The sequence below is a fragment of the Kitasatospora sp. NPDC048296 genome, from assembly GCF_043201815.1.
In the GTDB taxonomy this organism is placed as follows: Bacteria; Actinomycetota; Actinomycetes; order Streptomycetales; family Streptomycetaceae; genus Kitasatospora.
The window spans coordinates 57672-100422 of the sequence record NZ_JBICZB010000028.1 but is presented as its reverse complement, the minus strand read 5'-3'; the positions used below and the strand labels follow the sequence as shown (position 1 = coordinate 100422).

The window sequence follows — 42751 nt, the reverse complement described above, 5'->3', positions numbered from 1 at the left end:
GCCCGCCCGCGCCGCCCCCGGCCGCCGCCCCCCGCGCGCGCCCCCCCCGGCCCGCCGCGCCCCCAGCGCCAAGGCCACAGGCCTGGCGCTCCCACCCTCTAGATACTCGTGAGGTCGCCCACGGCCGAAGGCCCGGGCGACCTCACGATCCACATCGGGATCGCTAACCCACCGAGGAGTAGGCGATGATGCCGCGGCGCAGGCCGTCGACGGCCTTGCGGGCGGTCTTGCGCAGTTCGGCGTCCTCGCCGGCCGCGTCCTGGATCTGGCCGAGGACGTCGATCAGCTGCTTGGTCCAGCGGACGAAGTCGCCGGCCGGCATGTCGGCGTCGCGCAGGACCTGGTCCAGGCTGTGGCCGAGCGCCCAGCGGTAGGCGGCCCAGGCGAAGCCGAGGTCGGGCTCGCGCTGGCCGACGCCCTCGGCGGTGTTGATCCGGTGCTGCTCCTCCAGGGCGTCCAGGTGGCCCCAGATCCGGACCATCTTGCCGAGCGCCTCCTTGGCCGCGCCCTCCGGCACCCGGGGGGCGCCGGCGTCGTCGGACTGGCGCGCCTCGTACACCAACGCCGAGGCGCAGGCGGCGAGTTCAGCGGCGGCCAGGCCGCTCCAGACGCCCTCGCGGATGCACTCGGAGGCGAGCAGGTCGAGTTCGCCGTAGAGCCGGCCGAGCCGCTTGCCGTCGTCGGTGACGGTGTCGCCCCGCAGGTAGCCGAGGTCGGTGAGCAGCCCGCAGACCCGGTCGAAGGTGCGGGCGATGGTGTGGGTGCGGGAGCGCATCCGGCGTTCCAGCAGTTCGGTGTCGCGGTGCAGCCGGTGGTAGCGCTCGGCCCAGCGGGCGTGGTCCTCGCGGTCGGAGCAGCCGTGGCAGGGGTGCTGGCGCAGTTCGGTGCGCAGCCGGGTGATCTCCGGGTCGTCGGCGGCGGCCGCGCGGCCGCGCCGGAACCGCTCGGGCTCCAGGTGGCCGGCCTTGGTGCGCAGCGCGGAGGCGAGGTCGCGCCGGGACTGCGGGCTGCGCGGGTTGAAGGACTTGGGGATGCGCAGGCGTTCTATCGCGGCGACCGGGTGCGGGAAGTCGATCATCGCGAGCCGCTTGACCTGCCGTTCGGCGGTGAGCACCACCGGGCGCGGGCCGTCCTGGAAGTCGGGGTGGCGCGTGCCGCCCCGGCCGGAGCGGCTGACCGGCGGCAGGCCCGGGTCGAGGACCAGCGCGAGGCCGGCGAACTTGCCGGTGGGCACGTGGATGACGTCGCCCGGCTTGAGCTGCTCGATGGACTCGATGGCGGCCGCGCGGCGCTGGCTGGTGCCCTCGCGGGCCAGCTCGTTCTCGCGGTCCTTGAGTCGGCGGCGCAGCTCCATGTACTCGTCGAAGTCGCCGAGGTGGCAGGTCATCGACTCGCGGTAGCCCTCCAGGCCCTCCTCGTTGCGCTGCACCTGGCGGGCGATGCCGACCACCGAGCGGTCGGCTTGGAACTGGGCGAAGGAGGTCTCCAGCAGTTCGCGGGAGCGGTGCCGGCCGAACTGGGAGACCAGGTTGACGGCCATGTTGTAGCTCGGCCGAAACGAGGACTTGAGCGGGTAGGTGCGGGTGCCCGCCAGACCGGCCAGCGCCTCCGGGTCGAGGCCGCGCTGCCAGAGCACCACGGCGTGGCCCTCGACGTCGATGCCGCGCCGCCCGGCCCGGCCGGTGAGCTGGGTGTACTCGCCGGGGGTGATGTCGGCGTGGGTCTCGCCGTTCCACTTGACCAGCTTCTCCATGACCACCGAGCGGGCGGGCATGTTGATGCCGAGCGCCAGGGTCTCGGTCGCGAAGACGGCCTTGACCAGGCCCTTCACGAAGAGCTCCTCGACGACCTCCTTGAACCGGGGCAGCATCCCGGCGTGGTGGGCGGCGATGCCGCGCTCCAGCCCGTCCAGCCACTCGAAGTAGCCGAGGACGTGCAGGTCCTCGTCGGGGATGTCGGCGCAGCGCTCCTCGACGACGGCGCGGACCTGGGCGCGCTCGGAGTCCTTGTTGAGCCGCAGCCCGGAGCTGAGGCACTGTTGGACGGCGGCCTCGCAGCCGGCCCGGCTGAAGATGAAGGTGATCGCGGGCAGCAGGCCCTCGGCGTCGAGCCGGTCGATGACGTCGACCCGGCCCGGGGTCCAGACCCGGCCGGGACGGCCGTTGGGCATCGAGCGGCCCCGGCCGCGGCCGAAGCGGTCGCGGGGGTTGCGGTCCAGTTCGGAGCGGGCGAGCCGGACCAGCTCGGGGTTGACGGCCTTGCCGGGGTTCTTCAGGTTGTTCTTGGGGCGGCCGTCCCGGTCCGGGTCGGCGAACAGGTCGTACATCCGGTTGCCGGCCATCACGTGCTGCCACAGCGGCACCGGGCGGGTCTCGGAGACGATCACCTTGGTGCCGCCGCGGACGGTGTCCAGCCAGTCGCCGAACTCCTCGGCGTTGGAGACGGTCGCGGAGAGCGAGACGAGGGTGACCGACTCGGGGAGGTGGATGATGACCTCCTCCCAGACGGCGCCGCGGAAGCGGTCGGCGAGGTAGTGCACCTCGTCCATGACGACGTAGCCGAGGCCGTCGAGGGTGCTGGAGCCCGCGTAGAGCATGTTGCGCAGCACCTCGGTGGTCATGACCACCACGGGGGCGTCGCCGTTGACGCTGTTGTCGCCGGTGAGCAGGCCGACCTTGGCGGCGCCGTAGCGCTTGACCAGGTCGCCGTACTTCTGGTTGGACAGCGCCTTGATCGGCGTGGTGTAGAAGCACTTTCGGCCCGACTGGAGGGCCAGGTGCACGGCGAACTCGCCGACGATGGTCTTCCCGGAGCCGGTGGGAGCGGCGACCAGGACGCCCGACCCGGCCTCCAGCGTCTCGCAGGCCTCCAGCTGGAAGTCGTCCAGCGGGAAGTCGTACAGCTGCTGGAAGCCGTACAGGGCGGTGGCCTGCTCCTTGGCCCGGCGACGGCTGGCCGCGTACGCCTCGGCGGGGCTGAGCTCCTGGACTTCCTGGGGCTCTGGATCGGGGGTGTTCATCGCCGTCCGGGTGTGGTTGGTGTGATCTCGCATCTCAGCGAGAGGTTACCCGGGAGGAGTGACATCGATAGCACCGATTTCCGCGCCAGGAGATCACTCCTCTCTCAGATCCATAGTTGCAAATGTCTTCAAGTGATCGGGATATAGCCAGGTTCGAACGTCTCCGGTCATTCCCGGTGGAGTCCGGCAGTTGCTCCCTACCTTCGTGGTCACAGCCACCAACTCACGGGAGGACAGCCACGATGGCGAACCTGGAGACGTCCCTCAAAGAGGCCATGGGGATCGACGGCGCGATCGGCGTCGCCCTGGTCGACTACGGCAGCGGCATGGCCCTCGGCAGCCTCGGCGACGGAGGCGAGCTGGACCTCAACGTCGCCGCGGCCGGGAACACCGACGTGGTCCGCGCCAAGATGCGGGCGATGGAGATGCTCAACCTCCACGACAACGAGATCGAGGACATCCTGATCACGCTGACCCACCAGTACCACATGGTCCGGCCGATCACGACGCCCAGCGGCCGCGGCCTGTTTCTCTTCCTGGCGCTCAACCGCAACCGCTCCAACCTCGCGATGGCCCGCCACCAGCTCAAGCGGATCGAACTCTCGCTGGAGATCTGAGCCCACCGACACCAGGGAAGGGGGGCCTCGTGACGGTAGCGCTCTACCAGGCCAAGGCCGAGTTCTTCCGGATGCTCGGCCATCCCGTCCGGATCCGGGTGCTGGAGCTGCTCCAGGACGGACCGACGCCCGTCCGCGGCCTGCTCGCCGAGCTGGAGGTCGAGCCCTCCAGCCTGTCGCAGCAACTCGCGGTGCTGCGCCGGTCGGGCATCGTCACCGCCACCCGGGAGGGCAGCACGGTGGTCTACGCGCTGGCCGGCGGCGACGTCGCCGACCTGCTGCGAGCAGCCCGGCGGATCCTCACCGGGCTGCTCGCCGACCGGAACATGCTCCTCGCCGAGCTGCGGGCGGCCGGCGACCAGCCGTTCCCCGAGGCGGTCGGCGGTTCCGCGCAGCGACCGGCCACTCCTCGAAGTGTCCCTTGAGCTACTCCTTGAGCAGCTCCACCAGCGCGTCCGCGAGCCGTTCGTACTCCGCCGCCCGGTTGTACAGCTGGGCGCTGACCCGCAGCACCCCGCCGTCGGGCCCCGGCCGGACGGCGACCCGGATGCCGTGCCGCCGCCACAACTCGGCCAGCAGCGCCCGGACCTCCGTCTCGGTGCCGAACCGGCCGTCCGGCAGCCGCACGGCGCGCATCCACACCTCGGGCGACGCGGGCAGCGGCCGCAGGCCCGCCCGCTCGACCAGCACCCGCCGGCCGTAGGAGGCGAGGGCCGCGTTGTGCGCGGCCACCGCCTCCCAACCGAGCCCGCGCAGCAGCTCGAAGCCGGCCGGGGCGGCCAGCCAGGGCGTGTAGTCGCAGGTGCCGCGCCACTCGACGTTGGCCGGGAAGCCCCGGTGGTGCTCCCAGGACAGCGCCAGCGGGCGGACCCGGGCCGTCCACTCCGGGCGGACGGCGAGCACGCCGGTGGCGCGCGGGGCGAACGCCCACTTGTGAAGGTTGCCGAACCAGAAGTCGGCGTTCGGGTCGACCGGGGCGGGCAGCATGCCGGGGGCGTGGGCGCCGTCCACCACGGTGGTCACCCCGCGCTCGCGCAGCTCGGCGAGGAGCTTCGGGGCGGCCACCGTACGGGCGGTGAGCGAGGTGATCCGGTCCAGGACGGCCACCGTGGTGCGGCCGTCCACGGCGGCGAGCACCGCCTCCCGTACGGCCTCCTCGTCCGGGGCGTCCAGCGGGACCTCGGCCACCACCAGCTCGGCGCCGGTCTCGGCGGCCTTGCGGGCGACGGCCTGGTTGACCGCGCCGTAGCCGTGGTCGGTGACCAGGATCCGGTCGCCGGGGGCGAACGGGATGCTGTCCAGGGCGATCGCGACCGCCTCGGTGACGTTGGCGACCAGCGCCAGCCGCGCCGGGTCGGTGGCCAGCTCGGCGGCGATCCGCACCCGGGCCCCGGCGATCCGGTCCGGCAGGTCGGCGAAGAAGCCGTCCGGATCGAGCTCGTGCTCGGCCCGCAGCCGCTCCTGCACCCGCTGCACCGGGACGGGCACGGCGCCGTACGAGCCGTGGTTCAGGTGCGCGTCCCCCGGCGAGACGCTGAACAGGCCCTCAGCGACGAGCAGCGGGGCCGGGGGCTCGGCGGTGCTCAGGTCGTCGATCACGGTGGTCCTCCCCTGGCATGATGTGTGACATTTCACATGACAGACTTCTGGTCGGGTGAGCATCGCACGACCACCATCGGGCCGTGACCATCACCGACGCCTTCCTCTCCCTCAGCGCCCGTACCGGTCGGTTCACCTACGGCGCCCCACGCGCGTACACCCTCGCCGAGGACGGTACCCGGCTGCTGCTGCTCCGCTCGACCGGTTCCGAGGATCCGCTCGACCGCCTCCACCTGCTCGACCTCACCACCGGCGAGGAGCGCCTGGTCGCCGACCCGGCCGTGCTCGCCCCGGGCCATAGCGGTCGGCGCGCCGAACTGCCCGCCGTCGAGCGGCGGTTGCGCGAGCGCACCCGGCTGGTCGCCGCCGGGATCGGCGGCTACGCGGCCACCGCCGACCTCGCCACCGCCGCCCTCACCCTGGACGGCCGACTGTTCCGCATCGACACCGCCACCGGCACCGCCGTCGAACTCCCCACCGCCGGGCCCGCGTTCGACCCCCGACCGCACCCCGAAGGCCGGCGGGTCGCCTACGTCGCCGACGACGCCCTGTACGTCACACCGGAGTCGACGCCGATCTCCCCCACCGACGGCGCCCGCTGGGGCGTCGCCGAATTCGCCGCCGCCGAGGAGCTCGGCCGCTCCCGGGGCCACTGGTGGCGCCCGGACGGCGGCGCGCTGCTGGCCGCCCGGGTGGACGAATCCGCCCTCCCCCGCCGCTACTTCGCCGACCCCGCCCACCCCGGCGAGCCCGCCGAGGACTTCGCCTACCCGCAGGCCGGCGGGCCCAACGCCGACGTCCAGCTCTGGGTGCTCGGCCTGGACGGCAACAGGGCCCGAATCCACTGGGACGCCGCCGCGTTCCCGTACCTCTGCGAGGCCTCCTGGGCCTCGGACGGCGAGGTGCTGCTCACCGTCGCCGACCGCCTGCAGCAGCGGGTGCTGCTGCTCAGCGCCGACCCGGCCACCGGCGCGACATCCGAACTCTCCCGCACCACCGACGAGTTCTGGGTGGACGACCTGCCCGGCACCCCCGCCCGGCTGCCCGACGGCCGCCTGCTCACCGCCCACGACAGCCCGCAAGCCCGCGGCCTCGCCGTGGACGGCAAGCCGCTGGACAGCGCCGGACTGCAGATCCGCCGGATGGTCGGGCAGTACGACGGCCGGCTGCTCTGCGAGACCGGCCAGGGCGACACGGCCGACCAGCACCTCCACCTGGTCGACCCGGACGGCGGCCCGCCCGAACTCCTCAGCGCCGGACCGGGCGTGCACTCCGCGCTCGCCGCTGCCGGCACCCTGCTGCTCACCACCGCCACCGCCGACGGCGTCCGGCGGGTGGTCCGGCGCGCGGGCCGCGAGCTGACACTCACCGACCGGAGCGCAGCCCTGCCGTACACCGTCCTCCCCCGGCTCGCCCGGGTCACCGAACGCGCCCTGCCCACCGCCGTGGTGTACCCGCGCGGGCACGTCCCCGGCCGCCGGCTGCCCGTCCTGCTGGACGTCTACGGCGGGCCCGGCTTCCAGGCCGTGGCCGCCGAGCCGCGCCGCTGGCAGCTCCGCCAGTGGTGGGCCGACCAGGGCTTCGCCGTGGTCACCACCGACAACCGCGGCACCCCCTTCGTCTCCCCCGACTTCACCCGGGCGATCTTCCGGCGCTTCTCCCGGGTCGCCCTGGACGACCAGGTCGACGCCCTGCACGCACTCGCCGCACACCACCCCGACCTCGACCTCGGCCGGGTCGGCGTGCGCGGCTGGTCGTACGGCGGCTACCTCGCCGCGCTCGCCGTACTGCGCCGCCCGGACGTCTTCCACGCCGCCTGCGCGGGCGCTCCGCCCACCGACTTCCGGCTGTACGACACCGCGTACACCGAGCGCTACCTCGGCCTGCCCCAGGACAACCCCGAGGGCTACACCGACGACTGCCTGCTCACCGACGCCCCCGGCCTGACCAGGCCGCTCCTGCTGATCCACGGGCTGGCCGACGACAACGTCCACCCCGCGCACACCCTGCTGCTCTCCCAGGCGCTCACCCGCGCCGGGCGCCCGCACAGCGTGCTGCCGCTGCCGGGCGTCACCCACATGACCCCGGGCGGAACGAACGAGCAGCTCGCCATGGCCGAACTCGCCTTCCTGCGTGCGTCTTTGGGTTGATCCATTGAGTCCGGCCGGTCGGACTGGGACACTCCGCACGACCGCCGCCCGGCCCGGGCGGCTCGGTGAGACGGGGAGAACGCGGATGAGATTCGAGAGACCGGGCCCGGTCGGCCGGCGGCAGTGGACCCCGCTGACGGCCACCAACGCAGGACTCGCCTTCGGGCTGGAGCTCGCCATGCTGGCGGCGCTCTGCTACTGGGGGTTCAAGACCGGCTCCAACCTGGCCACCCGGCTGCTGCTGGGCATCGGCGCCCCGGCGCTGGCAGCCACCGCCTGGGGCCTGTTCCTGGCCGCGGGCGGGCCGAAGTTCCGCCAGCCGCTCGGCGTGGAGATCGCGCTCAAGCTCCTGGTCCTGCTCACCGCCGCGCTCGCCCTGCACGCGACCGGGCGGACCACCCTCGCGGTGGTGTACGCCGTGCTCGTGGTGATCAGCGTCGCCGTGGAGTACAGCACGCGCTGACGGTCCGCCGGAAAGGGGCGCCGCACCAAAGGGTGCGGCGCCCCTTGCGTTTGTGGTCGACCTCTTCCACGTGACCCGTGACATGTGAAATATTACCTGCGCTTGACCGACCGATGCCCGGAAGCAGAAGCAGCCACCCCTGGCCCCCGCCCCCGCCCCCGTCGGCCCCTTTGACCCCCATCCCCCGGAAAGGACCGGTCAGTTGCGCAGACTGTCCGCGGCCCTCGCCGCCGCGCTCACCACGAGCGCGATAGCGGCCACCCTGCTGGGCACCCCCGCCCAGGCCGCTCCCCCCGCACCCCTCACCGTCACGGCCGCCGCCGCGGCGACCGCACCGGAGGGCGCCGAGGCCCCGCCCGCGCCGCTGGTTCCCCAGGAGCGCGAGCGCCAGGCCCTGCGCGGCAAGGCCCTGGAGCAGCTCAACAAGGGCGCCGTCGCCAAGACCGCCGACAAGCGCGCGCCCGCCAAGGTGCGGATCGGCAACGACTACGTCCAACTCGCCCACCAGCGCACGGACAAGGTCTTCGTGATCCTCGCCCAGTTCGGCGACGAGGTCGACAACACCACCCAGTGGAACGGCCGGCCCCGCTACGGCGGCACCCCCGGCCCGCGCCACGACCAGATCCCCCGGCCGGGCAAGGACGACAACCACACGCTGTGGGAAAGCGACTTCAACCGCGAGTACTACCAGAAGATGTTCTTCGACGACACGCCCGGCGCCGTATCGATGCGCAACTACTACCGCACCCAGTCCTCCGGCCGCTACGACATCGAGGGCAGCGTCAGCGACTGGGTCACCGTCCCGTACAACGAGGCCCGTTACGGCAGCAACAAGGGCCCCCAGGGGTCCGGCGCCTGGACCCAGGCCCAGGAGTTCGTCCGGGACGCCCTCAAGGCCTGGTACGACGGCGAGATCGCCAAGGGCCGCTCCGTCGCCGACATCAGGGCCCAGCTCGCCCAGTACGACGTCTACGACCGCTACGACCACACCAGGACCGGCGAGTTCAACCAGCCCGACGGCTACCTGGACAACGTGATCGTGGTGCACGCGGGCGTCGACGAGACCTGGGGCGGCGGCGCCCAGGGCGCCGACGCGCTGTGGGCGCACCGCAGTTGGGCCTTCCCGGACGCGACCGGGCAGACCGGCCCGGCGGGCGACAAGATCGGCGGCGCGCCGGTCGGCGACACCGGCTTCTACGTCTACGACTACGTCCAGGCGGGCGAGAACAGCGGCGTCGGCCTGTTCGCCCACGAGTACGGCCACAACCTCGGCCTGCCCGACCTGTACCCCACCAGCGGCGGCGACAACAGCGTCAACTTCTGGTCGCTGATGTCCTCCGGCTCCTACCTCGGCAAGGGCCCGAACACCACCGGCGGCTACCCCGGCGACCTCGACGCCTGGAGCAAGCTGCAGTTCGGCTGGCTCAACTACGACGAGGCGCAGGCCGCCACCCGCTCCACCCACGCCCTCGGGGTGAGCAGCTACAACACCGACCTGGCCCAGGCCGTCCTGGTCCACCTGCCGGACGGCACCACCAGCACCGACCTGACCGACCCGTACGAGGGCGGCAAGCAGTGGTGGAGCGACACCGGCGACAACCTCGACAACTCCCTGTCCCGGGAGGTCGATCTGCGCACCGCCGCCGGCCCGGCCGCCCTGGACGCCGCGGTCTGGTACGACACCGAGCAGGACTACGACTTCCTCACCGTCGAGGCCTCCACCGACCAGGGCAAGCACTGGACCGCCCTCGGCGGCACCGTGGACGGCACGCCGATCGGCAACACCAGCGCCAACACGCCCGGCCTGAGCGGAAGTTCCGGAACCTATCGGAAGCTGCACATCCCGCTGGACGGCTACCTCGGCCAGCAGGTCCGGCTGCGTGTCCACGCCACCTCGGACGGCAACACCCACGGCAGGGGCGTCCTGGTCGACGCCGTGAAGCTCACCGCCGGCGCCGCCGTGCTGTTCGCCGACGGAGCCGAGAACGGCGCCAACGGCTGGACGGCCAACGGCTTCACGATCATCACCGGCCGCACCGCGGTCAAGCAGCACCCGCGCGCCTACCTCGCCGAGAACCGCCGCTACACCGGCTACGGAGCGTTCCTGAGGACCGGCCCCTACAACTTCGGGTACGGCGGCGTCGCGGGCAAGGCCAACGTGGTCGACACCTACCCGTACCAGGAAGGCGTCCTGCTCTGGCTGTGGGACACCTCGTACGGCGACAACAACACCAAGGACCACCCCGGCGGCGGGCTGATCCTGCCCATCGACGCCCACCCGACGCCGATCCGCTTCGCCGACGCCGGCCTGGTCAACGGGCGGGCGCAGACCTTCGACGCGCCGTTCTCGCTCAAGCCCACCACGCCGTTCACCCTGCACCAGGGCGGGGTCGCGGTGCGGATCCCGGCCGAGCCGGCCGTCCCGGTGTTCAACGACCACACCGGCGTGTACGGCGACCCGGCCACACCCCAGCTCACCGTGAAGGTGCCGGACACCAACACGAAGATCGAGGTGGTCCGGGAGTACCAGGACGGGCGGATCACCACCGTCCGGGTCGGCCCGGCCTCCTGAGCCGCACGCGAGAAGGCCCCGGATCCCCCCGACGAAAAGGGATCCGGGGCCGGTCCGTGGCGGGCCCGCCGGTAAGGGGCCGGTCTCCGTCCGCCCGCTACCGCACCCGGCGGGCGGTGAGCACGGCGGTGAAGTGCAGGTTCATCGCGTACAGCGCGCCCCCCCGGCCAGGACCGACGCGGCTGCGGCGAACCGGCGGGAGAACAGTTCGCGTCACCCTCCGGAGGAACCTCCGGAGGGTGACTGCGTAGTGCAACTTGCCTGATCAGAAAGGACTGTGGCGTTCTCTACGACGGAAGTCCCGGTCACTTCCGGTACGCTAGGACTTCAACAGAACTTGAAGTCAAGGAGGGGCCGTGGGCGAGAACACCGGGGCGGGCGCATGAGTACGGCGCCGGTGGACCTGCTGAGCGTCGGCGAGGTGGCCCGGCGGGCCGGGATCGCCACCTCGGCGGTGCGCTTCTACGAGGACCAGGGGCTGATCTCCTCCGAGCGCTCGGCCGGGAACCAGCGCCGCTACCGGCGGCACGTGCTGCGCCGGATCTCGCTGATCCTGGTCGCCAAGCGGCTCGGCATCCCGCTCGCCGAGGTCGCCGAGGTCTTCACCGGCCTGCCCGAGGACCGGATGCCCGGCAAGCACGACTGGGAGCGGATCTCCCGGCGCTGGGCCGAGCAGCTGCGCGCCCGCCGGACGGAGCTGGAGCGGCTGGAGGGCGAGCTGACCGGCTGCATCGGCTGCGGCTGCGTGTCGCTGCGCCGCTGCCGGGTGCTCAACCCGGGCGACGAACTCGCCACCGAGGGCCCCGGCCCGCGCCTGCTGCTGCCGAACGACGAGCACTAACCGGACGCCGAGCAGCTGCCGAGCAGCCGCCCAGCAGGCACCGAGCGTTGGAACCCGGTCGGACGCGGCCCTCGTAAGGTTCCCCGCCGCGCCCGACCGGGGGTCTGTGGCGGCCCTCAGGCCTCCGGGAAGTGGCAGGCCGCCTCGCGCAGCCCCGTTCCGACCACCCGCAGCAGCGGCCGCTCCGTCCGGCACACCTCCTGCGCCTTCGGGCAGCGCGGGTGGAAGCCGCACCCGGCCGGCGGGTTGGCCGGGCTCGGCGGGTCGCCGAGCAGCACGATCCGCTCCCGGGCCCGCTCGGCTGCCGGATCCGGCAGCGGTACGGCCGACAGCAGCGCCCGGGTGTACGGGTGCGCCGGGTTTCCGTACACCTCGGCCTTGTCGCCGATCTCGACGATCCGGCCCAGGTACATCACCGCGACCCGGTCGCAGACCCGCTTGACCACCGAGAGGTCGTGCGCGATGAACACGTACGCCAGGCCCAGCTCGCGCTGCAACTGCTCCATCAGGTTGACCACTTGGGCCTGGATGGAGACGTCCAGCGCGGACACCGGCTCGTCGGCGATCACCAGCTTCGGCGAGGTGGCCAGCGAGCGGGCGATGCCGATGCGCTGCGCCTGGCCGCCGGAGAACTCGTGCGGGTAGCGGTCCAGGTGCTCGGGGATCAGCCCGACCAGCTCGATCAGCTCGGCCGCCCGCTTGCGCGCCTCGGCCGCGCCCGTGCCCTGGACCAGGAGCGGTTCGGAGATGATCCGGGCCACCGTCTGGCGGGGGTTGAGCGAGGAGTACGGGTCCTGGAAGACCATCTGCAAGTTCCGTCGGTGCGGGCGCAGTTGGGCCTGGGAGAGGCCGCCGATCCCGATGCCGTCGAGGGTGACGGTACCCGAGGTCGGGTCGAGCAGCCGGACGATCATCCGCCCGGTGGTGGACTTCCCGCAGCCGGACTCGCCGACCAGGCCGAGCGTCTCGCCCGCACCGAGGTCGAAGCTGACCCCGTCCACGGCCCGGATCGGCGCCCCGGCCCGCCCGGAGCGGCCGCGCCGCCCGGGGAAGGTCTTCACCAGGTCCCTTACGGACAGCAGTGGTTGGTCGTTCACAACGGTCACAGCACTCCCTCCGGCACCAGCGGCAGGTGGCAGGCGGCCTGATGGCCGGGGGCGAGCGGGCCGAGTACCGGGCGCTCGGCCAGGCAGCGGGCGTGCTCCTCGGCGGACGCGGCGGTGGTGCGGGCGCAGCGCGGGGCGAAGGAGCAGCCGGGGGCGGGGACGATCAGTGACGGCGGGCTGCCGGGGATGGCCCGCAGCGGGGCGTCGTCGGTGTCGTCCAGGCGCGGCAGCGAGTCCAGCAGGCCGCGGGTGTACGGGTGCGCCGGCTGCGCGAACAGCCGTTCCACCGGGGCCTGTTCGGCCGCACGGCCGCCGTACATGACGAGCACCTCGTGGGCGACCCGGGCGACCACGCCGAGGTCGTGGGTGATCATCACGACGCCGAGGCCGCGTTCCTGCTGGATCCGGGCGATCAGGTCGAGGATCTGCGCCTGGACGGTGACGTCCAGGGCGGTGGTGGGCTCGTCGGCGATCAGCAGCTCGGGTTCGCAGGCGAGCGCCATGGCGATCATGACGCGCTGACGCATGCCGCCGGAGAACTGGTGCGGGTACTCGTCCACCCGGCGGGCCGGTTCCGGGATGCCGACCTCGGCCAGCATCTCGACGGCCCTGGCCCGTCCGGCCTTTCGGCCCGCCTTGAAGTGCACCCGGTAGTGCTCGGCGATCTGCTCGCCGACGGTGTAGAAGGGGTGCAGGCTGGACAGCGGGTCCTGGAAGATCATCGCGATCCGCCGGCCCCGGACGGCGCCCAACTCCCGCTCCCCCAGCCCGTTCAGCTCCTGCCCGCCGAGCCGGATCGAGCCGGTGACGGCGGCGCCGCGGTGCAGGCCCATGACGGCGAGCGAGGTGACGGACTTGCCGCTGCCGGACTCGCCGACCAGGCCGAGGGTGCGCCCGGCCTCGACGGTGAAGGAGATGCCGTCGACGGCCCGGACGGTGCCGCGCGGGGTGTCGAAGCGGACCCCGAGGTCCTCGACTTCCAGGAGAGTCATCAGTACCTCACTCTCGGGTCGACGTACGCGTAGAGCAGGTCGACCAGCAGGTTCGCGGCGACGATGAAGGCGGCCGCGAGCAGGGTGACGCCGAGGATGACGGGCTGGTCGGAGCGGACCAGCGCGTCGTAGAAGAGCCGTCCCACCCCGGGCAGTCCGAAGATCGACTCGGTGATGACGGCCCCGGCCAGCAGCCCGCCGAGGTCCATCCCGAGGATGGTCAGGATCGGCGTCATCCCGGAGCGCAGCCCGTGCTTGACCGCGACGGTCGTGGCGGGCAGGCCCTTGGCCCGGGCGGTACGGATGTACGGCTCGGCCATCGCCTCGATCATCGAGTTTCGGCTCTGCCGGGCGTACATGGCCGCGTACAGCAGGGCCAGGGCGATCCACGGCAGCAGCAGGTTGGAGGCCCACTCGACGGGATTCTCGGTGAACGCGTGGTAGGCCGGGTAGGGCAGCAGCCCGGCCGTCCTGACGACACCCCAGATCAGCATGATCGAGGTGAAGTAGACCGGCAGCGAGGCGGCGCCGACCGAGAGCACCATCAGCGCCTTGTCGGTCATCCCGCCCTTGCGCAGCGCCGAGGTGACGCCCGCGCCCAGGCCGAGGACCAGCCAGAGCACGGCCGCGCCGACGGCCAGCGAGACGGAGACCGGCAGCCGGTCGGTGAGCAGGTTCCAGACCGGCAGCGAGTACTCGTAGGAGTACCCGAGGCAGGGGAAGCCGCAGTGGGTGGCGCTGGGACCGCTGCCGTAGTCGCGCCCGGCGAAGATGCCGGTCACGTACGTGATGAACTGCTCCCAGACCGGCTTGTCGAGCCCCATCGCGACCTTGACCTCGGCGATCCGCTCGGGACTGCAGGTCTTGCCGCAGGCGGCCACCGCCGGGTCGGAGGGCAGCAGGTAGAAGATGGTGAAGGTGATCGCGCAGATCGCCAGCAGGATGCCGAGCGCGCCGAGCAGCCGGCGGCCGAGGTAGAGGATCACGACCGGCCTCCTCGCGGGTCGAGGATGTCGCGCAGCGCGTCGCCGAGCAGGGTGAAGGCGAGCACGGCCAGGAACAGGAAGGCCGTCGGGATCAGGAAGTACGTCGGGTCGGTCTCGTAGAAGCTGATGCTCTCGGCGATCATCTGGCCCCAGGAGGGGGTCGGCGGGCGCACGCCCACCCCGAGGTAGCTGAGCGCGGCCTCGGTGGCGATCATGCCGGGGACCAGCAGCGTGGTGTAGGCGATGATCGGGCCGGAGACGTTGGGCAGGATCTCGCGGGTGAGGATGCGCCAGGAGCGGGCGCCGCCCACCTTGGCGGCCTCGACGTACTCGCGGTGCTTGAGCGAGAGGGTCTGCCCCCGCACCACCCGGGCGATGCCGGGCCAGGTGAACATCCCGATCACCAGGGTGATCAGCAGGACCCGGTTGACGTCCTTGGCCACCGACATCATCGAGATCATGAAGATCAGCGAGGGGAAGGACATGGTGAGGTCCATCAGCCGGGACAGCACGGTGTCGGTCCGCCCGCCGAAGTAGCCGGCCGCGATGCCGACCAGGGTGCCGGTCAGCACGACCACGGCGGTGGCGGTGAAGGCGATCAGCAGCGAGACCTGCCCGCCGTGCAGCACCCGGGCGAACAGGTCGCGCCCGGTGGCGGGTTCGACGCCCAGCCAGTGCCGGGTGCCGATCCCGCCGAAGTCCCCGATCGGCTGTCCGCCCAGGTACGGGTCCACGGCGCGTTTGTCGAACTCGTCGGGGCCCCAGCCGCCGAGCGCGCTCAGCGGTCCGGCCAGGGCGACGAGCAGGACCAGCAGGGCGACGACGACCAGGCCGAAGCGGGCCGACCCCTTGGCCCAGAGCTGGTCCCAGACCAGCCGCCAGGGCCCGCGGCCGGAACGTTTCGCCGGGCCCGCCCCGACCGTGTCGGCCGTGGCCGTTTCGATGGTGGTACTCATCGGACGGTCCCTCAGCCCTGGCTCTTGGAGGGGTCCTTGAGGCCGATCGTGGCGAAGTCCCACTGACCGGTCCACACCGGGTGGCCGAAGGCCCCGGCCACGTTCGTCCCGGCCAGCAGCGGGCGGCGCTGCCACAGCATCGGTACGGTGGGTGCCTTCTTCATCAGGTCCTCGTTGAGTTGCACCCACGCCTTGTTGGCCTCGGTGACGTCGGTCATCGCGTTGATCTGGTCGATCCGGTCCTCGGTGGCCTGGTCGCGGAACTGCTCGACGTTGCCCTGGTTGCCCTTCTCCTTGATGGTGCGGCCGTCGAAGACCAGCGGCAGGAAGGTGGCACCGGAGGGGTAGTCCGGACACCAGCCGAGGATGGCGAGGTCGGGGGCGTTCTTGGTGTCACCGATGGTGTCGTAGTAGACGGACGGGTCGGCGGTGGTGATGGTGACCTGGATGCCGACCTTCGCCAGCGACTGCTGCAGGGCCTCGGCCCGGGTCTTGTCGCCGGAGGAGGTGGTCAGCGAGACCTTGAGGTCGGTCTTGCCGGCGTCCTTGAGCAGCTGCTTGGCCTTCTCCGGGTCCCCGGTGGCCGGGATCTTCAGCGGGTCCAGCCTGCTTCCGCCGGACAGTGCGGGCGGCAGGTAGGAGGTGGCCACGTCCCCCATCGCCGGACCGCCGTTCGCGGTCACCTGCGCGTCCCGGTCCACCGCGTACATCAGCGCCTCGCGGACCTTGGGGTCGTCGAACGGCGCCTTGGAGGTGTTGGGGTACAGCATGTCGGTGCAGCCCTGCTGCTCGGCGATCAGCCGGGACTTCACATCCGCCTTGGGCAGCACCTTGGCGACCGACTCGGGCCGCAGGTTCATCCATTCGACCGCGGAGGCGTCCGCGCCCTCGCTGGCGATGATCCGGTCGTCCACCTGGCCGCCCTTGAGGCCCTCGGTGACCACGATCCGGTCCGGGTAGGCCTTGCGGACCGGGTCGGTGGACTGGTCCCAGTTGGTGTTGCGGACCAGGACCAGCTGCTTGCCGCGGTCGTAGGTCTCGATCTTGTACGGGCCGGAGGAGAACGGCCGCAGGTCGTACTGGGTGCCCTTGTCCTGGGACTGCGGGACGGGGGCGAAGGTCGGCAGGGTCGCGGTGTACGAGAACTCGGCGACCGGGCGCTTGAGGTGGAAGACGATCGTCCTGTCGTCGGGGGTCTCGATGCTGGACAGGTGCTCGCCGTTCAGCGGGCCCTTGTAGTTCTCGCCGCCGGCCAGGTACTGCTGGGCGTAGTCGGGGCCGCCGGTGAGGTCCGGCGCGAAGGAGCGCTCGACGTTGTACTTGACGTCGGCGGACTTGATCGGCGTGCCGTCCTCGTACTTGACGCCCTCCTTGAGGGTGAACGTCCAGGTCTTGCCGCCGTCCGAGGACTTGCCGAGGTCGGTGGCGAGGTCGGGGACGATCTCGCTGCCCGCCGCGCCGGGCTCGGCCTTGAAGGTCACCAGGGTGCGGTAGAGCAGCCGGATGCCGAAGTCCATGTTCGGCATGGTCCAGTTGCGGGCCGGGTCGAGGTGGGCGAAGTCCTGGTTGGACAGCACGGTCAGGGTGCCGCCCTTGACCGGGGTGCCGCCGACGATCGTCCCGGACGCGGCGCCGGGGGCTCTGGTGCTGCCGGCCGCGGCGCCGTCACCGCCGCTGTCGCTCTTGTCGTTCTTGCAGGCCCCGAGGCCGAGGGTGAGGGTCGCCGCGAGGGCCGCCGCGAGGAGGGCATGGGTGCGCCTGGTCATGTGCAACTCCGCTGTTGGGGGCCTGCTCTGGCCGCTCCGCCGTGTGACCCGTAACATAGTAATGTGAAATTGCACTGCACAAGAGGTGGCGCCGGTCGTTACCCAGCCGTGTCCGTGCGCCCTCACCTCCCCAGCCCCGCCTAGGAGTTCACCGGTGACCCACCCTCAGACCGGCCTCAACACCGGCAGCCACGACCTCCCGGTCTCCCCCGAGCTGGACGCCTTCATGGGCGTTCGCTGGACCCCCACCCCGCTACCCGCCGACCAGCGCGTCCCCGGCTACGACCACTTCCCCGGCCGCCGGGCCCGGCTCTCCGCCGCCTTTCCCGGCGAGCGGCTGATCATCCCCGCCGGACGCCTCAAGGTCCGCTGCAACGACCTGGACCACCGCTTCCGCCCGCACAGCGCGTACGTCTGGCTCACCGGACTCACCGGCGAGGACCAGGCCGACCACGTCCTCGTCCTCGAACCGGCCGGCCCCGAGGGTCACGAACCGGTGCTCTACCTGCGCCCCCGCTCCCCGCGCAGCGGCGGCGAGTTCTACCGCGACCGCCGCTACGGCGAGTTCTGGGTCGGCCGCCGGCCCGACCTCGGCGAAGCCGCCCGACTCACCGGGCTGCGCACCGAACACCTCGACGACCTCGGCAAGTTGCTCACCGGACCGCAGCCGCCCACCCGGGTGCTGGCCGGCACCGACGCCCTCGTCGACTCCGCCACCGGGCGCCCCCGCGCGGACCTGCGCGACGGCGAACTCGCCGCCGTCCTCTCCGAGTTGCGACTGATCAAGGACAGGTGGGAAGTCGGGCAGCTGCAACTCGCCGTCGACCACACCGTCACCGGCTTCGAGGACGTCGTCCGCGCCCTGCCCACCGCACTGCGCCACCACCGCGGCGAACGCTGGATCGAGGGCGTCTTCGACCTGCGCGCCCGCGCCGAGGGCAACGGCACCAGCTACACCACCATCGCCGCCTCCGGCGCCCACGCCTGCGTCCTGCACTGGATCCGCAACGACGGCGCCCTCGACCCGAACTCCCTGCTCCTGCTGGACGCCGGCGTCGAGACCGACACCCTCTACGCCGCCGACATCACCCGCACCGTCCCCCTCAGTGGCACCTTCACCCCGATCCAGCGCCAGGCCTACGACCTCGTCCTCGCCGCCCAGAGCGCCGGCATCACCGCCCTGCGCCCCGGCGCCCGCTTCCGCGACTTCCACCAAGCCGCCATGCGCGTCATCGCCGAAGGCCTCGCCGACTGGGGCGTCCTCCGTGTCCCCGCCGACCGGGCCCTCGCCGAGGACAACGGCCTCCACCGCCGCTACACCCTCTGCGGCAGCGGCCACATGCTCGGCCTCGACTACCACGACTGCTCCCAGGCCCGCGCCGACCGCTACCTCGACGCCACCCTGGAGGAGGGCATGGTCCTCACCGTCGAACCCGGCCTCTACCTCCAGCCCGACGACGAAACCCTCCCCCTGGAGCTACGCGGCATGGGCATCCGCATCGAGGACGACCTGGTCATCACCGCCGACGGCGCCCACCTGATGTCCGGCGCCCTGCCGCGGACGGCCGAGGCCATCGAGTCCTGGATGGCGGACCTGCTCGGTTGAGACCGGGACGGAGCGGACGATCAGGCGACCTTGATCGTCCGCTCCCCCTGCCTGACGGTGACCTCGACCTCCCCACCGATAGCGGCGGCATAGGCCCGCAGGTTGTCCAGGCTGTCCACCTGCCCGTGCTCGATCTGGGACACCCGCGCCTGGCTCACCCCGAGCAGCTCAGCCACGTGCTTCTGGGTGAGCCCGGCCTTTCGCCGCAGCTCGGCCAGCTCATGCCCCCGGACCTGAGCCAGCGTGTCCTGACGAATCCGCGCCCGCCTCGCTTCCGCCTCCGGCGTCGCCAGCTCCGGAAACCGCTTCATGACCTCGGCCCGAACCTCGGCCCAACTACGCCCCTTCATCGGCGTGCTCCGTTCCGTTGCTCCTCGACGTAATCCGCGTAGCGCTTCTCCGCCAGAGGAATCGACTCGTCGTACCACTCCGACCAACGACCGGACTTGTCACCCGCCACGAGGATGATGGCTTCGCGCTCCTGGTCGAAGACGAACAACATACGCACCTCGCTGGCACCCGAGGGCCCTGGCCTCAGTTCCTTGAGGTTATGCAAACGACTGCGGTGGATCCGGTCCACCACGGGCCGCCCCAGAGTCGGGCCCTCGTCGGCCAGCAAGTCCAACGCCTCGAGAATGTTCTCCGCCGTTTTCGGGTCGTCCTCGCAGACCTGCAAGTACCACTCCTCAACCGGCGCCAGAAGTGTGATCTCCCGCACGCAGCCACATAAGTTGGCTCTTATACGTTACCGCGCACTTTCCCACCCAATCCACCCCTGCGAGCGACGACACGCCCCGGCCAGTGCGCGCCGGGCGCACTACCCCCGCGCGTCCCGCCACAGCTCCGCGACGATCCGCTCCGCCGGGCCCGTGCGCGCCAGCCGGTGGGCGGTGCCCGCCCAGAGGTGCATGGCGTCCGTGTCCCCGCGGCGGGTGGCGGCCGCACGCAGCGGGGCGGTGAGGTGGTGGACCTCGGGGTAGGCGGGCGGGGCGTACGGGCCGTGGCGGTCGATGAAGGCGTTGCGCAGGCCGCGGGCCGGGCGGCCGGTGAAGGCGCGGGTGACGACGGTCTCCGGCAGTTCGGTGAGCGCGGCCCGGTGGGCGGCCGAGGCGCCGGACTCGTCGGAGCGCAGCAGCGCCGTCCCCAACTGCACCGCGACCGCCCCGGCCCGCAGCGCCGCCGCGATCGCCGGGCCGTCGCCCAGCCCGCCCGCGGCGATCAGCGGCATGGCGGTCACCGCCCGTACGGCGGGCAGCAGTTGCAGCAGCGGCAGCTCGCCTGGCAGGTCCGCGACCCGGTGGGTGGCGCGGTGCCCGCCGGCCTCCGGGCCCTGCACGCACAGCGCGTCCATCCCGACCGCCTCCGCGGCCCGCGCCTCCTCCGGCGTGGTGACGGTGCCGACCTGCAGCGTCCCCGCCGTCCACAACGCCGCCGCCTCCGCGGCCGTCGGCAGCCCGAAGGTGTACGAGACCACCGGCACCGGGTCGGCGAGCAGCGCGGCGAGTTTGGCCTCCCAGTCGTCCCGGTCCGGCCCGATCTCCTCCGGAAGCGCCACCCCCCACCGCTCGGCCTCCGGCCGCAGCCGCTCCCGGTAGGCGGCGACCGCCGCCGGATCCCCGGGCGGGGCCGGGACGAAGAGGTTCACCCCGTACGGCCGGTCGGTCGACTTCCGTACGGCGGCGACCTGCTCGGCCATCCCCTCGGCGCTCCGGTAGCCCGCGGCCAGGAACCCGAGCCCACCGGCCCGGTTCACCGCCGCCACCAGCTCGGGCGTCGAGGCCCCGCCCGCCATCGGGGAGCCGATCACCGGCACGGCAAGCTCGTCGAGACGGACGGTCATCGGGGCGCTCCTCACACTGCTACGGGCACGGACCGATCCCACGCTACGCCCAGCGGATCGGCCCCACCCGACACTCAGCGGATCAGCCCCCGCCCCCGTGCCTCCCGCACCGCCGCCGTACGCGAGTCGACCCCCAACTTGGTGTAGATGTGCACCAGATGCGACTTCACGGTGGCCTGGCTCAGGTGCAGCTGCTGGCTGATCCGCTGGTTGGTCAGCCCGTCCGCGACCAGCCCCAGCACCTCGGTCTCCCGTGCGCTGAGCGCCGCCGCGGGCGCCCGCATCCGCTCCAGCAGCCGGTCCGCCACACTCGGCGCCAGCGCGCTGCGCCCGGCCGCGGCGGCCCGTACCGCCTGGGCGAGTTCCTCGGGCGGCGCGTCCTTGAGCAGGTACCCGGTCGCACCGGCCTCCAGCGCCGGCAGGGTGTCCGCGTCGCTGTCGTAGGTGGTGACCACCAGCACCCGCGGCGCGCCCGCCCGGGCGGTGATCGCCGCCGTGGCCTGGGCCCCGTTCATCGCCGAGCCGGGCCCGAACTGCAGGTCCATCAGCACGACGTCGACCCCCGGCTCGGCCGCCAGCTCGACGGCCCGCTCGGCGGTGGCGGCCTCCGCCACGATGGTGAAGTCCGGTTCGCTCTCCAGCACCGCCCGCAGCCCGGCCCGCACCACCGGGTGGTCGTCGGCGATCAGCAGCCGGATCACGGGCCGACCTCCGTGGTGACCGGCAGCAGCACCGCCAGCGCCGTACCTTCCCCGGGCGCCGACTCGACGGTGAAGCTGCCGCCGAGCGCCCGCGCCCGGGCCCGCATCGAGGGCAGCCCGAAGCCGCCGTCCCCACCCCTGCGGCCGGCGACCACCGCCGGATCGAACCCGGCTCCGTCGTCGAACACGTCCAACGCCACCTCGCCCTCCATGTAGCTGAGTGTCACCTCGGCCCGCGAGGCCTTCGCGTGCCGCACGGTGTTGCCGAGCGCCGACTGCGCGATCCGCAACAACGCCACCTCCTGCGCGGCCGGCAGCCGGACCGGATCCCCGGAGACGTGCAGGTGGACGGGCAGACCGCTGTGCGCCGTCGTGGTCGCGCACAGCCGCTCCAGCGCGACCGGCAGCGGATCGCCGTCCAGCGCGGGCGGGGTGAGCGCCCGGACGAAGCGCCGGGCCTCGTCCAGGTTGTCCTGGGCGGCCTGCCGCGCCTGCTCGACGTACCCGGCGGCGGCCTCGGTGCGCTCGGGCAGCGCCCGCTGGGCGGCCCGCAGCAGCAGCTGGATGGAGCTGAGGCTCTGCGCGAGGGTGTCGTGGATCTCCCGGGCGAGGCGCTCGCGCTCGGCCATCACCCCGGCGGTGTGGTGGGCGGCGGCGAGGTCGGCGCGGGCGGCGGTCAGTTCGTCGATCAGCCGGCGCCGCTCCTCGCTCTCCCGGTACAGCGCCTGGTAGCCGAGCACGGTGGCGGTGGCGACGGCCGCGCCGAGCGCGGGCCCGATCGAGGCGGCGACGCTGAAGCTGTGCTGGTGCCAGGACCAGGCGGCGATCGCCGCGGCCGCGGTCAGTCCGACGGCCACCGGTCCGCCGCGCCGCCCGAGCAGGTGCAGCTCCAGGAAGTACAGCGGGAACGCCAGCCACACCCCGTCCTGGGTGGCGACCAGCAGGCCCACCCAGGCGACGCCGAGCAGCGCCAGCCAGAGCCCGGCGGCCCGCCGGGAGGTACGAACCGCGGCCAGCCTCGGCCCGACGGCGTACCCGGCGGCCATCGCGGAGGCCGCGGCGGCGACGGCGGCCGGATCGCCGTCGCCCCGTCCGACGAAGACGGCCCGGGCGACGGCGAGGGCGAGCAGGCCCGCCACGAGCAGATGCAGGCAGACCCGGAGGACGCGGGCGACGGGGGTGGTTCTGGATCGTTCGGTCGCCATCCCTCCAGCCTAAGTTCCGAGCTCGAGACCCGGCATCAATCAAAAGGTTGAACTCCGCTTCTGCCCTTCGATGCCGAGGATGCAATCCCGGGTGCGATGTCCCGAGGCCTCCTGGTCGGCGACGGTGGAAGCGTCGAAAACACCTGTGCAAGAGGAAGGCCCACCGTGTTCGTCGCCTGGAGGGATCTCAGGTTCGCCAAGGGGCGGTTCGCCCTGATGGGAACCGTCATCGTGCTGATCACCGTGCTGGTCGGCCTGCTGTCCGGCCTGACCGCGGGGCTCGGCCGGCAGAACATCTCCGCGATCACCGGCCTGCCCGCCGACCACCTGGTCTTCGGCAAGCCGGCCGACGGGCAGGAGCTCTCCTTCACCGACTCCCAGATCACCCCCGAGCAGTGGCAGGCCTGGGCCCGCGAGCCCGGCGTCACCTCCGCCCAGCCGCTCGGCATCACCACCACCAAGGCCGCCGCCGGCCAGCGCACCGCCGCCCTCTCCGCCTTCGGCGTCCCGGACGGCTCCGACCTGGCCCCACAGGGCAGCCGGATCAGCGCCGGCCGGGCGGTGCTCTCCAGGACCGCCGCCGAGAAGCTGGGGAACCTCGCCCCCGGCGCCGACTTCACCCTCGCCGGGCACCACCTGACCGTGTCGGCCATCGAGGGCGACGCCGCGTACAGCCACACCCCGGTGATCTGGACCAGCCTCACCGACTGGCAGCAGTTCGCCCCCGGCGGCGCCGGCCATGCCACCGTCATCGCCCTCCACACCGCCAAGGGCGCCGACCTCGGCGCCGCTGACGCCCGCCACGCCACCGTGACCCGCACCCGCGACGACGCCCTGGCCGCGATCGGCTCCTACACCTCCGAGAACGGCTCCCTCCAGCTGATGCGCGGCTTCCTGTTCGCCATCTCCGCGCTGGTCATCGGCGCCTTCTTCACCGTCTGGACGATCCAGCGCAGCGGCGACATCGCGGTGTTGAAGGCCCTCGGCGCCTCCACCCGCTACCTGCTGCGCGACGCCCTCGGCCAGGCCGTCCTGCTGCTCGTGCTCGGTACGGCCGTCGGCACCGCGATCGCGTCCGGCTTCGGCGCGCTGATCGGCTCCGCCGTCCCCTTCGTCCTGGACGCCCCGACCGTCCTCCTGCCCGCCGTCGTCATGATCGCCCTCGGCGCGATCGGCGCGGCCCTGTCCATCCGCCGGATCACCTCCGTCGACCCGCTGACCGCCCTGGGGAGCGCCCGATGAGCCTCGAACTCGACCGCATCACCCTCACCTACCCGGACGGCGAGGGCCGGCTCACCGCCCTGGACGACGTGTCGCTGACCGTCCCCAAGGGCTCGATCACCGCTGTGGTCGGCCCGTCCGGCTCCGGCAAGTCCAGCCTGCTGGCGGTGGCGGCCACCCTGATCAGCCCGGACTCCGGCCGGGTCGTCGTCGACGGCACCGACACCGCGGGCCTCGGCCGCGCCGAGCTCACCGCCCTGCGCCGCACCAGGATCGGCATCGTCTTCCAGCAGGCCAACCTGCTGCCCTCGCTCACCGCCGCCGAGCAACTGCAGGTGATGGCCCACCTCGACGGCCGTTCCCCGCGCAGCGCCCTCCCCCGCGCCCTGGAGCTGCTGGACGCCGTGGGCCTGCGCGACCAGGCCGCCCGCCGCCCCCACCAGCTCTCCGGCGGCCAACGGCAACGGGTCAACATCGCCCGGGCCCTGATGAACGACCCCACGGTGCTGCTGGTCGACGAACCCACCAGCGCCCTCGACCACGAACGCGGCGCCGCCGTCCTGGACTTGATCACCGACCTCACCCACCGCCGGGCCACCGCCACGGTCCTGGTCACCCACGACCGCACCCACCTCACGGCCGTCGACCAGATCGCCGAGGTCCACGACGGGCGCCTGACGCTGCCGGCGGCGGCGCTCTAGGACAACAGGTCGTCCACCGCGAACGGCACCGACGCCCCGATCGACTCCGGCAAGGCGAACGACTCCCCCACGCGGTGGACGGCCTGCTCCCGGTACTCGCCGTCCTTCGGATCGGTCAGCACCAGAACCCGCCGATCGACTCGGTCCACGATCACGTACACGGGCACCCCGGCCATCGCGTACGCGGCGGGCTTCCTGGTGAGGTCACTGCACAACGCGGCCGAGGTCACCTCCAGCACCAGCCGGAAGATCTTCGGGTCATAGCAGTTATACGTGACCATGTGGTGGTGGAACTCGCCGTCGACGATCGACAGATCCGGCATCGCGAAGTCATCGGGCCCGGTCGGCAGCCAGATCGCGAGCCGCTGAACGGGCCACGGATCCCTCTCGACCGTCCCGGCCTTGAAGCACGCGGCCATCACATCCGTAAGGATCTCGGCGTGCCGCCCATCGGGCAAGGGCTCGACGGACACCTCACCGCCGAGCACCTCCACCCGGTGATTGGGAAACCGTTCGAAGAGAAACTCGGCCATGTCGAGCACGGAGTACGGCACGGGCGAATCCTCCCGTGTCGTACTCCGCCACCTGCCAGGTTTCCCAGATAGTCACCCGAACGAGTGGTTTGACCCCTATCGAGCCCGCAGCCGCAGCGCCGGCCGGTCCGCTTCCGCCGTCTCGTCCTGTCCCGCCCAGAGCGACCGCACATGGCTGAGGTGCCGCGTCATGCACGCCTCCGCCGCCTCCGAGTCGCCGGAGATCATCAGGTCCAGCAGTTCCAGGTGCTCCTCCGCCGAGGACACCAGCTCGCCCTTCTCGTCGAGCCGCGTCAGCCCGTACAGCCGCGATCGCTTGCGCAGGTCGCCGACCACGTCCACCAGTCGGGCGTTGCCCGCGAGCCCCAGCAGGTCGAGGTGGAACTGCCGGTCCGCCTCCAGGTAGCCGATCAGGTCGTGCTTGCGCGCGGCCGCGACGATCGCCTCGGCCTGGGGGCGCAGCCGCTCCAGCTGGTCCTTGGTCGCCGTGCGGGTGACCCGGCCCACCGTCGGGACCTCGATCAGGGCGCGGATCTCGGTGTAGTCGTCCAGGTCGCGCTCGGTGAGTTCGGTGACCCGGAAGCCCTTGTTGCGGACGGCCTCGACCAGCCCCTCCCGGGCGAGGTCGAGCATGGCCTCGCGCACCGGGGTGGCGGAGACGCCGAAGTCGGCGGCGAGGGCGGGGGCGGAGTAGACGACGCCGGGGCGCAGTTCGCCGGAGATCAGGGCCGCCCGGAGTGCGTGGGCGACCTGGTCGCGAAGCCGCTCCTGCACGGAGATCAGGGTGCGGGATTTGAGCTCGGCCATGGTGTTCCTCCGGGTGGGTGCAGAACACCAGCGTACAATGTCACGTTACGTTGAGCGCGCAACAGTCCGGGATCCGAACACCCCCGTCGACCCTGCCGAGGCTCATGGTGGCAGCGGCCGCCGACCGTGACAACGGCCGACGGCACACGATCTGCCACCACACCGCTACCGCGCCCGCGCCCCCGCCCGGAACCGCCCGACCAGCGAGGTCGCGCTCGCCGCCCCGTCCCCCGCCTCGACGCCCCGCCGGAACACCTCCGCGAGCAGCGCGGGCAGCGCGCCGTCGACCCCGGAGGCCTCCGCGGTGTGCCGGACGTGTTCGATGCCGGCGAGCCCCATCGCCAGCCGGTCGACGTCGCCACGGTGGTCGCCGGCCGCGATCCGCGGCGCGTAGAAGGCCTGGAAGCCCGGCAGCGAGGCGACCGTCGAGCTCAGGTACGGCAGGAACTCCTCGGCCGAGATGCCGTTGGCCTCGGCGATCGCGGTGGCGTGCAGGTAGCCCACCAGCGAGGTCCAGAACAGGTCCATCTGGATCTGGTAGTACAGCTGCGCCAGCCCGGGGTCGTCGCCCCGGTAGTCGACCCCGCTCAGCACCTCCAGCGCGGCCCGGTGCCGCTGGAACAGCTCGACCGGCCCGCTGTAGAAGGTGGACGACTCCGGGCTGCCGATACCCGAGGGCGGCACCTGCACCCCGCCCGTCAGGTGCCCGGCCCCGCGCTCGACGAGCCACGCCGCCACATCCCGGGCCCGCTCAGGGGTGTCCGAGCCGAGGTTCGCGATCACCTTCCCGGCCACCACCGCCTCCACCGACTCCAGTACGGCGAACACCGCGTCGTAGTCGGTGAGGCTGAGCACCACCAGCTCGTTGGCCGCCACCGCCGCCTCCGCACTGGGCGCCAACTCCACTCCCCGGGCGACCAGCCGCTCCGCTCGCTCCGCCGTCCGGTTCCACACCGTGACGGCGTAGCCGGCGTCCAGGTAGGCCCCGGCCATGGCCTGCCCCATCGGGCCGAGCCCGATCACCGTCACGGACGCCTTCGGCTGCCGCCCACCAGTGAGCTCAACGGACATACGGACACCCCTCCCCTAGAACGAACGCTCTATCCAGAGCCTGGAGCGACGCTAGCACAGCTCTGGAACGAACGCTCTATTCAGAAGGTCGGCTAGGATGCCCCCGTGAAGACCGCCGAGAAGACCAGCAGCGTCGGCACCCGCGAGCGAATCGTCCGGGCCACCTCCCGGCTACTGCAGCGCCAGGGCTACGAGGGCACCGGGATCAAGCAGATCTCCCGCGAGGCCGAGGCCACGCTCGGCTCCGTCTACCACTTCTTCCCCGGCGGGAAGCAGGAGTTGGCCGCCGAGGCGATCCGGCACGGAGACCAGGAGTTCGCCGTGATCCTGCGCGCCGGTCTCGGCTCCTCCGAGGACCTGGCCGAGGCGATCACCGCCTGCACCACGCTGCTCGCGACCGAACTGCGCACCTCCGACTGGCAGGACGGCTGCCCGATCACGACCACCGCCCTGGAGACGGTCGGCCGCGCCCCGGTGATCGAGCAGTCGGTCGCCGAGGCCTTCGCCAACTGGCAGTCCATCGTGGAGGAGCGCCTGCGCGCCGCCGGCATCGGCACCGAGGACGCCCGCGAACTGGCCGGCACCGTCATCAACACCCTGGAGGGCGCCGAACTCTCCGCCCAGGTCGCCCGCAGCGAGGAACCGCTGCACGTCGCCGGCAAGCACCTGGCCCGCCTGCTCTCGACCTACCGCTGAAACACGGAAAAGAAGCCGGCCCGACGGGGGATCCCTTCCCGTCGGGCCGACTCCAGCTTCCTCGGCGACTGATCCTCAGGCTCGTCGGAAGTCCTGGTACACCTCCGCCGCCACCGCCAGGTCCTCCCACGCCATCCCGACGCTCTTGAAGAACCGCGGCCGCCCGCTCGGCACCAGCGCGTCCCCGCGCACCAGCTCGGCCAGGTTCCACACCTGCCGTCCGCCCACGCCCGCCAGCACCAGGTCCCCGGCCTCCCGCGCCGCCGCCGTCCGCGCCTCGACGTACAGCTCGGCCCGCCCTACCAGCACCTCGTCCACCTCCCGCGCGTCCGGCTCGTGCGAGCCGACCGCCGCGACGGCCGCGTGCGCGGGCACCAGCGCGCCGTCGAACAGCGGTGTCCGCGCGGTGGTGCAGCAGACCACCACGTCCGCCCGCCCGACCGCCTCCGGCCCACCCACCCCGGCCGAGAGCCCCAGCCCCCGCCCGTACGCCGCCAACGCGGAAGCCCGCCCGGGATCCCGCCCGACCACGGTGAGTCGGCGCAGCGGCCGGACGGCCAGCAGCGCGTCCAGGTGTCCGTACGCCTGCGGCCCGGAGCCGAACACCACCAGGTGCTCGGCCTCCGGCACCGCAAGCCGCGCCAGCGCCGCCGCCGTCACGGCGGGCGTGCGCAGGGCCGTGAGGGCCGCGCCGTCCAGCACGGCCAACGGCTGCAGGGTGGGCCCGTCGAGCAGCAGGTAGCTGCCGGTGATCCGGGGTAGCCCGAGCGCCGGGTTGCCGGGTACGACCCCGGCGATCTTGACGCCCGCGTACCGCCCGACGGCGGCCGGCATCAGCAGCAGTTCCCCCGCCGGCACCGGTACGGCCGATCGAGCGGGCGCCGCCTCCGGGTCGAACCCGTCCAGCAGCACTCGCTCGATCGCCCCCACCGCCCCGGCGGGCCCGACCCCGCCGGTGCCCGGCACGGCGTACTGGAGCGGCTCAGCCGCCGCACCGGGCAGCTCAGCGCCGGGCAACTCAGCACCGGGCGGCACGACACCACTCACAGCAGGAACCCCGTCCCCAGCGAGTCCCCCGGCTCCAGGACGAACCGGTGCTCCCCCGTGCGGAACGCCGTCCCGCCGACCTCGGTGACCACGCCCTCCCCCAAAGGGTCGCCCCCGGCGAGGACCCGTCCGGTGAAGACCGTGCCGATGATCGACTCGTGCCGCAGTTCCTCGCCCGGCGCGAGCCGCCCCTCGGCGGCGAGTACGGCGAGCCGGGCGGAGGTTCCGGAGCCGCAGGGCGAGCGGTCGATCTGTCCGTCCGCGAACACGACGACGTTCCGCTGGTTCAACATGCCATCAGCAGAAGGCAGTTCGTCGTAAAGCACCACCCCGTACACGCCCGACAGCCGTGCGTCCGTCGGATGCGCGACCGCCTCCGAGTCGGCCAGCAGTGCCCTGATCTCCCGCCCCGCGGCGGTGAGTTCGGGCAGCTGCCCCGGCTCCACCGCGAGCCCGAGCGCCGCCGCCGGGACGGACGCGTAGCACGCCCCGGAGTGCGCCACCGCGACCTCGACCACCCCGCGCGAGGTGGTCACCGGCAGTTTCAACGCGCTGACCCGGCTGGGCACGTTGCGGAAGGTGACCCGGGTGGTGCGCCCGCCGGCCCGCTGCACCAGGGCGGTGACCCGCCCGGAGGGCACGTCGATCCGCACCCGGGCCACGCCGTCGGCGGGGGCCGGGACCAGCCCGGAGTCCACCGCCCAGGCGCCGAGCGCGATGGTGCCGTGCCCGCAGGCCGTCGAGTAGCCGTCCTTGTGCCAGAACAGCACGCCCAGGTGCGCCTCGTCGTCGTCCGACGGCACCAGGAACCCGCCGTACATCCCGGCGTGCCCGCGCGGCTCCCGGACGAGCAGCTGCCGGACGGCGTCCAGCGCGCTGGGCCGGGGCGCGGTGGCGCTGCCGCCCGCGCCGAGCGCGATGGCCCGGCGCTCGGCGACGCTGTCGCCGGGGATCGTCGGCGCGCCGTCCAGCACGATCCGGAACGGCTCACCGGCCGCGTGGTAGTCGACGACCCGGACATCCATCAGGTGACGAACGTCCGTCAGGCCATGGTCATCCGTCAGGCCACCGACGCCCATCAGGCGCCCCCGCCCGGCAGCACGCTGACCGTCCGGCTCACGGTGTAGAAGTCCAGTGCGGCCCGGCCCTGTTCGCGGTCGCCGTGGCTCGCGCCCTTGGTCCCGCCGAAGGGCAGGTGGAAGTCGACGCCGCTGGAGGGGGCGTTGACCCGGATCATGCCCGCGTCCAGCCGGTCGGCGGCGACCAGCGCCACGTCCAGGCTGCGGGTGTGCACCGACGTGGCGAGGCTGTGCGGGGTGTCGTTGGCGAGCGCGATCGCCTCGTCCAGGTCGGCCGCCGCGTGCAGCACCGCGATCGGACCGAAGAACTCCTCGCGCGCCAGGGGGTGTTCGCCGGGTACGTCGGCGAGCAGGGTCGGCTCGACGTACCAGCCGGCCCGCTCGGGGATCCGCCCGCCGGTGAGCACGCTCGCCCCGGCCGCGACGGCCGACGAGACCGCCCCCGTCACCCGCTCCCGCGCGGCGGCGTTGATCACCGGCCCGCACACCGCGTCGTCCACCGCCGCCAGCGCCTTGACCAGGGCCTCGCGCAGCGGCTCGTGGGCCGCGCCGACCGCGATCACCCGGCTGGTGGCGGTGCACTTCTGCCCGGCGTACCCGGCGACGGCGGCCGCGATGTGGGCGGCGGCCAGCTCCACATCCGCATCCGGTAGCACCAACGCGGCGTTCAGGCCGCCGAGTTCGGCCTGCACCGGCACCCCGCGCCCGGTCGCCGCCCGCACCACCGCCCGCCCGACCCCGGTCGAGCCGGTGAAGGACACCACGTCCGCCGCGTCGACCAGCGCCGCGCCCTCCTCGGCCCCGCCCGGCAGCACCGTGAGGACGTCGGCGGGCAACCCGGCCAGCTCCGCCAGCCGCAGCGCGCACGCCGTCGCCTCCGGCGCGGGCTTGAGCACCGCCGTGTTCCCGACCGCCAGTGCCGGCGCGGCCTTCCAACTGGGGATCGCCAGCGGGAAGTTCCACGGCGTGATCAGCCCGGCCACCCCGTACGGGCGCCGCCGGGTGAGCAGCAGCCCGGGCCCGGCGGCCGGCTCGTGCACCTCCCCGGACGGCGCGTACGGCGCCTGCGCGTAGTACCGCCAGATCGCCGCCGTCCGGGCGACCTCGCCGCGCGCCTCGGCGAGCGGCTTGCCGACCTCGCGCACGATCAGCGCGGCCAGCTCCTGCGCGTGCGCCTCGACGGTCTCGGCGATCCGCCCCAGCGCCGCCGACCGGGCGCCCGCACCGGCCCCGAGCCAGCCGCCCTGCGCGGCCCGGGCCCGTCCGACGACGGCCCGTACGGCCTCGGCGCCGGGCTCCTCGACGGCGACCACGAGGTCGCTCGGATCGGCCGGATTGTACGAGGTGATGGTCACAACTAGCAGCCCTTCGGAGCGAGTTCAGAACGGAGCGTCAGAGCAGGAAACCCGCCGGGAACGGGTCGTCCGGGTCGAGGAAGTACTGGGCGGTGCCGGTGATCCAGGCCCGCCCGGTGACAGTGGGCACCACGGCGGGCCGCCCGGCCACCTCGGTCTCCTCGACCAGCCGCCCGGTGAAGGTCGTCCCGATGAAGGAGTCGTTGCGGAAGTCCCGCCCCAGCGGCAGTTCGCCGCGCGCGTGCAGCTGCGCCATCCGCGCCGAGGTGCCGGTGCCGCAGGGCGAGCGGTCGAACCAGCCGGGGTGGATGGCCATCGCGTGCCGGGAGTGCTCGGCGGTGGAGCCGGGGGCGAGCAGCTGGACGTGGTGGCAGCTGTGGATGGACGGGTTCTCCAGGTGCACCGGCCGGTCCGGGCCCGCGTTGATGGCCGCCATCAGCGCGAGGCCGGCGTCCAGGATGTCCTGCTTGCGCTCACGCTCGAACGGAAGCCCGAACTCGGCGAGCGGCAGGATGGCGTAGAAGTTGCCGCCGTACGCGAGGTCGTAGCCGACCGTGCCGTACCCGGGCACCTCGATCTTGCGGTCCAGCGCGACGGAGTACGAGGCGACGTTGCGGATGGTCACCGCCTTGGCGGCGCCGTCCTCGACCAGCACCTCGGCGACCACCAGCCCGGCGGGCGTGTCCAGGCGCACCGTGGTGACCGGCTCGACCACCGGCACCATCCCGGTCTCGACCAGCACCGTGGCCACCCCGATGGTGCCGTGCCCGCACATCGGCAGCAGTCCGGAGACCTCGATGTAGAGCACCCCGAAGTCGGCGTCCGGCCGGGTCGGCGGCTGCAGGATGGCACCGCTCATCGCGGCGTGCCCGCGCGGCTCGTACATCAGCAGGGTGCGGAAGTGGTCCAGGTGCTGCTGGAAGTGCACCCGGCGCTCGGCCATGGTGGCGCCGGGGATGACGCCGAAACCGCCGGTGATCACCCGGGTCGGCATACCCTCGGTGTGCGAGTCGACGGCGTGGAACACGTGACGGCTGCGCATGGCTGACAACTCCCATGTGGTAGCGGTTGGTTGAGGCCGGCTGCCCCCGCAGCCGGCCGGGCGGTCACGGACTACGCGAGCCCCTCGGCCAGCGCCTTCTCGGTGGCCGCGCGCACGGCCGCCTCGACCTCCGGCGCCAGCGGCTGCCGCGGCGCCCGGACCGGACCGCCGGGGCGCCCGGCGATGTCCATGGAGAGCTTGATGGCCTGGACGAACTCGGTCTTGGAGTCCCAGCGCAGCAGCGAGTGCAGCGACTTGTACAGCGGCAGCGCGATCTCCAGGTTGTGCTCGACGGCCGCGCGGTAGAGCGCCACCGAGGCCTCCGGCAGCGCGTTCGGGTATCCGGCGATCCAGCCGACCGCACCGGCCAGCGCCAGCTCCAGCAGCACGTCGTCGGCCCCGATCAGCAGGTCCAACCCGGGGGCCAGCTCGGCGAGTTCGTACGCCCGGCGGACATCCCCGCTGAACTCCTTGACGGCCACGATCGAGCCCTCGCCGTGCAGTCGGGCGAGCAGCGCGGGCACCAGGTCGACCTTGGTGTCGATCGGATTGTTGTACGCGACGACGGGCAGGCCCGCCTTGGCGACCTCCGCGTAGTGCGCGCGCACCGCGTCGTGGTCGGCCCGGTAGGCGTTCGGCGGCAGCAGCAGGACGGAGCCCGCCCCGGCCTCGGCGGCCTGCTCGGCCCAGCGGCGGGACTCGGCGCTGCCGTACGCGGCGACCCCGGGCATGACCCGGGAGCCGTCGCCGGCCGCCTCGATCGCCACCTCGACGACCCGGGCGCGCTCCTCGGCGGTGAGCGTCTGGTACTCGCCCAGCGAGCCGTTGGGGACGACGCCGTCGCAGCCGGACTCGATCAGCCAGCGGACGTGCTCGGCGTAGGCGTCGTAGTCGACGGAGAGGTCCGCGCGCAGCGGGATCGCGGTGGCGACCATGACGCCGCGCCAGGGACGGGTGGTGTCGTGCTGGGTGATGGACACGTTGAGCTCCTTGGTGAGGTGTGACATTTTATAAACGGGAACAGGCCGGAGACAAGAGTCCCCGCCCCGCGCGTTCGACGGACTGCCGGACTGCCGGACTGCCGGACTAGCCGTCACCCGACGCCGACCCCGACGCCGAACCCGGGCCCGATACCGAACCCGAGCCGGAATCCGACACCGCTCCCCCCGCCGCCAGCTGCGCCAGCGGCACCGGGCAGGCCAGCGGCCGCCGATCGGCCCCGGACTCCGCGGCACCCGACAGACAGGCCACCGCCGGACCGCACATCCGCCCCTGGCACCAGCCCATCCCCGCCCGGGTGAGCAGCTTGACGGTCCGGGGATCGCCCGCGCCGAGCTCCTCCACCGCCTCCCGGATCCGCGCGACCGGCACTTCCTCGCACCGGCACACATCGGTCTCCGGCCGCAGCCACCCGGTCCAGCCGGCCCCCGGCCGGTGGGCGGCCGCCATCAGCTCGGCGAAGGCCCGCAGCCGTGCCCGCCGGCGCCGCAGCGCCGGCGCCGGAAGCGCCCCGGCGATCGCGTGCGCGGCCAGCTCCCCCTCGACCAGTGCGAGGTCCGCGCCGCCGACGCCGTTGGTCTCCCCCGCCGACCACAGCCCCGGCACCGAGGTGCGCAGCCCCGCGTCGACCCGCAGCGCGACCGCCCCGTCCGGCCCGGTCAGGGTGTCGGCGCCCAGCTCGGTGGCGAGGTCGATCTGCGGCAGCAGCCCGTGCCCGACGGCCAGCGCGTCGCAGTCGATCCGCCGCTCGGTGCCGGGGCGCGGCCGCCAGTCCGCGTCCAGCCGGGCCACCGTGACCCCGGTGACCCGGTCCGTCCCGTGCACTTCCACGACGGCGCTGCGCCGCCGCAGCCGGACCCGGTGCCGCAGCAGCGCACTGCCGTGCCCGGCGCCCTCGACCAGCTTGGCGGGGACGGCCGCCAGCACGTCGGGGCGCCGGGCGTACCCGAGGTAGTCGCCGGCCTCGACCACCGCCGGGACCTCCGCCCCGGCACTGACCAGCGAGGAGGCCGCCGCCAGCAGCAGCGGCCCGCTGCCGGCCACCACGATCCGCCGCCCGGGCAGCACCAGCCCGGCCTTGAGCATCGCCTGCGCGCCGCCCGCGGTGACCACCCCGGGCAGGGTCCAGCCGGGGAAGGGCAGCTGCCGCTCGTACGCCCCGGTGGCGAGCAGCACCGTCCGGGCCAGGACGGTGTCCCGGTCGGTGGCCCGCGGCCCCCGGGTGACGTGCACCGCGAAGCCGTCCCCGGTCCGCTCCAGCGCCCAGACCTGATGGCCACCCCGGAACTCGGCCCGCTCGGCGGAGTCGAGCCGCGAGGCCAGCCCGGTGTAGGTCGACCAGCCGTGGTGCAGCCGGCCCGGACGGGCCGCGCCCAGTCCGGGCGCGGGGTGCCGGTAGTACTGCCCGCCGGTGCTCTGCCCGCCGTCCAGCAGGACGCAGCTCAGCCCGAGCTCGGCGGCGGTGACGGCGGCGGCCAGCCCGGCGGGCCCGGCCCCGACCACCGCGAGGTCGTAGCGGGAGTCACGGGGGTCAGACGGCGAGGTCGGCACGGCCGTGGCCCTCCTGGGTGGTGACGACGGTGCCCGGCTCGGCGGGCAGCAGACAGGTGCGCTGGTTGGGGCGGCCGTCCACGGTGGCCAGGCAGTCGAAGCAGGCGCCGATCCCGCAGAACGCCCCGCGCGGGCGCCCGCCGATCCGGGTGGTGCGCCAGGCGAGCACGCCGTCGGCCCAGAGCGCGGCGGCGATCGACTGCCCGGACAGGGCGGGGACGGGCCGCCCGTCGAACTCGATCTGGTGGGCGGGCCCGGGCCGGGCCTCGACCAGCCCTGCGGGGGTGCGGGGACGACGGGTCACGGCTTCTCCAAGGAGTCTGACGCGGCCGGGAACCGGTCCGCACGGAACGGCGCGAGGTCCAGCTCCGGCTGCTTCCCGGTCAGCTGCTCGCTGATCAGCAGCCCGGTGGCCGGCGCCAGCCCGATCCCGGCGCCCTCGTGGCCGCAGGCGTGGTGGAGCCCGGGCACCCGGGGGTCGGCCCCGACGGCGGGCAGGTGGTCCGGCAGGTACGGGCGGAAGCCCCGGTAGACGCGCATCACGGCGACGTCCGCGAGCACCGGGAACAGCGCCGCGGCCTGGCCGGCCAGCCGGCGCAGCACCTCCTGGGACAGGGTGCGGTCGAAGCCGACCCGCTCCCGGCTGGCCCCGATCAGCACCGGCCCGCCGGGGGTGCCCTCGACCACGGCGGAGGTCTGCAGCCCGGCCGAGCCGCTGGCGACGTCGGCCACGTAGTCGGCGGCGTAGACCTTGTGCCGGACGATCCTCGGCAGCGGCTCGGTGACCAGCACGAAGCCGCGCCGAGGCAGCACCGGCAGGTGCACTCCGGCGAGGGCGGCCAGCTCGCCGCCCCAGGTGCCGGCCGCGTTGACCACGGCGGGCGCGGCCAGTCGGCGCCGGTCGGTCCGTACGCCGCGCACCGCGCCGTCCGGCCCCAGGTCCACGGCCGTCACGCTCTCCCCGGTGATCAGCTCGGCACCCATCCGGCGGGCCTCGCGCAGCAGGTGGGCGGCGGCCAGGGCGGGCTGGACCTGGGCGTCCTGGGGGTAGTGGAAGCCGCCCGCCAGCCCGGGGGCGAGGTGCGGCTCCAGCTCGCGCAGCCGTTCGGCCGGGACCTCCTCGGCGGCCACCCCGGCCGTGGCCTGCCCGGCGGCGAAGTCCCGCAGAGCCTGCTGCCCGGCCGCCGTCGAGGCGACCACCACGCCGCCCTTGGGCTCGTACTCCACGGCCGGACCGAGGTCCTCGGCGAGCTCGCGCCAGAGCCGGGTGCTGAGCAGGGCGAGGTCGAGCTCGGGCCCGGGTTCCTTGTCGGAGACCAGCAGGTTGCCCTCGCCCGCCCCGGTGGTACCCCCGGCCACCGGCCCGCGGTCGACGACGGCGACGGCGAGGCCGGCACGGGCGGCGTAGTAGGCGCAGGCGGCGCCGACGACTCCGGCGCCGACCACGACGACGTCCAGGGGAGGTCTCTGGGTCTTCAGCACGCCAGTAATATGTCACATGCCATCGGCGCTGCCAAGACCGCCCGGAGCGGCAGGACGGCGAAAAGCCCCGGCCCGCCGCGGGAGGCGGCGGGCCGGGGCTTCACGAGGAACTACCGGCTCAGGTGATGTCGTCCATCTGCTCGTGCCGCCCGGCCGACACCGGCGCGGCACTGGCCGTCGGCGCCGCCGAGGCGCGCACCGACTCCGCACCATCGACCTCCTGCACCGCGAGATCCAGGTGCGAGGCCTCCTCGTCGTCCAGGTCGGCGTCCGGGTTGTTGCGCCGCTTGCGCCGGTCGTTGAGCAGCGCGACGGCCACCGCGGCGAAGTACAGCGCCCAGATCGGCATGGCCAGCAGCAGCATGCTGACCGGGTCGGCGCCCGGGGTGGCGAACGCGGTGAACACGGTGATGCCCATGACCATCCCGCGCCACCAGCTGAGCAGCCGCTTGCCGGTCACGATGCCGACCATGTTGAGCATCACCAGCAGCAGCGGGAACTCGAAGCCCAGACCGAAGACCAGCACCATCCGGGTGGCGACGTCGAAGTAGTCCTCGGGCGGCAGGATCGGCGTCGTGTCGCTCGGGGTGAACGAGATCAGCATCTCGACCATGGTCGGCATCACCCAGATGGCACAGGCCACACCCGTCAGGAACAGCGGGGCGCCGCAGGCCATGAAGATGACCGCGTACTTCTTCTCGTGCCTGTGCAGGCCGGGCGCCACGAAGGCCCACACCTGGTACAGCCAGACCGGGACGGCCGCCACCACGCCCGCGGTCAGCGCGACCTTCAGCATCCAGTTGAAACCGGCGGTGAGGCCGATGTTGGACACCTGGGCGCAACGCCCGTGGTACTGGTCCGAGTCCTGCTTGGTGGGGCACTGCGGCAGCGGCTCGAGCAGGAAGTGCTCGATCTGCTTGTGGTAGATCGCCGCGATGATCGCGAACAGCACGATCGCCAGGACCGACTTGACCACGCGGTTGCGCAGTTCCCGCAGGTGGTCGGCGAGGGCCATCCGCCCCTCAGGATCCTTGGGCTCCTTCTTCGGCGCCTTGGAGAGCTTGCTCAACCCCGGTCCTCAACTCGTGCGTCGAGGCCCGCCGGTCGACGGGCCTCCATGGTCGCGTGCGTCGCGTGCGTCGCCTGCGTCGCGTACATCACGTCCGTCACGTACGCCGCGCTCAGTGCGGGCGGTCGTCGGGCGCGGACGGTCCGGCGCCCGACTCGGCCACCGGCCGGGCCGTGGCCGACGCGCCCGGAGCCGTCTGGATGGTCTTGACCGACGACCGCGCCGCACCGTCGACCCGCGGCGCCGGCCGCGCCGCGCTCCCGCCCGAGGCGCCGTCCGAGCGCATCGCCTTGGTCTCGCTCCTCAGGATCCGCAGCGACTGCCCCAGCGAACGAGCCAGATCGGGCAGCCGCTTGGATCCGAACAGCACGATGGCGAACACCGCGATCACCACGATCGCGGTCACCGACAAGCGCATGCGCCGACCACCTTCAGCCTCCACGGCCCGACAGGCCGCCCGCCGCGGATGGTAACCGCTGCGGATGACGCCCCGACGACGGCCGCCCGAACAGGACAGCGGCTCCCGGTTCGCAGTTCAGGAGCCACTTGAGAGCGTAACCCGCCCCTACCTCGGTACAGCAGCCCCCGTACCGCCGATGCCCCGGTGTGCCACCCGAAATTCCGCCTAACGGTTCGGAACCGCCGAGGCCAGCTCCCCCGCCGCCTCGGTCAGCGCCCGCGAGGCCGCGTCCACGCCCTTGGCCAGCGCCCGTACGTCCATCCAGAGCCGGATCGCGAGGACCCCGAGGACCAGCAGGCCCGCGGTGGCGAGCAGGACGGCGGCGACGAGCATCCAGGACATGCGCCCCACCCTATCGCCAGGCCCGCGCTACCCCTCGGCCGGGACGAGCCGCATGGTGCGGACCCCCGCCCCGGTGAGCGCCTCGACGATCTTCTCCCCGGCCGGCTTGCGCACCGCCGCCCCGCAGAGCGGACAGCCGAAGCTGTAGTGCGCCTGCGCCGGGGTCCGACCGAGGGTCAGCCGGAACTCCTCGGCCGGGAGCTCCACCTTCTCCCGGCACTCCGAGCAGTACACCTTGAATCTGGTCCCGGGCTCCACCGGTCAGACCTGCCCCTCCCCGTAGGCGGCCAGCGCCTCCCGCGCGGCCGAGCGCGCCTGCTCGGCCAGCTCGGGCGGCGAGACGATCCGGCCGTCCCGGCCCAGCCGCAGCGCCAGCGGGCGCAGCTGGGAGGGGTCGGCGCTGCGCAGGGTGATCCGCAGCCCGCCGTCGGGCAGCTCCTCGGCGCGGTCGTGGGTGTAGTACTCGGCCACCCAGCGCCCGCCGGAGGAGACCTCCACCACCACCTCGGGGTCGTCCGCCGCCGGGTTGACCAGCCCGCCGCTCAGGTCGCGCGGCTCGCGCCGGGGCGGGTCGGCCGGGACGTCCAGGACGCGGATCTCGGCGACCCGGTCCAGCCGGAACATCCGGTGGTCCTCGGAAGTGCGGCACCAGGCCTCGAGGTAGGTGTGGCCCTCGGTGAGCAGCCGGATCGGGTCGACCTCGCGCTCGGTCATCCCGCCGCGCCCGTGCGAGTAGTAGCGGAGCCAGAGCCGGCGGCCCTCGCTGAGCGCGCGGTCGATGTCGGCGAAGACGTGGCTCTCGGCCTCGAAGGTCACGCCGACCCGGGCGCTGCCCTCGGCGCTCTCCCCGGCCGCGTTCTCGATCTTGGCGACGGCCCGGGTGAGCGCCTCCCGGTCCCCGGCCCGCAGGCCCGGCAGCCCGGCCACCGCGCGGGCGGCCACCAGCAGCGCGGTGGCCTCGTCGGCGGCCAGCCGCAGCGGCTGGGCCACGTCGTCGACGTTGTGCCACCAGATCCGCTCGCCGTCGGTGTCGATGTCGAGCAGGTCGCCGCCGCGGAAACTGGTGCCGCACATCGGCAGCACGTTGAGGTCCCCGATCAGCTCGCGCTCGCTGATCCCGAAGGCCCGGGCCACCTCGGCGACCTCGGCCCCGGGCCGCTCGCGCAGGTAGGTGACCAGCGACAGCATCCGTCGCGTCTGGTCGATCGCATTACTCATGCCCGTACGTCCTCCGAGTCCAGCCCCGCGACCGCCCGCAGCCGGTCGATCACATCCGCCCGCAGCTCCTCCGGCCCGAGCACCAGCACGTCCGGCCCGAACTCCGCGAGGTCGGCGCCCAGCCCGTTGCCGTACGGGATCTCCAGCTCGTCCCAGCCCTCGTCCACCCGGCTGCTGTTGAGCGCCTTGGTGCGCAGCGGGAAGCCGGCCCCCCGGCGGACCCGGACGGTCGCGGTGGCGGTGGCGCCCTCCCCGGCGAACTTGGCCACCGTGGCCCGCACGTCCACGTGCTCGGGCACCGTCCCGAGGAAGGCCCCGTTCTTCGCCTTCACCTTGCCGGTGATCCGGCTGAGCCGGAACACCCGGGCGTCGCCCCGGTCGCGGTCGTACCCGGCCAGGTACCAGTGCCCGCGCCAGCACTCCAGCGCCCACGGCTCGACGCTGCGCTGCTCGACGGCGGCTGCCCCGGCCTTGCGGTACTCGAAGGTCACCGGACGACGGTCCCGGGCGGCGGTGAGCAGCGGCTCGAACGCGGCCTCCCGGGCTGGGATGCGCGGCTCCAGGGCGGTCCGGCCCTCGGCCTCGCTGAACGGCACCCCGGCCGCGCGCAGCTTCTGCAGCGCGCCGCTGGCCGCGCCGGACATCTTGGCCTGCTGCCAGACCCGGGCGGCCAGGGTGAGCGCGGCGGCCTCCTCGGCGTCCAGCGCGATCTCGGGCAGCCGGTTGCGGTCGGCGCGGGCGAGGTAGCCGAGCTCGCCGTCCAGGGCGCTCTCGTCGACGTCGATCACCAGGCCGAGCTCGCGCAGGTCGTCCTTGTCCCGCTCGAACATCCGGTTGAAGGCGTCCTCGCTGCTGTTCTGCCAGGCCTCACGGTACGCCTCGATGGATTCCCGCAGCTCCTTCTTGGAGAGCGGACGTCTGGTGTTCATCAGGCACAGGGCGAGATTCATCAGCCGCTCTGCCTTGGCGATCGCCATCGCTGACCCTTCCGGTGTGCCGCGCCGCGCGCGGGGTGCGCCAACCGGGCGATCCTCACCCGGCGGGACCGACCGTACCGGTAGCGGTACGCACTGCAAAAGCCGCGTCCCACGCCTGATCCCCACGACGTGCCGTTCGGGCCCGAACACGGCCTCGGGCCGGGCCCCGGAGGGGTCCGGCCCGAGGTCACGACAGGCTCAGACGGCCAGCAGGTCGACCACGAAGATCAGGGTCGAACCGGCCGGGATGGCCGAGGTCGGCGACTGGTTGCCGTACGCCAGGTGCGAGGGGATGGTCAGCTCGCGGCGACCACCGACCTTCATGCCGACGACGCCCTGGTCCCAGCCCTTGATGACGCGGCCGCCGCCCAGCGGGAAGCGGAACTCGTTGGGGCTCCGGTTCCAGCTCGCGTCGAACTCCTCGCCGGTCTCGAAGGTCACGCCGACGTAGCGGACGCTGACGTTCTGACCCTTCTTGGCCTCCGCGCCGTCGCCCACGACGATGTCACGGATCTGCAGCTCCGTCGGGGCGTCGCCGATCGGGAAGTCGATCTCAGGCTTCTCGTTGAGGTTGACGCTCACAGTCCCTCTTCTCACGTTCGCGTTGCTTACACGACCAAGCGGCGGGCACCCGCACCCGGTCCGTTCCTGGACCACGGTACGGGCGCCCGCCGCCCGTAGGGCTCCGGCCACGCGGCCGGACCCGAAGGTCACACGCCCTCTATTGTCACCCGAAAGTGGATCAGCCCTGACCCGCGTCCAGAATGTCCACCACGAAGACCAGGGTCGCAGCGGGCGGGATGTCGCCCTGCCCCTTGTCCCCGTAGCCCAGCGAGGCCGGGATCACCAGCTCGACCCGGCTGCCGACGGTCTGACCCACCAGCCCCTGGTCCCAGCCCTGGATGACCTGGCCGCCGCCGACCGGGAAGGAGAACGCCTGGCCCTTGCTGAGCGAGGAGTCGAAGACCTTGCCGTCCTTGGCCAGCGCGCCGGTGTACTGGACGACGACCTTCTCGCCCTTCTCCACCGCCGGCCCGGTGCCCTTGATCAGGACGTGAGTCTTCAGCTCGGTCGGGTCCTTGGCGCCCGCCACCGGGGTGATGTCGGCCGGCTTCTTGCCGTTGTCCTTGACCTGCGGGAAGTCCGCCGGCGGCGGGGTGACGGTACCGCTCACCACGGCGTCGGGCGCGTTGCTGTTGCGGATGTCGATCACGAAGATCAGGTCGTCCTTGGCGCCGATCGACATGTCCGGCTTGCCCTGCGAGCCGAAGGCGGCGGCCGGCGGGGCCACCACCAGCACCCGGCTGCCGGCCTTCTTCCCGACCACGGCCTGGTCCAGCGCCGGGATCAGCGCGTCGGTGCCGGCCTGGAAGATCTGCGGCTTGCCGTTGTTGTCGTACGAGCTCGGGATGTCCTTGCCGGTGTTCCAGTCCTTGGCGGTGTAGTCCACCGAGGTCCAGGAGTTCTTGTCCACCTTGGGGCCGTTGCCCTCGGACAGCACCTTCACCACGAAGGAGCCGTCGGACTTGTCGCCCGGCACCTGGATGTCGGCCTTTTTACCGAAGTCACCGGTGACCGTCGGCAGCACCTTGGCGCTGTCCTTGATCGGCGGCACCGGCTCGGCGCTCGGCGTGGGCGGCGCGGTTGCCACATCCGGCTTGGCGGCCGAGGCGCTGTCCTTGGAGGAGTCGTCCTTGTTCACCAGGTAGAGCGTGATGCCGCTGCCGACCAGCAGCACGGCCAGCACCGTGCCGAGGATCACGCCCAGCTTGCCCACGCTCGGCGGGTTCTCGTCGTACCCGGCCTCCGAGCTGTCGGCCTTGCGCACGTTGCTGGCGAAGATCTGCGGGGCGTCGTCCGTCGTGGTGCCACCCGTGGCGCGCGACTGCTCGCCGGGCTGCGCCCAGCCGGCCTGCTGCGCCAGGATCGCCGGGGGAACGACGATCGACTCGCGATCCCCGGCAACCGGGCCGCCGGGACGAGAGGCGGCCGGGTCACCCGCAGAGCTGTCGTTCGCCGCGGTGCCGGCCCCGCCCGGGCTCGGCGTCTTCTCAGTCATGACTCCCCATCCATCTCGCCACGAGGTCTTCCAGGTCTACGCCCGGCGTGCTGACCGCCGGCCTGCCGCCGCACCGCCCGCCCCGGACCTCGGCGCCGGGCGGCGCCTGCCACAGTGCGAGGGCAGTATGACAGCTCAGGATGAGGGCGGACGCTTCGTTGTACGAGCGTCCGCCCAAGCGTACGGAATCCTGCGGGTGACTTCCTAGAGCGCCCGCTAGACGGCTTCCAGGATGTCGATCACGAAGACCAGCGTGGAGTTCGCCGGCACCGCACCCTGCGCCTGGTCCTTGTACCCGAGCGCCGGCGGCACCACCAGCTGGATCCGACTGCCCACGTTCTGCCCGACCAGGCCCTTGTCCCAGCCCTCGATCACGCTGCCGGTGCCGATCTGCACCGCCTGCGCGCCACCGTGCGTCCAGGAGGCGTCGAACTGCTGCCCGTTGCTCCACAGCACCCCGGTGTACTGCACCACCAGGGTCTGCCCGGGCTTGACCGGCTTGCCCTCGCCCTTGATCAGCACCGACTGCTGCAGGTCGGTGGGTGCGGCCTGCCCGGCCGGGATGGTGATCGTCACCGGCGCCTTGCCGTTGTCCTTGACCTGCGGCAGCGTCGCGGCGGGCT

The 42751-nt window shown here is 72.9% G+C and carries 42 protein-coding genes (1 of these 42 running past the window's edge); 10 read left to right on the top strand and 32 right to left on the bottom strand.

Features of this window, described 5'->3' with window-relative positions; genetic code table 11:
- Positions 1 to 163 precede the first annotated feature (163 nt).
- Positions 164 to 3019 (bottom strand): DEAD/DEAH box helicase, encoded by a 2856-nt coding sequence (locus ACGF12_RS18920; RefSeq protein ID WP_393030903.1) that lies wholly within the window; start codon positions 3017 to 3019, stop codon positions 164 to 166.
- A 242-nt stretch (positions 3020 to 3261) separates the two neighbouring features.
- On the opposite strand from ACGF12_RS18920, the gene ACGF12_RS18915 reads away from it, so the two are divergent.
- Positions 3262 to 3636, top strand: a complete 375-nt coding sequence (locus ACGF12_RS18915) for a hypothetical protein (RefSeq protein WP_393030886.1) — start codon at positions 3262 to 3264, stop codon at positions 3634 to 3636.
- A 29-nt stretch (positions 3637 to 3665) separates the two neighbouring features.
- Positions 3666 to 4061, top strand: coding sequence for an ArsR/SmtB family transcription factor (locus ACGF12_RS18910; RefSeq protein WP_393030883.1), 396 nt, complete (start codon positions 3666 to 3668; stop codon positions 4059 to 4061).
- Position 4062: 1 nt separating this feature from the next.
- On the opposite strand, the gene ACGF12_RS18905 is transcribed toward ACGF12_RS18910, so the two are convergent.
- Entirely contained in the window at positions 4063 to 5235 is a 1173-nt protein-coding gene (locus ACGF12_RS18905) for an aminotransferase class V-fold PLP-dependent enzyme (RefSeq protein ID WP_393030880.1), read from the bottom strand.
- Positions 5236 to 5318: 83 nt separating this feature from the next.
- Here ACGF12_RS18905 and ACGF12_RS18900 point away from each other — a divergent pair, with 83 nt between their 5' ends.
- The 4 genes from ACGF12_RS18900 (at position 5319) to soxR (ending at position 11261) form a co-directional block, all read left to right on the top strand.
- Positions 5319 to 7385 carry a prolyl oligopeptidase family serine peptidase gene (locus tag ACGF12_RS18900; protein ID WP_393030877.1) on the top strand — a complete coding sequence of 689 codons (2067 nt, stop codon included), beginning with the start codon at positions 5319 to 5321 and terminating at the stop codon, positions 7383 to 7385.
- An 85-nt stretch (positions 7386 to 7470) separates the two neighbouring features.
- Complete coding sequence (locus ACGF12_RS18895) at positions 7471 to 7848, top strand: YrdB family protein (protein ID WP_393030874.1); 378 nt, start codon at positions 7471 to 7473, stop codon at positions 7846 to 7848.
- A 202-nt stretch (positions 7849 to 8050) separates the two neighbouring features.
- Complete coding sequence (locus tag ACGF12_RS18890) at positions 8051 to 10420, top strand: immune inhibitor A domain-containing protein (RefSeq protein ID WP_393030871.1); 2370 nt, start codon at positions 8051 to 8053, stop codon at positions 10418 to 10420.
- A 382-nt stretch (positions 10421 to 10802) separates the two neighbouring features.
- Positions 10803 to 11261 (top strand): redox-sensitive transcriptional activator SoxR, encoded by a 459-nt coding sequence (gene soxR, locus ACGF12_RS18885; RefSeq protein WP_393030868.1) that lies wholly within the window; start codon positions 10803 to 10805, stop codon positions 11259 to 11261.
- A gap of 116 nt (positions 11262 to 11377) precedes the next feature.
- Here the strand turns inward: soxR and ACGF12_RS18880 are convergent, their stop codons facing one another.
- From ACGF12_RS18880 to ACGF12_RS18860, 5 genes are read right to left on the bottom strand one after another with little or no spacing between them, the layout of a single operon-like run.
- Positions 11378 to 12358: an ABC transporter ATP-binding protein gene (locus tag ACGF12_RS18880; RefSeq protein WP_393030900.1), complete on the bottom strand. Its 981-nt coding sequence runs from the start codon at positions 12356 to 12358 to the stop codon at positions 11378 to 11380.
- A gap of 5 nt (positions 12359 to 12363) precedes the next feature.
- Complete coding sequence (locus tag ACGF12_RS18875; RefSeq protein WP_393030865.1) at positions 12364 to 13359, bottom strand: ABC transporter ATP-binding protein; 996 nt, start codon at positions 13357 to 13359, stop codon at positions 12364 to 12366.
- Positions 13359 to 14345, bottom strand: coding sequence for an ABC transporter permease (locus ACGF12_RS18870; protein WP_393030862.1), 987 nt, complete (start codon positions 14343 to 14345; stop codon positions 13359 to 13361). The genes ACGF12_RS18875 and ACGF12_RS18870 overlap by 1 nt, the downstream gene beginning before the upstream one ends.
- Positions 14342 to 15301: an ABC transporter permease gene (locus tag ACGF12_RS18865; protein ID WP_393030859.1), complete on the bottom strand. Its 960-nt coding sequence runs from the start codon at positions 15299 to 15301 to the stop codon at positions 14342 to 14344. Before ACGF12_RS18865 ends, ACGF12_RS18870 begins: the two co-directional genes overlap by 4 nt.
- Before the next feature lie 11 nt (positions 15302 to 15312).
- Positions 15313 to 17067, bottom strand: coding sequence for an ABC transporter substrate-binding protein (locus ACGF12_RS18860; RefSeq protein ID WP_393030856.1), 1755 nt, complete (start codon positions 17065 to 17067; stop codon positions 15313 to 15315).
- Positions 17068 to 17221: 154 nt separating this feature from the next.
- Here ACGF12_RS18860 and ACGF12_RS18855 point away from each other — a divergent pair, with 154 nt between their 5' ends.
- Complete coding sequence (locus ACGF12_RS18855; protein ID WP_393030853.1) at positions 17222 to 18673, top strand: aminopeptidase P family protein; 1452 nt, start codon at positions 17222 to 17224, stop codon at positions 18671 to 18673.
- A gap of 20 nt (positions 18674 to 18693) precedes the next feature.
- Here the strand turns inward: ACGF12_RS18855 and ACGF12_RS18850 are convergent, their stop codons facing one another.
- The 5 genes from ACGF12_RS18850 to ACGF12_RS18830 all read right to left on the bottom strand — a co-directional run bounded on the left by ACGF12_RS18850 (position 18694) and on the right by ACGF12_RS18830 (position 22419).
- A complete protein-coding gene (locus ACGF12_RS18850; RefSeq protein WP_393030850.1) occupies positions 18694 to 19023 on the bottom strand; it encodes a helix-turn-helix domain-containing protein in 330 nt (109 codons plus the stop codon).
- Positions 19020 to 19391: a type II toxin-antitoxin system RelE/ParE family toxin gene (locus ACGF12_RS18845; protein ID WP_393030847.1), complete on the bottom strand. Its 372-nt coding sequence runs from the start codon at positions 19389 to 19391 to the stop codon at positions 19020 to 19022. Before ACGF12_RS18845 ends, ACGF12_RS18850 begins: the two co-directional genes overlap by 4 nt.
- A 99-nt stretch (positions 19392 to 19490) precedes the next feature.
- Positions 19491 to 20513: a nitronate monooxygenase gene (locus ACGF12_RS18840; protein WP_393030844.1), complete on the bottom strand. Its 1023-nt coding sequence runs from the start codon at positions 20511 to 20513 to the stop codon at positions 19491 to 19493.
- Positions 20514 to 20587: 74 nt separating this feature from the next.
- Entirely contained in the window at positions 20588 to 21214 is a 627-nt protein-coding gene (locus tag ACGF12_RS18835) for a response regulator (protein WP_393030841.1), read from the bottom strand.
- Positions 21211 to 22419 carry a sensor histidine kinase gene (locus ACGF12_RS18830; RefSeq protein ID WP_393030838.1) on the bottom strand — a complete coding sequence of 403 codons (1209 nt, stop codon included), beginning with the start codon at positions 22417 to 22419 and terminating at the stop codon, positions 21211 to 21213. Before ACGF12_RS18830 ends, ACGF12_RS18835 begins: the two co-directional genes overlap by 4 nt.
- Positions 22420 to 22584: 165 nt before the next feature.
- On the opposite strand from ACGF12_RS18830, the gene ACGF12_RS18825 reads away from it, so the two are divergent.
- Together ACGF12_RS18825 and ACGF12_RS18820 are read left to right on the top strand one after the other, a co-directional pair.
- Complete coding sequence (locus tag ACGF12_RS18825) at positions 22585 to 23661, top strand: ABC transporter permease (RefSeq protein ID WP_393030835.1); 1077 nt, start codon at positions 22585 to 22587, stop codon at positions 23659 to 23661.
- Complete coding sequence (locus ACGF12_RS18820) at positions 23658 to 24341, top strand: ABC transporter ATP-binding protein (protein WP_393030832.1); 684 nt, start codon at positions 23658 to 23660, stop codon at positions 24339 to 24341. Before ACGF12_RS18825 ends, ACGF12_RS18820 begins: the two co-directional genes overlap by 4 nt.
- On the opposite strand, the gene ACGF12_RS18815 is transcribed toward ACGF12_RS18820, so the two are convergent.
- The 3 genes from ACGF12_RS18815 to ACGF12_RS18805 all read right to left on the bottom strand — a co-directional run bounded on the left by ACGF12_RS18815 (position 24338) and on the right by ACGF12_RS18805 (position 26752).
- Positions 24338 to 24895, bottom strand: a complete 558-nt coding sequence (locus tag ACGF12_RS18815; protein WP_393030829.1) for a Uma2 family endonuclease — start codon at positions 24893 to 24895, stop codon at positions 24338 to 24340. The genes ACGF12_RS18820 and ACGF12_RS18815 overlap by 4 nt on opposite strands.
- A 75-nt stretch (positions 24896 to 24970) precedes the next feature.
- A complete protein-coding gene (locus tag ACGF12_RS18810) occupies positions 24971 to 25681 on the bottom strand; it encodes a GntR family transcriptional regulator (RefSeq protein WP_393030826.1) in 711 nt (236 codons plus the stop codon).
- A 165-nt stretch (positions 25682 to 25846) separates the two neighbouring features.
- Positions 25847 to 26752, bottom strand: a complete 906-nt coding sequence (locus ACGF12_RS18805; protein WP_393030823.1) for an NAD(P)-dependent oxidoreductase — start codon at positions 26750 to 26752, stop codon at positions 25847 to 25849.
- A 105-nt stretch (positions 26753 to 26857) separates the two neighbouring features.
- Here ACGF12_RS18805 and ACGF12_RS18800 point away from each other — a divergent pair, with 105 nt between their 5' ends.
- Positions 26858 to 27448: a TetR/AcrR family transcriptional regulator gene (locus ACGF12_RS18800; RefSeq protein ID WP_393030820.1), complete on the top strand. Its 591-nt coding sequence runs from the start codon at positions 26858 to 26860 to the stop codon at positions 27446 to 27448.
- 75 nt (positions 27449 to 27523) lie between these two features.
- On the opposite strand, the gene ACGF12_RS18795 is transcribed toward ACGF12_RS18800, so the two are convergent.
- From ACGF12_RS18795 to ACGF12_RS18715, 17 genes are all read right to left on the bottom strand, one after another.
- The gene (locus tag ACGF12_RS18795; RefSeq protein ID WP_393030817.1) at positions 27524 to 28465 is read right to left on the bottom strand and encodes an ornithine cyclodeaminase family protein; all 942 of its coding nucleotides are present in this window, start codon (positions 28463 to 28465) and stop codon (positions 27524 to 27526) included.
- 26 nt (positions 28466 to 28491) lie between these two features.
- On the bottom strand, positions 28492 to 29520 hold the full coding sequence (locus tag ACGF12_RS18790; RefSeq protein WP_393030814.1) for a proline racemase family protein: 1029 nt from the start codon (positions 29518 to 29520) through the stop codon (positions 28492 to 28494).
- Positions 29521 to 29573: 53 nt separating this feature from the next.
- Positions 29574 to 30929, bottom strand: a complete 1356-nt coding sequence (locus ACGF12_RS18785) for an aldehyde dehydrogenase family protein (protein ID WP_393030811.1) — start codon at positions 30927 to 30929, stop codon at positions 29574 to 29576.
- Between the two features lie 37 nt (positions 30930 to 30966).
- Complete coding sequence (locus tag ACGF12_RS18780; RefSeq protein ID WP_393030808.1) at positions 30967 to 31971, bottom strand: proline racemase family protein; 1005 nt, start codon at positions 31969 to 31971, stop codon at positions 30967 to 30969.
- A 71-nt stretch (positions 31972 to 32042) separates the two neighbouring features.
- Entirely contained in the window at positions 32043 to 32906 is an 864-nt protein-coding gene (locus tag ACGF12_RS18775; protein WP_393030898.1) for a dihydrodipicolinate synthase family protein, read from the bottom strand.
- A 151-nt stretch (positions 32907 to 33057) separates the two neighbouring features.
- Positions 33058 to 34521, bottom strand: coding sequence for an NAD(P)/FAD-dependent oxidoreductase (locus ACGF12_RS18770; protein ID WP_393030805.1), 1464 nt, complete (start codon positions 34519 to 34521; stop codon positions 33058 to 33060).
- Positions 34502 to 34825 carry a (2Fe-2S)-binding protein gene (locus ACGF12_RS18765; protein WP_393030802.1) on the bottom strand — a complete coding sequence of 108 codons (324 nt, stop codon included), beginning with the start codon at positions 34823 to 34825 and terminating at the stop codon, positions 34502 to 34504. The genes ACGF12_RS18770 and ACGF12_RS18765 overlap by 20 nt, the downstream gene beginning before the upstream one ends.
- Positions 34822 to 36003, bottom strand: coding sequence for an NAD(P)/FAD-dependent oxidoreductase (locus ACGF12_RS18760; protein ID WP_393030799.1), 1182 nt, complete (start codon positions 36001 to 36003; stop codon positions 34822 to 34824). The genes ACGF12_RS18765 and ACGF12_RS18760 overlap by 4 nt, the downstream gene beginning before the upstream one ends.
- 118 nt (positions 36004 to 36121) lie before the next feature.
- On the bottom strand, positions 36122 to 37018 hold the full coding sequence (gene tatC, locus ACGF12_RS18755; protein WP_393030895.1) for a twin-arginine translocase subunit TatC: 897 nt from the start codon (positions 37016 to 37018) through the stop codon (positions 36122 to 36124).
- A gap of 166 nt (positions 37019 to 37184) precedes the next feature.
- A complete protein-coding gene (gene tatA, locus ACGF12_RS18750) occupies positions 37185 to 37490 on the bottom strand; it encodes a Sec-independent protein translocase subunit TatA (protein WP_393030796.1) in 306 nt (101 codons plus the stop codon).
- Positions 37491 to 37697: 207 nt separating this feature from the next.
- A complete protein-coding gene (locus ACGF12_RS18745) occupies positions 37698 to 37874 on the bottom strand; it encodes a hypothetical protein (protein ID WP_387622859.1) in 177 nt (58 codons plus the stop codon).
- A gap of 27 nt (positions 37875 to 37901) precedes the next feature.
- Positions 37902 to 38132 (bottom strand): hypothetical protein, encoded by a 231-nt coding sequence (locus ACGF12_RS18740; RefSeq protein WP_355669931.1) that lies wholly within the window; start codon positions 38130 to 38132, stop codon positions 37902 to 37904.
- Between the two features lie 3 nt (positions 38133 to 38135).
- Entirely contained in the window at positions 38136 to 39092 is a 957-nt protein-coding gene (locus ACGF12_RS18735; RefSeq protein WP_316520336.1) for a WYL domain-containing protein, read from the bottom strand.
- Positions 39089 to 40069, bottom strand: coding sequence for a helix-turn-helix transcriptional regulator (locus ACGF12_RS18730; protein ID WP_393030792.1), 981 nt, complete (start codon positions 40067 to 40069; stop codon positions 39089 to 39091). The genes ACGF12_RS18735 and ACGF12_RS18730 overlap by 4 nt, the downstream gene beginning before the upstream one ends.
- A gap of 198 nt (positions 40070 to 40267) precedes the next feature.
- Entirely contained in the window at positions 40268 to 40651 is a 384-nt protein-coding gene (locus ACGF12_RS18725) for an FKBP-type peptidyl-prolyl cis-trans isomerase (protein WP_393030789.1), read from the bottom strand.
- 160 nt (positions 40652 to 40811) lie between these two features.
- Positions 40812 to 42128, bottom strand: a complete 1317-nt coding sequence (locus ACGF12_RS18720; protein WP_393030786.1) for an FKBP-type peptidyl-prolyl cis-trans isomerase — start codon at positions 42126 to 42128, stop codon at positions 40812 to 40814.
- Between the two features lie 216 nt (positions 42129 to 42344).
- A protein-coding gene (locus ACGF12_RS18715; protein ID WP_393030784.1) for an FKBP-type peptidyl-prolyl cis-trans isomerase crosses the window boundary here: on the bottom strand, positions 42345 to 42751 show its 3' portion. Its footprint extends 583 nt past the window's final position; only the last 407 of its 990 coding nucleotides appear in the window; its start codon lies off the right edge, out of view — the gene reads right to left on this strand; its stop codon occupies positions 42345 to 42347.

What these genes read in the sequence shown, in the direction of transcription:
- tatC (WP_393030895.1), bottom strand. Translation starts at nt 37,018, where the DNA reads ATGGCCCTCGCCGACCACCTGCGGGAACTGCGCAACCGCGTGGTCAAG.
- ACGF12_RS18730 (WP_393030792.1), bottom strand. Translation starts at nt 40,069, where the DNA reads ATGGCGATCGCCAAGGCAGAGCGGCTGATGAATCTCGCCCTGTGCCTG.
- ACGF12_RS18745 (WP_387622859.1), bottom strand. Translation starts at nt 37,874, where the DNA reads ATGTCCTGGATGCTCGTCGCCGCCGTCCTGCTCGCCACCGCGGGCCTG.
- tatA (WP_393030796.1), bottom strand. Translation starts at nt 37,490, where the DNA reads ATGCGCTTGTCGGTGACCGCGATCGTGGTGATCGCGGTGTTCGCCATC.
- ACGF12_RS18865 (WP_393030859.1), bottom strand. Translation starts at nt 15,301, where the DNA reads ATGAGTACCACCATCGAAACGGCCACGGCCGACACGGTCGGGGCGGGC.
- ACGF12_RS18895 (WP_393030874.1), top strand. Translation starts at nt 7,471, where the DNA reads ATGAGATTCGAGAGACCGGGCCCGGTCGGCCGGCGGCAGTGGACCCCG.
- ACGF12_RS18915 (WP_393030886.1), top strand. Translation starts at nt 3,262, where the DNA reads ATGGCGAACCTGGAGACGTCCCTCAAAGAGGCCATGGGGATCGACGGC.
- ACGF12_RS18860 (WP_393030856.1), bottom strand. Translation starts at nt 17,067, where the DNA reads ATGACCAGGCGCACCCATGCCCTCCTCGCGGCGGCCCTCGCGGCGACC.
- ACGF12_RS18850 (WP_393030850.1), bottom strand. Translation starts at nt 19,023, where the DNA reads ATGAAGGGGCGTAGTTGGGCCGAGGTTCGGGCCGAGGTCATGAAGCGG.
- ACGF12_RS18875 (WP_393030865.1), bottom strand. Translation starts at nt 13,359, where the DNA reads ATGACTCTCCTGGAAGTCGAGGACCTCGGGGTCCGCTTCGACACCCCG.
- ACGF12_RS18720 (WP_393030786.1), bottom strand. Translation starts at nt 42,128, where the DNA reads ATGACTGAGAAGACGCCGAGCCCGGGCGGGGCCGGCACCGCGGCGAAC.
- ACGF12_RS18840 (WP_393030844.1), bottom strand. Translation starts at nt 20,513, where the DNA reads ATGACCGTCCGTCTCGACGAGCTTGCCGTGCCGGTGATCGGCTCCCCG.
- ACGF12_RS18775 (WP_393030898.1), bottom strand. Translation starts at nt 32,906, where the DNA reads ATGGTCGCCACCGCGATCCCGCTGCGCGCGGACCTCTCCGTCGACTAC.
- ACGF12_RS18735 (WP_316520336.1), bottom strand. Translation starts at nt 39,092, where the DNA reads ATGAGTAATGCGATCGACCAGACGCGACGGATGCTGTCGCTGGTCACC.
- ACGF12_RS18830 (WP_393030838.1), bottom strand. Translation starts at nt 22,419, where the DNA reads ATGGCGACCGAACGATCCAGAACCACCCCCGTCGCCCGCGTCCTCCGG.
- ACGF12_RS18810 (WP_393030826.1), bottom strand. Translation starts at nt 25,681, where the DNA reads ATGGCCGAGCTCAAATCCCGCACCCTGATCTCCGTGCAGGAGCGGCTT.
- soxR (WP_393030868.1), top strand. Translation starts at nt 10,803, where the DNA reads ATGAGTACGGCGCCGGTGGACCTGCTGAGCGTCGGCGAGGTGGCCCGG.
- ACGF12_RS18920 (WP_393030903.1), bottom strand. Translation starts at nt 3,019, where the DNA reads ATGAACACCCCCGATCCAGAGCCCCAGGAAGTCCAGGAGCTCAGCCCC.
- ACGF12_RS18820 (WP_393030832.1), top strand. Translation starts at nt 23,658, where the DNA reads ATGAGCCTCGAACTCGACCGCATCACCCTCACCTACCCGGACGGCGAG.
- ACGF12_RS18790 (WP_393030814.1), bottom strand. Translation starts at nt 29,520, where the DNA reads ATGGATGTCCGGGTCGTCGACTACCACGCGGCCGGTGAGCCGTTCCGG.
- ACGF12_RS18780 (WP_393030808.1), bottom strand. Translation starts at nt 31,971, where the DNA reads ATGCGCAGCCGTCACGTGTTCCACGCCGTCGACTCGCACACCGAGGGT.
- ACGF12_RS18805 (WP_393030823.1), bottom strand. Translation starts at nt 26,752, where the DNA reads ATGTCCGTTGAGCTCACTGGTGGGCGGCAGCCGAAGGCGTCCGTGACG.